Genomic DNA, 54429 nt, shown 5'->3' with positions numbered 1-54429 from the left:
GGCGGCCTCGGTCATGCGCAGGGCGCCGTGGCGTTCGGGGTCGGGGCGCACCAGGTCATGGCCCATCATCTGCCGGAAGATCGCCTGCCATTGCGGGCGCGACCAGTCCTTGCCGATGCCGTAAGTGGGCAATTCGTCATGCCGCCGGGCGCGGATCTTGTCGGTGTCATTGCCCAGCAGGATGTCGATCAGGTGGCCCGAACCGAACCATTCCTCGGTGCGCAGGATCGCCGACAGGGCCATGCGCACCGGCGTAGTGCCGTCGAACAGCTCGGGCGGGCTGTCGCACAGATCGCATTTGCCGCAGGGCTGGGCCTGTTCTCCGAAATAGCCCAGCAGAGTTTGGCGGCGGCAATGCAACGCCTCGGCCAGACCCAGCAGAGCGTTCAGGCGGGCATGGTCGGCGGCGCGGCGTTCGGGCGGGGCCAACCCCTCGTCGATCTGGCTGCGGCGCAGGCGGATGTCGTCGGGGCCGAACAGGGTCAGGGTCTCGGCCGGGCCGCCGTCGCGGCCGGCGCGGCCGATTTCCTGGTAATAGGCCTCGATCGATTTGGGTAGGTCCGCATGGGCGACCCAGCGGATGTCGGGCTTGTCGATGCCCATGCCAAAGGCCACGGTGGCCACCACGATCAGCCCGTCCTCGCGCGCGAAGCGGGTTTCGACGATGCGGCGGTCCTCGGCCTCCATCCCGCCGTGATAGTGGCAGGCGCTGTGGCCCTGTTCGCGCAGCGCCTGCGCCAGCACTTCGGTCTTGTTGCGGGTGCCGCAATAGACGATGCCCGACTGGCCCCGGCGGGCGTCGGCGAAATCCAGGATCTGCTTGCGCGGGCTGTCCTTGGCGGCAAAGGCCAGGTGGATGTTCGGCCGGTCGAACCCGCGCAGGAATTTGCGCGGGGGCGTGCCGTCGAACAGTTTCTCGACGATTTCGTCCTGGGTTTCCGCATCCGCCGTAGCGGTGAAGGCGGCCAAGGGCACGTTCAGCGCGCGCCGCAGCTCTCCGATCCGCAGATAGTCGGGGCGGAAATCATGGCCCCACTGGCTGACGCAATGGGCCTCGTCCACGGCGATCAGGCTGACATTGATCCGTCGCAGCATCCCCAGCGCCGAGCCCGCCGCCAGCCGTTCGGGCGCCATGTAGAGCAGTTTCAGCCGCCCGGCCTCGAGCGCCTCCCACACGGCGTCGGTTTCCTCGGGCGTGTTGCCCGAGGTCAGCGCACCAGCCTCGACCCCGGCCTCTTGCAGCCCCCGCACCTGGTCACGCATCAGGGCGATCAGCGGCGAAATCACCACCGTGACCCCGTCGCGCAGCAGGGCAGGCAGTTGAAAACACAGAGATTTGCCGCCCCCGGTGGGCATGATCGCCAGCAAGTTCTCGCCGGCGGTCACGGCATCGACGATCTCTTCCTGCCCGGGGCGGAAGTCATCGAATCCAAAGACATCTCGCAGCAGAGGCGCGGCGTCGAACATGTGCGGGGGTGCCCTGTTTCAAGATTTGACTGCTCTTGAACGGACAATCACACAGTCGGAATCAGGGAACAAGAGGTCAGTAGAAATAGACCGCGTTGTTGATGAGGACGATCCGCAGCGCATAGACGCCGATCAGCACCACCAGCGGCGTCAGGTCCAGACCGCCCATGTTGGGCAGAATGCGGCGGATCGGGCCGTAGATCGGCTCGAGCAGGCGGTTCAGGCCGTACCAGATCTGGGCGACCAGCTGTTGATGCAGGTTCAGGACCTGGAAGTTGATCAGCCAGCTCATGATCACATGGGCCAGGATGATGAACCAGACGATGTCCAGGATCAGCAGCAGGATTTGGATCAGCGACAGCATGGGCACCTCGTTTTCCGTACGGCCTGAGACCTAAGTGCCCAAGTGGCATTAGGCAAGCCCGCAGTCACAGAACGCTTGCGAAATGCCCCAAAGGCCCGTCTTATGAAATCAAAAGCAGGCAAGGGGCAGAGATGGCAGAGATTTCCAAGCGCAGGCGCATCTGGGGCTGGTGGTTTTTCGACTGGGCCAGCCAGCCGTATCACACCCTGTTGGTGACCTTTGTCTTTGGTCCGTATTTCGCCGGCGTTGCCGCCGAATATTATGCAACCGCCGGGATGGATGCCGAAGCCGCCGCCGCGCAGGCGCAGACGGTCTGGGCCAACTGCCTGACGATCACCGGGCTGATCATCGCCTTCGGCGCGCCGCTCTTGGGGGCCATGGCCGATGTCTCGGGGCGGCGCATCCCGTGGATCTTCGCCTTTTCGGTGATGTATGCCGCGGGGTCTGCCGCGCTGTGGTTCACGCTGCCGGACGGGTCGAACATGTGGCTGATGCTGTCGGCCTTCGGTCTGGGCTTCGTGGGGGCGGAATACGCGCTGATCTTCATCAACTCGCAATTGCCCGATCTGGGGGACGACAACGAGGTGGGCGAGATCTCGGGCTCGGGCTTTGCCTTCGGCTATTTCGGCGGGCTGATTTCCCTGGCGATCATGCTGGCGCTGTTCGTCGAGCAGCCCAACGGCAAGACGCTGATCGGGATGGAGCCGCTGTTTGGCCTGGACGCCGGCGCGCGCGAGGGCACGCGCTTCGTGGGGCCGTTCACCGCCGGGTGGTTCGTCCTGTTCATGATCCCGTATTTCCTGTGGGTTCGCGACGATCCGGCGGTCGACAAAAAGGGCAGCGTATCCGAGGCGCTGCGCCTGCTGGGAAAGTCCGTAGCCGCCTTGCGGTACCGGGTCAGCCTTGCCAGCTATCTGGGGTCATCGATGTTCTACCGGGATGCGCTGAACGGGCTGTACAGTTTCGGCGGCGTCTATGCGCGGCTGGTGCTGGAATGGGACCTGATCAAGATCGGCGTATTCGGCATCATCAGCGTGCTGGCCTCGGCAGTCTTCGCCTGGATCGGCGGCAAGCTGGACCGGAAATTCGGCCCCAAGCCAGTGATCCTGACCGCGATCTGGGTTCTGATCCTGGTCTGCACCACCATCGTGTCGATGGACCGGACGCAGATCTTCGGCATCGCCCTGCCCCAAGAGTCGGGCTTGCCGGACATGGTGTTCTTTGGCTGTGGCATCCTGATCGGCGGGATGGGTGGCATTCTGCAATCGGCCAGCCGGTCGTTGATGGTGCGCCACACCGACCCGGCCGCCCCGGTCGAGAGCTTTGGGCTGTATGGCCTGTCGGGCCGGGCCACCGCATTTGCCGCGCCTTTGCTGATCGGAATTGCAACAACCGCGACCGGCAGCGCGCGGTTGGGGGTGTCTCCGATCGTCGGGTTGTTTATTCTGGGATTGTTCCTAATGCGCTGGGTCAAACCGGAAGGGGATCAGAGCAGATGATTTCATTACGTTTTTTGGTATTTTTGGCAGGAATTGCGCTGGCCGGGGCGGCTGGGGCTCAACCGCTGGCCAAGCAGTTGTTCGGGGCTCAGAAGGACAGTTCGCAACAAAAACCGGCCGCTTTCGGCAGTTATTCGCGCGGATGCGCCGCCGGATCGGTGCAACTGCCCGAGACCGGACCCACCTGGCAGGCGATGCGTCTGTCGCGCAACCGCAACTGGGGCCACCCGCAGTCCATCGACTTCGTGCAGGACCTCAGCCGTTTTGCGGCAAAGCAACCGGGGTGGAACGGGCTTTACATCGGGGATATCAGTCAGCCGCGGGGCGGGCCTATGACCTCGGGCCACCGCAGCCACCAGCTTGGCTTGGACATCGACATCTGGATGCTGCCCGGTGACAACATGCGCCTGTCGCGCAAGGCGCGCGAGAACATCTCGTCGATCTCCTTGCGGCGCTCGAACGGCGCCTATGTGAACGGCAACTGGACGAAACAGCACCACGCCATCCTGCGCGAGGCGGCCAAGGACAAACGCGTGGCCCGCATCTTCGTGTTTCCGGGCGCCAAGGTGCAGATGTGCAAGGAAGAGAAGGGCAACCGTGCCTATCTGCGCAAGATCCGGCCCTGGTGGGGGCATCATTATCACTTCCACGTCCGGCTGAACTGCCCGCGCGGCTCGCGCGGGTGCGTCAATCAGGATCCGCCGCCCAAGGGTGACGGCTGCGCCGAGGCCGAACAGTGGGTGCGCAACATCCTGAACCCGCCGCCGCCCGACCCCAACGCGCCGCCTCCGAAGAAACGTCGTGAGTATGTTCTGGCGGATCTGCCCCAGCAATGCGCCGCCGTCTTGCAGTCCAACTAATCGCCAGCCTGTTTCTGGCCGGTTCCGCCTGGGCGGTCGAAGTCAAATCGGCCGAATATCTGGGCAGCTTTGCATGGCGCGCCGGCCATGACTGGTTCGGCGGGTTTTCCGCCATCCATGTCTCGGATGACGGGCAGCGCGCATGGGTGCTGAGCGACCGCTCCACCCTGGCATCGGTCCGCATCGACCGGGATGGCGATGAGATTGTCGGCATCCGTATTGTTGGCCACTGGCCGGTTCTGTCCAGCCGGGGACGGATCATGCCCGGCAGCTCGGGTGACTCCGAGGGGCTGGCGCTGGCGCCTGACGGCAGCTTCTACATCTCGTTCGAAGGCGTGCATCGCGTGGCCCGGTATGCCGCGCCCGGTGCCCATGCGCAGGTGCTGCCGCGCCCCAAGGCCTTTGACGCGCTCGACCAGAACGGTTCGTTCGAGGGGCTGGCCATCGACGCGCAGGGCCGCCTGTACACGTTGCCCGAGAAAAGCCGCACGGCAAATGGCGACATTCCGGTCTATCGGTGGAACGGGCGCGCCTGGTCCACGCCCTTTGTCCTGACGCAGCGGGACGGTTTTCTGCCCGTAGCGGCCGATTTCGGCCCGGACGGGCGGTTCTACGTGCTGGAACGCGCGGTCTCGCTGACCGGGTTCCGGTCGCGTTTGCGTCGGTGGCAGATCGCGGGTGATACAACTACGGCCGAGGAAATCCTGTTCCAGACCGGAACCGGAACCCATGACAATCTCGAGGGGCTGTCGGTCTGGCGCGACGGGCAGGGGCAATTGCGGGCCACGATGATCTCGGACGACAACTTTCTGGCGCTGCAGCGTACCGAACTGGTCGAGTATCTGCTGCCGGATTGACACGGGCCGATCCCGGGTCTAGAAGCGCGGCTTGCCTTGGGACGGTCCCTTGGCCAAGTCGCCGCTACCTTGTCAAAACGGGCATCAGAACATGCAACGCAACTTTATCCCCGGCATTCTTGCCATGGCCGCCATCGTCGTGGCCTCGAACATCCTGGTCCAGTTCCTGATCTTTGACGGGCTGTTGACCTGGGGTGCCTTCACCTATCCGCTGGCCTTTCTGGTCACCGACATCATGAACCGCGTCTATGGCGTGGGCCCGGCCCGCAAGGTCGTGTTCGCCGGCTTCGTCACCGGCGTGATCTGCTCGCTGATCGGCAGCCAGATCATGCTGCAGGGTGACGGCTTCACCTACGCCGCCGTGCCGTTGCGCATCGCCGTGGCTTCGGGAACCGCGTTCCTGATCGCGCAGCTGACCGACGTCACCGTGTTCAACGCCATGCGTGAAGGCCGCTGGTGGCGCGCGCCGCTGGTGTCCACACTGGTCGGGTCGGCGCTGGATACAGCGATCTTCTTCACAATCGCGTTCTCGGCCTCGGTGACCGTCTTCGGCGCCGATGCGGATGCGGCCATCAACTGGGCGTGGGAGCCGGTGCCTTTCATGCTGTCGGGCCCCGAGGCGCCCCTGTGGGTGACGCTGGCCTTTGCCGACTGGCTGGTGAAGCTGTCGCTGGCCTTGGTCGCACTGATCCCCTTCAAGGTGATCGTCGCCCGCCTGACCGCACAGCCTGCGTAAAAAAACGCTTTGAGAGTGGCACAAGTTGTGTCACCATCCTTTTCAACCGCAACAGATAGAAAAGGAGGTGATCCAGTGTCGAGAAAGAGATTGGAGAGAGGTGTCGGAACAACCGGGGGGACCGCCTGCTAGGGCAGCCCTTGGCGGAGCGCGCGCTCCGGCTGGTCGATTGATCTAACCGACCCGACCTCCTGAACTTTCGAAGGGCCGTCCCGCCGGGGCGGCCCTTTCTGTTTCCGGGTGGCGCCTGTAAAGTCGCGTCCATGTTGCGCATCACCGACGATATCACCCTGCACGATTGGGAAATGACCGAGAGCTTCATCCGCGCCTCGGGTCCCGGCGGGCAGAACGTGAACAAGGTCTCGACCGCGGTCGAGCTGCGCTTCGAGGCGGCGCGCTCGCCCTCGCTGCCCGATCCGGTCAAGGCGCGGCTGAAACGGCTGGCCGGGCGGCGCTGGACCAAGGATGGCGCGATCATCATCCAATGCGACGAGACCCGCAGCCAGGCCCGCAACCGCGAGATCGCCCGCGCCCGTCTGGCCGAGCTGATCGGCAAGGCGCTGGTCAAACCCAAGCGGCGGATCGCGACGAAGCCCACCTATGGCTCGGTCAAGCGCCGGCTGGCGGCGAAAAAGGCCCGGTCCGACGTCAAGGCGCTGCGCGGCAAGGTGGCGGAAGATTGATCTGGCATCTTTCCCTGCCGTTGCTAGTCTGACCGCAACAGGCGGCAGGGAGGCAAGGCCATGAGGCTGGAGGGAAAAACCGCAATCGTGACCGGCGGCGCATCCGGGTTCGGGGCCGGGATCGTGCAGAAATTCCTGACCGAGGGCGCACGGGTGATGATCGCCGATATCAACGGGGATGCCGCGCGTCACATGGCGGCAACGCTGGGCCCGCTGGCCGAACACTGCCAGGTGGATGTCTCCGACGGCGACTCGGTCCAGGCGATGGCGGATGCGGCGCTGGGACTCTACGGCCACCTCGACATCCTTGTGAACAATGCCGGCGTGACCCACCTTCCGACGCCGCTGGAGGAGGTCAGTGAAGAAGACTTCGACCGCGTCTATCGCGTGAACACGAAGTCGGTCTTTCTGACCGCGCGGGCGCTGGTGCCGCATATGAAATCGCGCGGGTCGGGGGCGATCCTGAACGTCGCCTCGACCGCCGGATTGTCACCGCGCCCGAACCTGAACTGGTACAACGCCTCCAAGGGCTGGATGATCACCGCAACCAAGACCATGGCGGTCGAGCTGGCCCCGTCCGGTGTGCGCGTGAACGCGATCTGCCCGGTGGCGGGGGAAACGCCCCTGCTGAAATCCTTCATGGGCGAAGACACGCCCGAAATCCGCGCCAAGTTCCTGTCGACCATCCCGTTGGGTCGGTTCTCGACCCCGCAGGACATGGGCAACGCCGCCTGTTTCCTGTGCTCGGATGAGGCCAGCATGATCACTGGTGCCGCGCTTGAGGTGGACGGGGGCCGCTGCATCTGACCGCCCCTTCATCTGGCCCAAAATATCCCCGCCGGAGGCAGCGCGCGCAGCGCGCTTTTCCGCAGAAAAGGACGAAACCGCATGACCCCCGGACCCAGAAACCTGATCACCGACGTGCCCGGCCTGCTGGTGGGCAACGCACAGGACGCGGCCCTGAAATCAGGCGTCACCGTCCTGACCGGAGATCAGCCCCTGCGGGCCTCGGTTCATGTGATGGGGGGCGCCCCCGGCACGCGTGAGACCGATCTGCTGGCCGCCGACAAAACTGTCGACCGGGTGGATGCGATCGTGCTTTCAGGAGGCTCGGCCTTTGGGCTGGATGCCTGTTCGGGCGTGATGGACGCGCTGCATGCACAGGGACGCGGGTTTCAGGTGGGGTCAGCCGTGGTGCCGATCGTACCCGGGGCGATTCTGTTCGACCTGCTGAACGGTGGCGACAAGGCGTGGGGTGAAAACCCGTACCGCGCCTTGGGCCGGGCCGCATTCGACGCCGCGGCGGAGACGTTCGATCTGGGCAGCGCCGGGGCCGGAACCGGCGCGCTGACGGCCATGTGCAAGGGTGGGCTGGGCTCCGCCTCGGCGGTGTTGCCGGGCGGCGTGACAGTGGGTGCGCTGGTTGCAGCCAACCCGCTGGGCAGCGTCATCACCCCGGGGGACCGGCATTTTTGGGCCGCCCCGTTCGAGATCGGGGCCGAGTTCGGCGGGCTGGGGCCGGATGCGGCGTCCGGACTGGGGGACCCCGTGCCCAGCCGCAAGGCCCGGGCAATGGGCCATCCCCCGCCCGACAAGGCCAACACGACCATCGCCATCGTCGCCACCGATGCCGCCCTGACCAAACCGCAATGCCAGCGCATGGCGGTGGCCGCCCATGACGGGATCGCCCGCGCCATCCTGCCCGCCCACACGCCGGGCGACGGTGACCTGGTGTTCGGCGTCAGCACGGGGCGGATCCCTTCGGCCGAGGCCGATCTGGCCCTGCTGGGCCACGCCGCGGCTCAGTGCCTGACCCGCGCCATCGCACGCGCGGTCTACCATGCGAAACCGGCGTCAGGCGACCTGCTGCCGTGCTGGTCGGATCTGCAAAACACGCCTTGAAAATATACCTTTTGGGCTGCGTCAGGTCGCCGCCGCGCGTCAAATTGCGCATTGACTCTGCGCGCGTTTGATACTGGTTAAAGGGCAGCCAATTCATATCGGAGCAACGCCAATGAAACGTATCATCGCGACTGCCATCGTCGGCCTGCTGGCTGTGCCGGCTCTGGCCGAAGGCGACGCCGAAGCCGGTGCCAAGACCTTCAACAAGTGCAAGTCCTGCCACATGATCGCAACGCCGGACGGCGAAGCCATCGTCAAGGGCGGCAAAACCGGGCCGAACCTGTACGGTATCGCTGGCCGCGCGGCTGGTGCAGAGGAAGGCTTCAAATACGGCGACAGCTTGGTTGCGGCTGGTGAAAAAGGTCTGGTCTGGGACGAGGAAAGCTTCGTCGCCTATGTTCAGGACCCCAAGGCGTTCCTGAAAGACTACCTGGGTGAAACATCGGCCAAGTCGAAGATGACCTTCAAGCTGAAAAAGGGTGGCGAGGACGTCTTTGCCTATCTGCAGAGCGTTTCGGCCGAATAAGCCGCACTTGCCAAAAAATCGGAACAAGTACAAAAGGCCGCAGCCCTGCGGCCTTTCGTGCGCTTGATTGAAGCGTCGATCATCGCCAGTTTTGTCGCAGACCAAAAAACACTGCGCCCAACCCGCCCGAGCATCGCGCACAGTCGCCGATGCCGCCAGACCGACGCAGTCACATCAGGAGAGGACAGATGGGAATCATGATCCCGGCTTGGGTTCATGGCGAGCTGACACCCGTGGACAAGCTGGAAGCCCACGAAAAGGGGCTCAAGCACAAAGCGGTCTCGGTCTTCGTCGTGCGGGGCACCGAGATTCTGATGCAGCGCCGCGCGCTGGGCAAATATCACACGCCCGGCCTGTGGGCGAATACCTGCTGCACCCATCCCGACTGGGACGAGAACTCCTCGGACTGCGCGGTGCGCCGTCTGCGCGAGGAGTTGGGCATCACCGGCCTGTATCCCGAATACCGGCACCGGCTGGAATATCACGCGGATGTCGGCAACGGGATGGTCGAGAACGAGGTCGTGGACGTGTTCCTGGCGCATGTGCGCGGGCCGCTGAAGATCGAGCCCAACCCCGACGAGGTGATGGAGATCCGCTGGATCGACTATCACGACCTGCTGGCCGAAGTGCGCCGTCATCCCGAACGGTTCACCCCGTGGCTGAAGATCTACCTGCACAATCACGCCGACACGATCTTTGGCCCCGACCTGATCATCTCGGCCAAATCCTGACGCGCCCATCTTGCAAGGGCTGACGAAGCCGCATACATCACGGCGTCATGGCCAAACAGAAGACAGACCCCAACTACAAGGTGATCGCCGAAAATCGGCGGGCCCGCTTCGATTACGCGATCGAAGAGGATATCGAGTGCGGCATCGTGCTGGAAGGGTCCGAGGTCAAGTCTCTGCGCGCGGGCGGGGCCAACATCGCCGAAAGCTATGCCGCGGTCGAGGATGGCGAACTGTGGCTGATCAACAGCTATATCGCGCCCTACGAGCAGGCCAAGGCGTTCAAGCATGACGAGCGCCGCCGGCGCAAGCTGCTGGTGTCCCGCAAAGAGCTGTCGAACCTGTGGAACGCCACGCAGCGCAAGGGCATGACCCTGGTGCCGTTGGTTCTCTATTTCAACCACAAGGGCCGGGCCAAGCTGAAGATCGGCATCGCCAAGGGCAAGAAGATCCACGACAAGCGCGAAACCCAGGCCAAGCGCGACTGGTCGCGCCAGAAACAGCGCCTGCTGAAGGATCACAGCTGACCCGGGCTGCGCCGCGGGTCAGACTGAATCAGAACGCCATGGTGGCCTGCACCGCCCGTTTCCAGCGCGTATAGGCCGCCTCGCGGTCAGCCTCGGGCAGGATCGGTTCGAACCGCTGGTCCAGCGCCCAGGTGTCGGCAAATCCGGCCTGATCGGGATAGACCCCGGCCTTCATCCCCGCCAGCCAGGCCGCGCCCAGCGCCGTGGTTTCCTGCATCACCGGCCGGTCGACCGGCGCGCCCAGAATGTCCGACAGACCCTGCATCGCCCAGTCGGACGCGCTCATCCCGCCATCGACCCGCAGGATCACGTCGGCCTCGGCGCCCCAGTCGCCCTGCATCGCGTGCCACAGGTCGCGGGTCTGGAAGGCGATGCTTTCCAGCGTGGCCCGCGCGATCTCGGCCCGGCCCGAGTTGCGGGTCAGACCGAACATGGCGCCGCGACAGTCGGGCTTCCAATAGGGCGCGCCCAGTCCGGTGAAGGCGGGCACCAGAACCACATGCTGGTTGGGGTCCGCCTGCGCGGCCAGTTCGCCGCTTTGCGGGGCCGAGTCGATGATCCGCAGCGCGTCGCGCAGCCACTGCACCGCCGCGCCCGCGATGAAGATCGAGCCTTCCAACGCATAGGTCCGCTGACCGTCCAGCTGATAGGCGATGGTGGTCAGCAGGCGGTTTTTCGACTCCACCGGCTGCGTGCCGGTGTTCAGCAGCGCAAAGCAGCCGGTGCCATAGGTGGATTTCATCATGCCCGGCTGGAAGCAGGCCTGCCCGATCGTGGCGGCCTGCTGGTCACCGGCCACGCCCAGAATCGGGATTGCCCCGCCGAACAGGCCGGTCTGGCCGAAATCGGCCGCGCAGTCGCGCACCTCGGGCAGCATCGACAGCGGCACGTCCAGCAGATCGCAGATTTCGGCGCTCCAGTTGCCCTTGTGGATGTCGAACAGCAGGGTGCGCGCGGCGTTGGTGGCGTCGGTGGCGTGGACGCGGCCCTCGGTCAGGCGCCAGATCAGGAAGCTGTCGATGGTGCCGAACAGCAGCTCGCCCGCCTCGGCCCGGTCGCGCGCGCCGGGTACGGTGTCCAGTATCCACTTGACCTTGGTACCCGAGAAATACGGGTCGAGCAGCAGACCGGTCTGGGCGGTCACGTCATCCTCGCAGCCCGCGTCGCGGAACCGCTGGCAGATCTCGGCGGTGCGGCGGTCCTGCCAGACGATGGCGTTGTGGATGGCCTTGCCGGTCGTCTTGTCCCAGACCACGGTGGTTTCGCGCTGGTTGGTGATGCCGATCCCGGCGATCTGGTCGGCCGCGACGCCCACCTCGTCCATCACCTGCCGGCAGACGTTCAGGACGCTGTCCCAGATTTCCTCGGGGTCGTGCTCGACCCAGCCTTCCTGCGGGAAATACTGGGTGAATTCCTGCTGTGCGGTGCCCACGCGCTGCATCTGCGCGTCGAACAGGATCGCGCGCGAGGACGTGGTGCCCTGATCGATTGCCAGAATATAGGTCATGCCCGTGTTCCCCCCGGTCGTCATTTTCAGGGGACATTAGGCGATTGGCCGGAGCCGTTCCAGACCCCAGTTTCAGGCCAAAGGCACGTCGGTATTGTCGATCAGGCGCACGCCTTCCAGCCAAGCGGTGGCGAACAGGCGCGCGGGGCGGGTGGCGGCGGTCAGCGGCGCAAGCGTTTCGGCGCAGCGCAGGTCGATATATTCCACCTCGGAAAAGCCCGCCGCCAGCAACGTGTCGCGGGCCGGCCCCACCAGATCGGCGAACGCGACGCCCTGCGCCAGCTGCCCGGCCATGTCCTGCATCACCGCATGCATCCGCGCCCCGGTCGCCAGCCCCTGGTCCGACAGGCGCAGATTGCGCGAGGACATCGCCAGCCCCGAGGGCTCGCGCACGGTGGGGCAGCCGATCACCTCGATCGGGATGTCCAGATCGCGGGCCATGCGCTGCACGACCATCAACTGCTGATAGTCCTTTTCGCCGAAATAGGCTCGGTCCGCCTGCGTCTGCAGGAACAGTTTCGCCACGACGGTCGCCACGCCGTCGAAATGTCCGGGGCGGAATTCGCCCTCCATTACGTCGGTCAGGCCGGCGACGGACACGGTGGTGACGAACCCGTCCGGATAGATCTGGTCCGGGTCTGGGACATAGATCGCATCGACCCCCAGCGGCGCCAGCTTGGCCGCGTCGTCCTGCTCGGTGCGCGGGTACTTGGCCAGATCCTCGGGGTTGTTGAACTGCTTGGGATTGACGAAGATCGTCACGATCACCCGGTCGCAATCGGCCCGCGCCGCCTGTGCCAGCGACAGGTGCCCCTGATGCAGCGCGCCCATGGTGGGCACCACGCCGATGGTCTGGCCAGCCCGGCGCCAGGCCCGGGTCTTGGCGCGCAGCTCCGAAAGGGTGCGCAGGATGGGCGCGGTCATGCCTTGCCCCCCTTGGCAGGGGCCTGATCGGCAAACACATGTTCGGCCGCGGGGAAGGTGCGGGCGCGCACCTCGGCGGCGTATTCGGCGATGGCGGCCTCGGCCAGCGGGCCCAGATCGGCATAGCGTTTGACGAATTTCGGTTTGAAGGCCGTGAAAAAGCCCAACATGTCGTCAACCACCAGGATCTGACCGTCACAGCCGGCCGAGGCTCCAATGCCGATGGTGGGGATGGGCAGCTCGGCGGTGATCCGGTCGGCCAGACCCTGCGGAACCTTCTCGAGCACGACCGAAAACGCCCCGGCCTCGGCCACGGCGCGGGCGTCGGCCAGCACCGTCTCGGCCTGTTCGTCGCGGCCCTGCACCTTATAGCCGCCCAGCGTGTTGATCGATTGCGGCGTCAGACCCACATGCGCCATCACCGGGATGCCGCGCTTGACCAGAAAGCGGATCGTCTCGGCCATCTCGACCCCGCCTTCCAGCTTGACCGCGCCCGCGCCGGTCTCGGCCATCAGCCGGGCCGCGTTGCGGAAGGCCTGCTCAGGGCTTTCTTCATAGCTGGCAAAGGGCATGTCGATGACCATCATCGCCGTCTCCAGCCCGCGCGCCACGGCCTGCCCGTGCAGGATCATCATCTCCATCGTCACGCCCAGGGTCGAGCTCAGCCCGTGCAGCACCATGCCGACGCTGTCGCCCACCAGGACGAAGTCGCAATGGGGGTCCATCAGCCGGGCCATCGGCGTGGTATAGGCGGTCAGGCTGACCAGCGGATCGCCCCCTTTGCGGGCGCGGATATCCTCGGCATTCGGGGCTGTCTTGCGGGCGGTGGCGCTCATGCTCGCTCCTCGCGGGGTTCATGTTGCAGCGCGGCATAGCAGATCGGCAGGGGCCAGAGAAACCCCGGTTGCGCGAACATTTCCTTGAATGACCCAAGGTTTGCAGGGACATTGATTCCGTCAGGGCCGCGTCATCCGCCGCCCATTCGCACATTCTGGGAGGGAATTTACATGACCAAGCCGTTCTTTCGCACCTTTGCCGGCGCCATGGCGCTGGGCGTGGGGCTTCTCGCCTCGCAGGCCATGGCCCGGTCGGACATCACAATCGCCATGCAGCTGGAGCCGCCGCATCTGGACCCTACCAGCGCCGCCGCACAAGCCATCGATTCGGTCGTCTACACCAACGTGTTCGAAGGGCTGACCCGGTTCATGGGCGATGGCTCGGTCGTGCCGGGGCTGGCCGAAAGCTGGGAGATTTCCGAGGACGGAAAGGTCTATACCTTCACGTTGCACGATGGCGTCACCTTTCACGATGGCACCACGATGGATGCCGAGGACGTGAAGTTCAGCCTCGACCGCGCCACCGCCGAGGACAGCGCCAATGCGCAGAAGGCCCTGTTCGCCGGGATCGAAAGCGTTGAGGTCGTGGACCCGCTGACCGTCAGAATCACTCTGGCGGAACCCAACGGCAATTTTCTGTTCAACCTGGCCTGGGGCGACGCGGTGATCGTGGCGCCCGAAAGCATCGAGGGCATCAAGACCAACCCGGTGGGCACCGGTGCCTACAAGTTCGCCGAATGGGTCCAGGGCGACCGCATCACGTTAGAGCGAAACCCCGATTACTGGGGTGACCAACCCGCGCTGGAGAAGGCCACGTTCAAGTTCATCTCGGACCCCACCGCCGCCTTTGCCGCGATGATGGCCGAGGACGTGGACGTGTTCGACAATTTTCCCGCCCCCGAGAACCTGCCGCAGTTCGAGGCTGATCCTAGGTTCCAGGTGCTTGTCGGCTCGACCGAGGGCGAGACCATTCTGGCGACCAACAACAAGAAGCCGCCCTTTGACGACGTGCAGGTGCGGCAGGCGCTGGCCCATGCGATCGACCGTCAAGCGATCATCGACGGCGCGATGTTCGGCTATGGCACGCCGATCGGCACGCATTTCGCACCGCACAACCCGGCCTATGTCGATCTGACCGGCAATTCGGCGCATGACCCGGACAAGGCCCGCGCCCTGCTGGCCGAGGCCGGGTTCGCAGACGGGTTCGAAACTACGCTGCACCTGCCGCCGCCCTCCTACGCCCGCCGCGGGGGCGAGATCGTGGCCGCGCAGCTGGCCGAGGTCGGGATCAAGGCCGAGATCATCAACGTGGAATGGGCGCAGTGGCTGGAAACCGTGTTCAAGGGCAAGGATTTCGCCCTGACCATCGTCAGCCATACCGAGCCGATGGACATCGGCATCTATGCCCGGCCGGATTACTACTTCCAATATGACAACCCGGACTTCCAGGCCCTGATGGCGACGCTGAACGCGACCACCGACCCCGACGAACGCACCCGCCTTATGGGCGAGGCGCAGCGCATGATCGCCGAGGATTACGTCAACGCCTATCTGTTCCAGCTGGCCAAGCTGGGCGTGGCCAAGGCCGGCGTTCAGGGCCTGTGGGAAAACGCGCCCACGGCGGCCATTGACCTGACCGCGATCAGCTGGGCGGAATGAGCCTTTCGGGTCCGCCCTGCGGGCCCGTTTCCCCATATTAGGGTCTGTTTCAGATGACACGTTGCCTGGTTTCGGTGTTTTTCTTCATGGCCGCCCTAGCTCTGTCTGGGCCCTCGGGCGCGCAAGGGTTGTTTCAGGATGGCCACAGCGCGCTGTTGGGCACCCCGGAGAACCCGGTCGAGGTCGGCGTCGGCATCAAGATCGACCAGATCACCTCGGTCGATCAGAAGGCCGAGAACTATGGCGCCGTGGTCGTGCTGCGGTTTGAATGGAGCGATCCGGCCCTGGCGTTCGATCCGGATGAGCTGGGCCGCGATTTCCGCGTGTTCGATCCGCCGGCCTTCGTACGCCATGCGGCCGCACGGGATGCGGTGGTTCCCGCCTTTGTCATCCACAACCAGCAGTCCAACCGCTGGGTGCACGAATCCGCGGCCGCGCTGCGCCATGATGGGCATGTGACGTTTGTCGAGAAATCCTCGCTGACGCTGCAGGCGCCGCATTTTAACTTCCTCAGGTTCCCTTTCGACACGCAGGAGTTCCATTTCGAGGTCGTCTCGGTCTTTCCGTCCGACTTCGTGCATTACTACGCGCTTGACCAGTTTTCGGGGCTGGGCGACACGCTGGGCGAAGAGGAGTGGATTCTGGGCAACGCCCGTATGCTGGCCTCGACCACGACCGGCCTGTCGGGCAATGAAAGCGATCAGGTGTCGCTGGTCTTTCAGGGCAAGCGCCACCTGACCTACTATGTCATCCGGGTGTTCCTGCCCATGCTGGTGCTGGTTCTGGTCGGCTGGGCGCTTTTCTTTCTGGACGAATACCGTAAGCGGATCGACATCGCCGGGGCCAACCTGCTGGTCTTTGTCGCCTTCAACTGGGCAATCTCGGCCGATCTGCCCAAGCTGGGCTATCTGACCTTTCTGGATTTCATCCTGCAATGCATGTTCCTGATGACCGGGGCGTTGGTGGTGTTCAACGTTATGCTGCGGCGGCTCAAGGTTTCGGGGCGCGAGGACACGGCGCGCAAGCTGGACAACTACGCGATCAAGTGGATTTATCCGCTGGGCTATGCCGCGATCGTGGGCTACGCGGTCTGGGCGTTTCTGATGCAGTCCTGACGCGCTGTGCCGCTGGACCGGCGGCCAATCCCGGCCTAACGTGGCGGCAATGCTCCGATATGCGCTCAAACGTCTGATTTCGCTGGCACTCAGCCTGGCCGTCGCTTCGGTGGTCATCTTCGCGGTGATCGAGGTGGCGCCGGGGGATCCGGCCTCGTTCATGCTGGGGGTGAACGCCCAGCCCGAAACGCTGGCTGCCCTGCGCGCCGAGCTGGGCTTGGACGTGTCACGGCCGCAGCGCTATCTCAACTGGGTCAGCGGCATGCTGGCCGGAGATTTCGGCACCTCGTACACCTATCGCACGCCGGTGGCGCAGATGGTGGCCGACCGGTTGTGGGTGTCGCTGCCGCTGGCGCTCTACGCGCTGACATTGTCGACGCTGATCGCCTTTCCGGTCGGTATCTACGCCGCCGCGCGCCGGGGGAAACCGGGCGATCTGGCGGTGATGGGAGCCACGCAGCTGGGCATCGCCGTGCCGAACTTCTGGTTTGCGATGATGCTGGTGCTGATCTTCGCCATCAACCTGCGCTGGTTCAACGCGGGCGGGTTCGCGGGGTGGGACAAGGGCCTGTGGGCCGGGCTGCACTCGCTGACCTTGCCGGCGATTGCGCTGGCTCTGCCACAGGCGGCGATTCTGTCGCGGGTCATGCGCTCGGCGCTACTGGACATTCTGGGTGAGGATTTCATGCGCACCGCCCGCGCCAAGGGCCTGTCGCGCCGTCAGGCGCTGTGGCGGCACGGGGTGCGCAACGCGCTGATCCCGGTGCTGACCATCATCGGGCTGCAGTTTTCCTTCCTGCTGGCCGGATCGATCATCATCGAGCAGGTCTTCTATCTGCCCGGGCTGGGGCGGCTGGTGTTCCAGGCGATCTCGGCGCGGGACCTGATCGTGGTGGAGTCGGTGGTGATGCTGCTGGTCTTTGCGGTCATCACGGTGAATTTCCTGGTCGATCTGGCCTATGCCGCGGTCGACCCCCGGTTGCGGAGCCGCACATGAGCCGGTCTCTGATTCTGGGGGCGGCGCTGTCCTCGGTGGTGGTGTTGATGGCGCTGCTGTCCTTCGTCTGGACACCCTATGACCACGCCGCCCTGAACATCCCCGACAAGCTGCAGCCGCCCAACGCGCAGCACTGGTTCGGTACCGATCATTTCGGGCGAGACATGTTCTCGATGATCATGGTGGGCGCGCGTACCTCGATCGCGGTGGCGTTGGTGGCGGTGGGCATCGGCATGGGGTTCGGCGTGCCGCTGGGTCTGACGGCCGCGGCGCGCAAGGGGTCGTGGCTGGACGAACTGATCATGCGCGGCAACGATCTGGTCTTTGCTTTCCCCTCGCTGGTCATCGCCATCCTGATCACCGCCGTCTTCGGCCCCGGTGCGGTGAACGCGATCATCGCCATCGGCATCTTCAACATCCCCGTCTTTGCCCGCATCACCCGCGGCGCGGCCCTGTCCCTGTGGGAGCGCGAGTTCATCCTGGCCGCCCGTGTCGCGGGCAAGGGCGCGGCGCGGATCTCGGCCGAGCACATCCTGCCCAACGTTGCCAATTTGCTGATCGTGCAGGGCACCATCCAGTTCAGCCTTGGTATTCTGGCCGAAGCGGGGCTGTCCTATGTCGGCCTCGGTGCGCAGCCACCCACGCCCAGCTGGGGCCGGATGCTGGCAGATGCGCAGACGATGGTCAGTTTTGCCCCGCATTTGGCTCTGATTCCGGGGCTGGCGATCATCGTGACGGTGCTGGGGCTGAACCTGCTGGGCGACGGGCTGCGCGATTGGCTTGACCCTCGCATCCGGGTGGCCCGCGCATGAGCCTGCTGGAAATCCATAACCTGTCGCTGTCGATCCACCGGGTCCCCGTTCTGGACCAGGTCAGCCTGTCCATCGACCCCGGTCAGATCGTGGCCGTCACCGGTGAGAGCGGCTCGGGCAAGTCGATGACGGCGCTGACGGTGATGCAGTTGCTGCCCGCAGGGGCCGTGGCCAGCGGCTCGGTCCGCCTTGACGGGCACGAGGTTCTGAACAGCCCCGAGGACGAGATGTGCCGCCTGCGCGGCGCGGCCGTCGGGATGGTGTTTCAGGAGCCGATGACGGCGCTCAATCCGGTGAAGACCATCGGTGATCAGGTGATGGAGACCATCCTGATCCACAAGGCCATGCCCGCCGACGCCGCCCGCGCGCGCGCCCAAGAGGTTCTGACCCGCGTCGGCCTTCCGCCTGATCGCTTTCCCCTGTCGCGCTATCCGCACGAACTGTCGGGCGGGCAGCGGCAGCGGGTGGTGATCGCCATGGCCATCGCCCTGCGCCCCAGGCTGCTGATCGCGGACGAGCCGACAACCGCGCTGGACGTGACCACGCAGGCGCAGATCCTCGACCTGCTGCGGGGGCTGGTCACCGAATACGGCATGGGCCTGCTGATGATCACCCACGATCTGGCGGTGGTGGCCGACATGGCCGACCGGATCGTGGTGATGCAGAAGGGGCGGGTGGTCGAAACCGGGGCCACCGACCATCTGCTGCGCCACATGCAGCATCCCTATACGCGGATGCTGTTTCAGGCCTCGGGCCATCGGGTCGCATTGCCTGCGCCGCCCGCGCCCGCGCCGCTGCTCGAGGTCCGCAACGTGGTGCGGGACTATCGCCTGCCGCGCACGCGGTTGTTTGAAAAGCCCGGCCATCACCGGGCCGTGGACCACGTCAGTTTCACGCTGAACCGGGGCGAGCGCCTTGGACTTGTGGGCGAGTCCGGCTGCGGAAAATCGACCCTGACACGGGCTGTTTTGGGGCTTGAGGAGGTTCAGGGCGGGCAGATCCTGCTGGGCGGCCTGCCAGTGTTCACCGGTCGCAAACCCAATCTGGCCGTGCGCCGCAAGATGCAGGTGGTATTTCAGGACCCGTTCGGCAGCTTCAACCCCCGGCATCGGGTCGCCCGCCTGATCACCGAGCCTTTTCACCTGCTGGGAACGCCGCCCACCGGGTCCGAACGGCAGCATCGGATCGCCGAGATGCTGACCGCCGTAGGCCTCTCGCCGGACGATGCGGGGAAATACATCCACGAATTCTCGGGCGGGCAGCGCCAGCGCATCGCCATCGCCCGCGCCCTGATCATCCGGCCCGAGCTGATCCTGTTCGACGAAGCCGTCTCGGCACTCGACGTGTCCGTGCGGGCGCAGATCCTCGACCTGCTGGCCGAGCTGTGTGCGGCCTATGACCTGACCTACCTGTTCATCAGCCATGACCTGAGCGTGGTGCGCACCATCACCGACCGGGTGATGGTGATGCAAGCAGGCCGGATCGTCGAGCAGGGCGAGACCGAGCGCGTGTTCGCGGACCCGCAGCACCCCTATACGCAATCCCTGATCCAAGCCGTGCCGAAATTGCCCGAGATCGGGCAGGGCGCAGCATGAAATCCCATTGTTAGAGCCTGTTTTGGAGGCAGATATGCTAAATCCCATCTGGTTTGACCCCACCCTGTGCCTGATCGGCGGCGATTGGGTCGCAACCGACGACACGCTTGATCTGACCAACCCGTCCGACGGCACACCGCTGTGCCGGATTGCGCGTGGTGGGGCGCCGCAGATCGATGCCGCCGTGCAGGCCGCGCAGGCGGCGCTGGACGGTGACTGGGGCCGGATAACCGCGCTGGAGCGGGGCCGCATCCTGACCCGGCTGGGGCAGTTGGTGCGGGACAGGACCGAAGAGCTTGCGCTGCTCGAAGCGTTGGACGTTGGCAAACCGCTGACCCAGGCGCGCGCCGACGCACTGGCGCTGGCGCGGTATTGCGAATTCTACGGCGGTGCGGCGGACAAGGTGATGGGTCAGACCATCCCCTATCTGGACGGCTACACCGTCTATACCCTGCGCGAGCCGCATGGCGTGACCGGCCATATCGTGCCGTGGAACTACCCGATGCAGATCATCGGCCGCTCGGTCGGGGCGGCGCTGGCCATGGGCAATGCCTGCGTTCTGAAACCGGCCGAAGAGGCCTGTCTGACAGCACTGGCCTTTGCCCATCTGGCCACCGAGGCCGGCCTGCCGCCGGGGGCGCTGAACGTGGTGTCCGGCATCGGGTCCGAGGCGGGCGCGGCCCTGTCGGCGCATCCGGGTGTGCATCATATCTCGTTCACCGGGTCCGTGGCGACGGGCGCGCTGGTGCAGCAGGCGGCCGGGGCCAACGTGGTGCCGGTGACGCTGGAACTGGGCGGGAAATCTCCGCAATTGGTGTTCGATGATGCCGATTTGCAGGCCGCGCTGCCGTTTCTGGTGAATGCGGGCATCCAGAACGCGGGTCAGACCTGCTCGGCCGGGTCGCGCGTTCTGGTGCAGCGCGGGGTCTATGCCGAGGTCAAAGCGCGCATGGCTGCCGCCTATGCCGACCTGACCGTCGGCCCCGCGACCGAGGATCTGCGGGTCGGGCCGCTGATTTCGGACCGGCAGAAACAGATCGTGACCGGGTTTCTGGCGCAGGGGGCCGATCTTGAGATCGCAGCACAAGGCCGGATCGTGGATCACGCGCCGCCGGGCGGGGCCTATGTGCGCCCGACGCTGTTTGGGGACGTGCCGCCCGATCATCCGCTGGCGCAGCAGGAAATCTTTGGCCCGGTGCAGGTTCTGATCCCCTTCGGCACCGAGGAACAGGCCATACAAATCGCCAACGGCACAGAGTACGGGCTGGTGGCCGGGGTCTGGACGCGGGACGGCGCGCGGCAGATGCGGCTGGCCAAACGTCTGCGCGCGGGGCAGGTGTTCATCAACAATTACGGCGCGGGCGGCGGGGTCGAGCTGCCGTTCGGCGGGGTCGGAAAGTCGGGCCATGGCCGCGAAAAGGGGTTCGAGGCGCTGTACGGTTTTTCCCAGTTGAAAACCGTGGCCGCCCATCACGGCTGAGCCGGGCTAGACGATCACTTCGATCGCTTCTTGTTCCCCTACGCCAAAGACGCGCTTGTAGCGCTCGATCTCGCCTTTCGGCCCCATCGCCTTTTCGGGGTTGTCCGAAAGTTTCACCGTCGGACGCCCATTGGCCGAGACCGCCTTGCACACCAGCGAGAACGGCGCCAGCGCATCCCCCGGCACCAGCCCGCGGAAATCGTTGGTCAGCAATGTGCCCCACCCGAACGAGACCTTCACCCGGCCCGCGAATTGGCCATGCAATTCGCGGATCTTGTCCACGTCGAGCCCGTCCGAGAAAATGATCCGCTTCTGGCTGGGATCCTCGCCGCGCGATTTCCACCAGTCGATGGCGATCTCGGCGCCCTTGGCCGGATCGCCGCTGTCGATGCGGATGCCGGTCCATCCGGCCAGCCAGTCGGGCGCGCGGTCCAGAAACCCCTTGGTGCCATAGGTGTCGGGCAGGATGATCCGCAGGTTGCCATCATGTTCGTCATGCCAGTCGCTCAGCACGTCATAGGGCGCGCGGGCCAGTTCTTCGTCGGTTTCGGCCAGCGCCGAATAGACCATCGGCAGTTCATGTGCATTGGTGCCGATCGCCTCGACCTCGCGCCGCATGGCGATCAGGCAGTTCGACGTGCCGGTAAACGCCGGGCCCAGCCCTTCGATCATCGCCTGCACGCACCAGTCCTGCCACAGGAAGGAATGCCGCCGCCGGGTTCCGAAATCTGCGATGCCCAAACCGGGAATGCCGCGCAGCGTTTCGATCTTTTCCCAGACACGGGTCATGGCGCGGGCATAGAGAACCTGAAGTTCGAACCGGCGCATGTCGTTCAAAACCGCGCGCGAGCGCAGCTCCATCAGCACCGACAGCGCCGGGATTTCCCACAGCATGACCTCGTGCCATTTGCCTTCGAATGTCAGCTCGTACTGATCGCCGCGGCGTTCGAGGTGATAGGGCGGCAGGCGCAGATTCTCGAACCATTCCATGAAATCGGGGCGGAACATCTGGCGTTTGCCGTAGAATGTATTGCCTCGCAGCCAGGTGCTTTCACCCCGGCTGAGGCTGAGCGAGCGGATGTGATCCAGCTGTTCGCGCAACTCGCGCTCGTCGATCAGATTGGCCAGGGGGACGTGATTCGACCGGTTGATCAAGGAAAACTCGACCGTTGTTTGAGGTCGGTTTCGAAACACTGACTGGCACATCAGCAGTTTGTAGAAGTCTGTGTCGATCAAAGACCGGACAATCGGGTCGATCTTCCATTTGTGATTGTAGACACGGGTCGCGATGTCGACCATGGGGAACTCCTGCCATTTCCGTTGTTAGATCAATCGGGGTGGTGAATGGCAAGAGTCGCGGATTTGGTAACAATGCCAAGGACAGGCCATAATGCGGGCATAATGTCTGTTCTTTTCGCGGTCTAGTTAAACGGTGGGATGGTACGAGAAGGTAGTAGTTGGTTGAATGGGTCTGGCTTACGACTTTGATATTGTAACGATTGCAAAAGATGGGGGCGATTGCGGTTCGACCGAGCCGAAAACCGCAACGGTCTGTGCGCGTTTTCGCGACGTGAAGACGGCCGATGCTCTGAGGGGGGCGTCACCGAAGCTGCGTCAGGTGTTCGTGGATGCCGGGTTCATTCTGGACAGCCACGGCAGCGGTGAATCGCGTGGTTTCTATCCGCCCGAAGACGCCGCGGCCCGCGAAAAGGTCCTGCGCCAGCTGTTTGCAAATATTCGGGCCACGGGGTTGCGCGGCCAGTATTGCGGTGAATTCGATCTGCGCGACTTTCTGCGCCATGTTCGCAGCGCGCAGCCTGGGATCGGCATCAAACGCCGCGATCCGGTGCGCCGCCCGCAACCGGCCACACCCGCGCCCGCAAAACCTGACCGAAGAACCGTGCCGGGGCGCATTGGCTTCGCCCTTGGCCTTGCGGTGATCGTGTTCGTCCTGCTGAAATACCTGGCTGCGGCGGGAGCGACGCCCTGAATCGCTAGGCCAACGTAACACCCGTGTCGCGCATGGCCTGTTTCGCCGCTGCGAGCGATCCATCCAGATCGATTGCGCGGCAAGCGCCGGTTCTGACGGTCACGTCAAAGCCCAGCCGGGCCGCATCCACAGCTGAATAATGCACGCAGAAATCGGTCGCCAAGCCCACCAGCGTCAGCCGGTCGATCCCGCGCGTGCGCAGATAGCCTTCCAGCCCGGTGGGCGTGGTGCGGTCGTTTTCGAAGAAGGCCGAATAGCTGTCGATCGCGCTGCGAAAACCTTTGCGCAGGATCAGGTCGGCATCGGTACGCAGGTCGGGGTGGAATTCGGCGCCGGGCGTGCCCTGAACGCAATGGTCGGGCCACAGGACCTGCGGGCCATAGGGCATCTCGACCAGATCATAAGGTGCTTTGCCCGGATGGGATGACGCGAACGAGGAATGACCCGCCGGGTGCCAGTCCTGCGTCAGGATCACCGCATCGAAATCGGGCATCATGGCATTGATCGGGGCGACGATCTCATCCCCGTTGGGAACCGCCAGCGCACCGCCGGGGCAGAAGTCGTTCTGGACGTCGATCACGATCAGGGCATGGGTCATGGCGGCCTCCTTTGCGTGTCCTATCGGTAGGCGGGCGGGCGGGGGTCGTCAATGCGGTGTCTTGCGTTGCGGGGGGCCGCGCATTAGATCGCGGCCATGTACACGATCGCCGCACTGTATCACTTCACCCGTTTTGCCGACCCGGACGCCCTGCGCGCGCCGCTGTTGGAGCTGTGCCGCGCGCAGTCGGTCAAGGGCACGCTGCTGCTGGCGCATGAGGGCATCAACGGCACCATCGCCGGCCCACGCGCCGGGATCGACGCGGTGCTGGCGCATATCCGGGCGCTGCCGGGCTGTGCCGATCTGGAATGGAAAGAGGCCACCGCCAGCCAGCCGCCTTTTGGCAAGATGAAGGTGCGCCTGAAGAAAGAGATCGTGACTATGGGCCAGCCGGATGTCGATCCGCGCGCCCGCACCGGCCATTACGTCGAGCCGCAGGACTGGAACGACTTGATCAGCTCGGATGATGTGGTGGTGATCGACACGCGCAACGACTATGAGGTGTCGATCGGCACATTCGAGGGTGCAATCGACCCTAAAACAGCCAGTTTCCGCGATTTTCCCGCCTGGTGGGAGCAGAACAAGCACCGGTTCCACAACAAGCGCGTCGCCATGTTCTGCACAGGCGGCATCCGCTGCGAGAAATCCACCAACTATCTGCTGGGGCAGGGGATCGAGGATGTCTATCACCTGAAGGGCGGCATCCTGCGCTATCTCGAGGAGGTCCCGCCCGAGGACAGCACCTGGAAGGGCGAGTGCTTCGTGTTCGACAATCGCGTTTCCGTAGGGCACGGGTTGGCCGAGGGACCGCACCAGCTGTGTCATGGCTGCCGCCGCCCGATCCTGCCCCAGGACATGGAGCGCCCCGAATACGAGCACGGCGTGTCCTGCCACCAATGCATCCACGAGACGTCCGAGGCCGACAAGGCCCGGTTCCGCGAACGGCAGAAACAGATCATGCTGGCAAGGGCGCGGGGCGAAGAGCATATAGGCGGCCAATAGCTTCGAATCCCGCAAAAAAGCTTGCGATGATGCGCCCGGCGTTAAAAAATGGCCGGTACCCGTGCTTGGGAGGGGGACGATGGCGCATGATCCAACCACATTGCAGGATTGGAAGCCCACGCTGATCGCAGCGATGGGCCTTGTCATGCTCAGTGCTCTGGCTTGGTACATCCTTTCACACCTGACCGAATCCGCCGCCGGCGACACGATCGGAGCCGCAGCCACCATCGGGTTGGCGATTTGGCTGTTCTCGCAAACCTGGTACTACATTGCGCTTGTGCGCTCGCCCAAGCGGCAGTTGCTGCTGATGGGGATTTCCTTCATTCAGGTCGTGCCGTTCCTGTTCGCTGCAGTCTACGGGTCATACGGGTACTACGATCTGTGCGTTGAAGGCGCCCGCGGTCCGGCGGACGTCCTGTATTTCTCGTATGTTACCTTCACGACGGTTGGTTTTGGTGACTTGCGGCCAGTTGGCGTGTGCCGCGCGCTTGCCGTGGCCGAGGCGATTACCGGCTATATTCTACTGGGCCTGTTCGTGGCAGCGGCCGTAGGGCTGTATGGTCGGTCGCATCGCCATCGCCATGACAAAGACGCCTGAGTCCGCCGGCCCCATTTCTTCACTTGTTCTGATCAATCCATCGCGACATCGCGCGTTTGTCGCGGAAGCACTCGCTGGGGATCGGGCGGCGTTTGGTGCGCGAGATCCGCTCGGCAAAGGCCACCTGTTTGCCCGTCGGGTAGTCGGCAAAGGGGGAGGGATCGTGCGGCTTGTGCGCCGAGATCCAATCGGACATGGATCGCCGGTCGCGCTGCGCCTCGACCGGAATCTCCAACGCGGACTGCTGGGCGATCGCGCGCGCATAGCGCATCTGACGGTCCGTGACGGGCAGAATGTGGTAGTCGTTGGTCGGCCCCATCGGGGTGGTTTTGCGCAATGACTGTTCCATCTGGTGATCCTCCGATCATGTAGAACAGAAATGGAACATTAACCATTATTTTCAAGAGGCCCCCTTTTTTTGTTGGCAAGAATTCGCCCAAAGCAGTGCTTTATTGACTGATCAATCAATAATCATTACCTGCGGATGAAACCGACCGGCACCGGTTCCCCGGGGCCCGAGTAAAAAGGATCCGCGATGAAAGTTCAGCCCAAGGCCAGCCACTTTATTGATGGCGAATATGTCGAAGACACCGCAGGCACCCCGATCGACGTGATCTATCCGGCCACGGGCGAGGTCATCGCCCGCCTGCATTCGGCCACGCCGCAGATCATCGAACAGGCTCTAACCAGCGCAAAACGGGCACAAAAGGCCTGGGCAGCGATGACCGGAACCGAACGCGGCCGCGTCCTGCGCCGCGCCGCCGACATCATGCGCGAGCGCAACCGCGAGCTGTCGATCCTGGAAACCCATGACACCGGCAAGCCGTTGCAGGAAACGTTGGTGGCCGATGCGACCTCGGGTGCGGACGCAATGGAATATATCGGCGGGCTGGCCGGGTCGCTGACTGGCGAGCATATCCCGCTGGGCGGCGGCGACTTCGTCTATACCATCCGCGAGGCGCTGGGCGTCTGCGTCGGCATCGGCGCGTGGAACTACCCCACCCAGATCGCCTGCTGGAAGGGCGCCCCGGCGCTGGCCTGTGGCAATGCGATGGTGTTCAAACCCTCGGAAACCACGCCCCTGTCGGCGTTGAAAGTGGCCGAGATCCTGATCGAGGCCGGCGCGCCCAAGGGCATCTACAACGTGGTTCAGGGCTATGGCGACGTGGGCGCCGCGCTGGTCACCGACCCGCGCGTGGCCAAGGTGTCGCTGACCGGCTCGGTGCTCACGGGCCGCAAGGTCTATGCCGCCGCAGCCGAAGGCATGAAACACGTCACGATGGAACTGGGCGGCAAGTCGCCGATGATCGTGTTTGACGATGCCGATATCGACAACGCCGTCTCGGGCGCGATCTTGGGCAATTTCTATTCCTCGGGTCAGGTCTGTTCCAACGGCACGCGGGTCTTTGTGCAGAAGGGCATCAAAGAGGCCTTCCTGGCCCGTCTGACCGAACGCCTTGCCAACGTGAAGATCGGCGACCCGATGGATGAGGCCGTGAATTTCGGCCCGATGGTCAGCGAAAACCAGATGAACATCGTTCTGGGCTATATCGAAAAGGGCAAGACCGAGGGCGCACGGCTGGTCCATGGTGGCGCGCGGCTGGATCTTCCGGGCTTCTACATTCAGCCCACTGTCTTTGCCGACGTGACCGACGACATGACCATCGCCCGCGAGGAGATCTTCGGCCCCGTCATGTCGGTGCTGGATTTCGAAACCGAAGACGAGGTGATGGCCCGTGCCAACGCCACCGAGTTCGGCCTGGCCGCCGGCGTGTTCACCAACGACCTGACCCGCGCCCATCGCGTGGTGGCCGGGTTCGAGGCAGGCACCTGCTACATCAACACCTACAACCTGGCCCCTGTCGAGGCCCCGTTCGGCGGGTCGAAAATGTCAGGCGTCGGGCGCGAGAATTCGAAGCTGGCGATCAACCACTATTCGGAAATGAAAACCGTCTATGTCTCGATGAACGACGTCGAGGCACCCTACTAGACGTTCCCAAATCGGGATTCCGGTCCAACTTGCCCTGTTCCCGACATTTGGGGTCGGGAACAGAGCATACGGTGTGCAGGTCCTGTGGCTGACTTCTGAGGCAGAGGGGTGACGCGTCCCCGCCAGTCAGGAGAAAAGCCCAATGAGAACCCATGCACAGGCCGTCGTGATCGGAGGGGGCCTTGTCGGTTGTTCGATCCTTTACCACCTTGCCAAGCTGGGCTGGACCGACGTGATCCTGCTGGAACGGGACGAACTGACCAGCGGTTCAACGTGGCACGCTGCGGCCAACATCCACGGGCTGCACGACAACAACAACGTTACGCGCATCCAGCACTACACGATGAACCTGTACAAGCAGCTGGAGCAGGAAACCGGGCAGGGCTGCGGCGTATTCCAGCCGGGATCGCTGTATCTGGCCCAGACCGAGGCGCGCGAGCACCAGCTGCGCCTGCAGGAGGCCAAGGCGCGGTTCTACGGCCTGAACTTCCATGAAATCAGCCGCGAACAGGCGATGGAACTGCACCCGCTGGCGCAGTTCGATGACATCCGTTGCATCATGTATGAACCCGACGGCGGCAACGTGGACCCCTCGGGCGTGACCCACGCCTATGCCGCCGGAGCGCGGGCGCTGGGGGCTGAGATTCAGCGGTTTTGCCCTGTAATAGGGACTGAACAGCAGCCTGACGGCTCGTGGATCGTGCGCACGGAAAAGGGCGACATCCACACGCAATGGGCGGTCAACGCCGCCGGGTTGTGGGGGCGTGAGGTGGCAGCGCTGGCGGGGCTGGAACTGCCGCTGCAACCGACCGAGCACCAGTATTTCGTGACCGAGGCGATTGACGAGGTGGCCGCCCTTGGCCGCCGTCTGCCCTCGATCGCCGACCGCGACGGCGAGTATTACTTCCGGCAGGAAGGCAACGGGCTGCTGATCGGCGCCTATGAGAAAGACATGCGGTTCTGGGCCGAGGATGGCACGCCGCTGGATTTCGCCCATGACCTGTTTCCCGACGATCTGGACCGGATCATGGAAAACGTGATCCGCGCGACCGAGCGTGTGCCGGTGGCCGCCACCGCAGGCGTGAAACGGGTGATCAACGGCCCGATGATCTGGTCGCCGGACTCCAACGCCATCTGGGGGCCGGTGCCCGAGCTGTGCAACTATTTCTGCTGCACCGGCATCATCCCCGGCTTCTCGCAATCGGGCGGGCTGGGGCTGTTGGCTGCGCAATGGATGATCGAGGGCGAGCCGCAATACGACATGTTCGCCTGGGATCTGGCGCGGTTCGGCGACTGGGCCGACAAGAACTTCACCAAGGCCCGCGTGCAGGACCAGTATTCCCACCGCTTCGCCATCCATTTCCCGAACGAAGAACGCAGCGCTGGTCGGCCGGCTCGCGTGCGCCCCGCCTACGAGATGCAGAAACAGTTGGGCGCGGTCTTTGGCCTGAACTGCGGCTGGGAACACCCGCTGTGGTTCGCCGACCGGCCCGGAACGGTCGAAACCACCGGCTTCACCCGCCAGAACTGGTTCGAACCGGTGGGGCACGAGGCCCGGATGCTGCGCGAGAGCGTGGGCGTGATCGACATCTCGAACTTTGCCAACTACGTCGTCAAGGGGCCGGGCGCGCATGACTGGCTCGACCGGCTGGTGGCCAACCGGGTGCCGACCGAGGTGGGGCGGTCTTGCCTGACCCCGCTGATTTCCGTGCGCGGTGGCGTGGCGGGGGATTTCACCATCACCAAGACGGCCCAAGACGAATACATGATGATCGGCTCGGGCATGGCCGAACGCTATCACCAGCGGTTCTTCAACATGGTGGACCTGCCCGAGGGCACCACCTTCGAGGTCGCCACCAACCGCATCGCGGGCTTCAACATCGCCGGCCCGAAATCGCGAGAGGCCTTGCAACGGCTGACCAATGCCGACCTGTCGAACGCGGCGTTCCCCTTCATGCGCTCGGCCACGATCGAGGTTGCCGGGGTCACTTGCCTGGCCATCCGCGTCAGCTTCACCGGCGATCTGGGGTGGGAGCTGCACTGCGCCGAAAGTGACCAGATCAGACTCTATACAGCGCTTCTGGACGCTGCCCGCGCCTGCAATGGAGGGCCGGTCGGTGGCCGGGCTCTGGGTGCGTTGCGGATCGAAAAGGGCTATGGCTCATGGGGGCGTGAGTATTCGCAGGAGTACTGGCCGCACGAGGTCGGTCTGGATGGGTTGATCAAGCCAGACAAGGATTTCCTGCACAAGGCGGCTTGGCTGGCGATCAAAGACAATCCCGCGCGCGAGCTGCTGTCGATTTTCGAGGTCGATGTCCCCCACGATGCCGATGCCAGCGGGGGCGAGCCGATCTTCACCCCAGATGGTACGCCCGTCGGGCGCGTCACCTCGGGCGCTTATAGCTATACGGTCGGCAAGTCGCTGGCCATCGGATACGCCAACCCAGCCGTGGCCCAGCCGGGTGACGAGGTACATATCTTCATCCTGGGCAAACCGCACAGGGCTCGGATCCTGCATGCGCCTGCGTTCGACCCCGAAGGCCTGCGCCTGCGAGACCAGAAACCGGCGATGGAGGGTGCCAAGTGACCGAAACCTTCGCCCGCGTTGCCGAGTTTGTTCTGAACCGCCCGGCGGACCAGATGCCCGACAGCGCGCGCGAAGCGGCGGCCCTGATGCTGCTGGATACTTTGGGCATCGTGATCGCCTCGACCCCGATGGAGGCCGGCGTGATCGCCCGCGATACTGCCGCATTGCTGTACGGATCGACCGATCCTGCGTTCTCGGCGCGGATGTTGTGCGACGGGCGCCGGGTCAGCCTGGCGGGCGCGGCCTATGCGGCGGCGACGCAGACCGACAATCTCGACGGGCACGACGGCTACAACCCGACCAAGGGGCATATCGGCGTGGTGGCCGTTCCCGCACTGGCGGTTCTGGCCCAAGACTGCCCGGACCTGACAGGCCCCGAGGCGCTGGCGGCGTTGATCGTCGGATACGAGGTCGCGGGCCGCGCCGGCATCGCCCTGCACGCCACGGTCAGCGACTATCACACCTCCGGGGCCTGGAACGCGCTGGGCGTCGCGGCGATGGCAGCCCGCTTGCGGGGCCATTCACCGGACCAGTTGCGCCAAGGCCTTGGCATTGCCGAATATCACGGCCCCCGCAGCCAGATGATGCGCGAAATCGCCAACCCCACGATGCTGCATGACGGCTCGGGCTGGGGCGCGCTGGTGGGCATGTCGGCGGCAATTCTGGCCGAGCGCGGCTTTACCGGCGCCCCCGCCATCACCATCGAGGAGGACCGCGCCGCACCCTATTGGCAGGACCTCGGCACGTTTTGGCAGATGGAACATCAATATGTGAAACCCTATCCGATCTGCCGCTGGGCTCATGCCGCCATCGACGGGCTGCGCACGGTGATGAACTCGCACGGTCTGACCCATGACCAGATCGCCCGCGTCGAGATCCACAGTTTTCACGAAGCGGTTCAACTGTATTCGGGGATGCCCGAGACGACGTCGCAGGCGCAATACTCGCTGCCATTTGCCGTCTCGACTTTTGCGGTACACGGGCGGATCGGGGTCGAGCACATCAGCGGCGATGGATTGTCCGATCCGATGGTCGCCGATTTCCTGAGCCGCATCACCGTATCCGAGTCGGACCGCCATAATTCCCGCTTTCCCGCTGGGCGCTGGGCCGACGTTCAGGTAACGACGCAAGACGGTCGCGTTTTCCGCTCGGGCGACATCCATGCCCGGGGCGGGCCTGAGTCTCCGATGTCGCGACAGGACGTCATCGACAAGTTTGTCGAGTTTTCTTCTCCGGAAATCGGAGGGTCTGCTGCCAAGAATCTGAGCAGGGCGGTTTTGAACCTTACCGATCCCGGCACCCGGTTTAGTGACATAGTGCAGCCTCTCTACCGGTCGGTGAAGTCGTCAGCCTGACCCGACCAGCCTTGCAGTTGCAAAGGATAGGTCGACAGCGTTTCATATCGTGCGCCGTCCGGCCGAAGTGTGGAAGAGTTCAGGTTGAACTGGGTCACCACCATGGTGGTTTGGGGAACTGGGATATGCAAAATGGCCTTGTTTAGAGCCGATTCAATACCCCGAACTATGGTGATATGCGGTCGAAAGCGGCGGCGTTGCAGCGTCAGCCCGGCCCGCCCAATGCACTGCAGGACGCTTTCATGCAGGTGCAGGAGTTCAGGATCGCGCTCTACCACCATGTGCAGCGAGTTTCCGAAACTGCCCAGCCCGGACAGTCTGACGGAAAAGGCCGGGCGCCTCAGCACTTCGAAGTGATCATTCAATTCGATCAAGGCGTTTCGGGTCTGGTCGCCCAGGAAAGCCAGCGTCAGATGAAGGTTTTCAGCAGACAAACTTCGACCGCAATGTGCTGCGCGAGCAACGTCGGCGCATATCTGGGCGATTTCGGAAGATACGGGAATGGCGACAAAACATCGAATGAGCGCTCCGGACATCCATTGTCCCTTATCTGGATAAGGTTGAATTTGCCGGGCAGTCTGCCGGTGCTTGCTCTTTCAGACAAGCGCATGCTCTCAATGCGAGGCGCACAAGCCGGCTGTTCGTCGCGCGGATCCTGACTATTCCAATTCAGTTGTCATGTTCAGCAATTCGGTTATCTTCTGCCGCGTGTCGGCGCTGGTCTCAAGCAGCTGTTCAGCGTCCGAAATCGGCTTGTCCGGTTCTCGCTGCACTGGCGCACGCAGGGCCGAGCTCAGATCTATGACCTGCCCCAGCGCGGTGTCCTTCGCCCCAACTTCTTCCAAGTTGAATCCCGCCCACCATGACAGGCGCGCGGCGGTATCTTCATCCCCTATGTCCCGCCAAGCCTCAACGGCGGCCGTGTAATTGCCCATATCGGTCAGGGCTTGTGCCCGCAGCCTTTCAGCGACATCGGAGGGATCCTCGGCCAATTCGCGCAGGGCCAGATCCGGTCGGTTTTCCAGCAGCGCGGCCCGGGCCCGAAGGATGGCGCGGTCGCGCCTGCGTGTCCCATCCGAACCTGCATCAGTCAAGTCTCGGGCTTGCTTGGCAAAGCCGAGGTCCGCAAAACGCTTGGCAAGCAACAGCGAAGTCTCGGTCGAATTAGACTCTAGTTCATATGGTTTCAGAGTACTTGAATACAGCAGAAAGGTCACATCATCGGCGCGCTCTGCTGCCAGATGCAAGATACGATTGCGCGTGCCGGACCAGGTCTCGTATCCGCGATGGGCATCAAGAATATCGAAGGCTGCGGAAAACTCGCCGCCCAGGGCAAGCGCCAGGGCGTGACCGCGGGCCATGACCGGGCCCAATTCAGAATTGCGCAGTTCGATAGAGTAGCCCGAGATCAGATCTATTTGCCGTCTCGAAACGGCCCCGCCCTCTGCCCACTTCTTTTCAACAAGCCGGGCCAGGGCAAGCGGGGTTTCCAAATCCGAGCTTGGGTTGTCGATGACGTCGTTCAACAAAATGTCGCTGGTGTCCGCATCTCCCTCAGCGGCAGCAACAGTTGCCTGCGCGAGTGTCACCTCGGGGTGTTGCAGAGTTTGGATGCGATCCACCGAACGTAGTACCCGCCGGGCGGCCTCAAGCTGACCGGATTTGACGAATATTTCGGCCAGCCTTGGGCCGAGGATCCGGCGTAGATGCTCAGGAAGCCTCAGGAACGCCTGTTCCATCCGTTCCTGCTGCGCATCATCCTGCAACTGGCCATCTGCCATCGCGGCCCACATGGCAACCGCGCCGTCGCAGCGTTGCAACCCCCGCAGTTGGTTAGGCTCTGATACAGGCTGATCATCAATTATTTGCGCGACTGCTCGAACCCATTCCTGTTCCGGCGATGCATCTTCCATCAACTGCAGAACCTGAATGGCCTCCGAACCGAAACCCCAGTGTGCCAACAGCTTTGCAAGCTTGAGCGCGATGGATCCATCGACCCTGTCGAACTCCAGGAACAACCCCGCCCGCAGTTCAGCCACCTGATGCGCAAAGGGCCGACCGTCAGACCAGGTGTCGAACCCCAATTCGGCATCCGAAATACAGGCTGGCAGCGACTCCAGAGGTTGCAGTGGTGGCTCTCCCAGTTTGCCCAACTCGTCAAGGATCGAGCTTACCCGGATATGGGCAGGCAAATCCCGCGCGATGCCCGGAAGCGTTTCAGTCGCCGAGGCACGCGGACCCGGAGGTGTGACATTCAGGTCGACAAGCTCGCGATCTGCGCCTTGCAACAGACGGGTCGAAAGGCGCTGCTGCAGGTCATCACGATCCAGTTGCAGAAGGGGGGCAACGATTTCAATTGATGGCGTTCCGGCCTGTGGACGACGTTTGGAAGTCTGCTCTGGGATCACAATCGATGGAATGTACAGACTTGGCGGAGGCAAGGCTTTTTGTGCCGCGATGTCCACAACGATCATCGTATCCTTGTACAAAAAAGCGGTCGCCGCGCAATCACAGCCGAAGTCCAGCTCAAGCGGCGCGCCGGGATCGGCCTGCGATATGGCCTCAAGCCGGCCTGCGGACAATCGTGCAAAGACCGATCCGGTCTTGAATTCCACGTCGTCCAAATCGACCGCCAGGCGAGCGCCGTTTTTCCGGTGGGCGAGGCTCCAGGTGGTGCCCGCAGGAACGCTGAGAACAAGCCGCGTGAAGCCGTCATGTTCGCCGGACCGCACCGGAACGTCCTTCGCCAGCACTCCAGTTGCCAATGCGCTCAGGCCAAGGGTCAGGAGCAAAACCCGGATCATGCTGCCGCCTGCTTGATCTCTTTCAAGGCTTCTTCCAATTCGGTGAAGCCGGGGCGATTGTGGGTCGGCGTGTTCTGGCGACCAACCTCGATACACATTGCGGGGTTGTGGTTGTGCAAGTTGGCAACCAGAACTTCCCGGATCAGTTGATAGAAGTGGTTGTCTTCCTCCACGACCGCTTTCAGCTTTCCGGCGAAGGGGCCGACCAGCCCGTAGGCCAGAAAGACGCCCAGGAAAGTCCCGACAAGGGCACCTCCGATCAACTTGCCCAAGACCTCGGGCGGTTGGTCGATCGAGCCCATGGTCTTGATCACGCCCAGAACAGCCGCGACGATCCCAAGTGCCGGCAACCCGTCCGCCACGGTTTGCAGGGCGTGGCTGGAATGCATGGCGTGGTGGAAATTGGCATCCATCCGCTTTTCCAGAACCTCTTCAACCTGATGGGGATCGTCATAGTTCATCGCCGCCGACCGCATGGTGTCGCAAATCAGGTCAACCGCCTCTTTGTCCGCCTGTATCTTGGGGAAGGCCGCAAAAATGGCCGAGTTTTCAGGGTCTTCGATATGCTGCTCGAGCTCGACCGGATTTGAACGGGCAAGCCGGATCAGCGAGAACAGAAGGCACAGCAGATCGCGGTAGTCTTCGGGCTTCCATTTCGGGCCTTTGAAAACCTTGCCCAGATCCTTGATCGTGTGTTTGACCGCCGACAGGTCATTGCTGATCAGAAAGGCGCCGATGGCGGCCCCGCCGATCATCATCATCTCGAACGGCAGAGATTTGAGGATGATCGCCATCTTGCCGCCGGCGGCGAGGTAGCCGCCGAACACCATTACGAAAATAAAGACGATTCCAAGAATTCCGATCATGTGGTCTCTCCGGCAGAGCGGTCTTTGAGGGTGGGGCTCATGGCGGCTACTCAGTGGGGGCGTTGGCGTTGCGTCCGGCCATTACGACGCTGATGGTATAGGCGGCCTCGGGGCTGAGACCGGCCATCACACCCGCAGCAGCCTCAGGCGGCATACGCGACAGGAAACCGGCCGCAAAAACCGGATCCATCGTTTCGAAAAGCGCCGCGGCGTCCTTGGGCTTCATGTTCTGATAGACATCGGTCAGACGGGTAAGGTCGTTTTCAGCCGCCTTGTCCGCCACGGCCAATGTCTCGCGCAGCGATGCCTCGGCCTCTTGCAAAGCAGAGAGACGCGTCGAAATGGCCTCGTTGGCAATCTCCAGGGCACGCTCCTTGTCGCGCAGCGCGCTCTCACGTTGTTTGACGGCCGCTTCCCGACGCAGCAATTCGGTCAGCAAGGTTTGCATGTCCGGCTTTTCGTCCGAGCCGGCACTGTGTGCCGAGAGTTCCGAGGGGTCAGGCCCCGTTGCCAAAGCTGGCCCAGCCTCCAGCCCCAGCCGTATGATGGCGGAACTGATCATCAAGGCTGAAATGAGGGTCAGAACGCCACCACGCGGTCGACGTTGGGCAGGTTGCAGGCTGCGCATCAGGATCGGGCCTCGCTACCTTGAGCCTTGTGCCTGAAGAACAATACGCCCTTGGGAATCGGGCCCGGATCCTCTGCGGGGTCGTTGGTGGATTTGACCTCGGCTTCCCGCCTGGATGGCATTTGTTCCACCGCCTCAGGCTCGGCGGGTTGCCTGGGTGCTTGGGGCCCGGATTCCTCTTTCAGCGATACCGGTTCCGCCTCGAGAGGTGACGGCTTTTTGGCTTCGACCGAGGCATTTGCAGGCTCCCCAGTCCCGGGTTTGTCCTCGGGGATCACGTCGTGCATCGACGCCATGATCAACTCAAGCCGCTGTGCGACTGACTCGGCGCGCTCGGTCAGATCCTGCAGTTTGTGTCCGGGTTGGTCAGATGCCGCCCGCGCGGCATCCAGGGATTTCTTCAGTTCTTCCGCCTGTGCGGATAGCACGGAAACCGCGCCACCGACGCCCCGCTCCAGGTCCGTGAACCGCCTGAGGCGTCGGGCCAGAACAAAACAGTACAACCCGGCCCCCAAGGCGCCGGCGACCAGCAGAATGTCCGAGATCAGTTCCAATTTCGCCTCCTAGTTCAATACGAATTCCGTGACCAGAACGTCACGTACCCGACCTTCGCCAACGACGATGCCGATGCGCCGCAGCAGGTGCCCGCGGATGCGAACCAGGGCCAGCGAGTCCTCGAGGTCGGACAGGTTGATGGCCCGGAGATAGCCGTTCATCACGTCCATGATGCGGGGAATCATCTTTTCCACCTCGGCCTCGTGACCGGCGGCCACCTCAAGTTGAGCGTGGAATTTCAGATGGCGCGAATCGCCGGAATTCACGGACACGATCACGGGCGGCAGGTCGACGAACCCGACATCCGGCAACGCATCGATCGCATCTCCGGCGTCCGCGTTTTCCGCTGTTTCTCCCTCGGCCTCTGGGCCTTTGCCCAAAAGCCCGGACGCGGTCACATAGTACCCGCCCGCAGCACCTAGCAGCGCCAGAACCGCGCCAATCATCAGTCCGTTTTTGCTCGACTTCTTCGGGCCTTCTGCCTCATCCACGGTCGCGTCTGTCATGGCGTCCTCATTCTTGCGTTCGGCACCCGTCATAACCCCGCAGGGACTAACCGATTGTTAAGGGCAATCGTTCAAACAGGGCCCGAGCCGCACAGAATGTCGGCGAGTCGGAGGTGAGCGTGCAGCAGATCGGAACTGTCTGGGCAAGTTTGGGCAGGCGCAAACAAATCATCGTGGCGGGCGCGGCTGTCGTCGTGTTCCTGAGTGTCCTGGCGATGTCGCGGTTGGTGACATCTCCGTCCATGACACTCCTCTATGCGGGGCTGGAAAGCGGGGCAGCGGGGGATATCGTCCGGGCCCTGGATCAACGCGGTGTCACCTACGAGATTCGTGGCGGCTCAATCTATGTTCCGGGCTCGCAACGCGACGAGTTGCGCATGACCCTGGCAAGCGAGGGTCTGCCTGCAAATGGCAACCGGGGTTATGAACTGCTGGATACGCTGAGTGGGTTCGGTACGACCTCGCAGATGTTCGACGCTGCCTATTGGCGCGCCAAGGAAGGTGAATTGGCACGAACCATCGTCAGCAGCCCTCATGTAGGGCAGGCGCGGGTTCACATTGCCAGCGGGTCCACAAGCCCGTTCCAGCCCAGCGTTTCGCCAACCGCTTCGGTCTATCTGGTGCCATCCGGGGCCAAGATCACGGTTGAGCAGGCCAAGGCGATCCGTTTTCTGGTGGCCTCCGCCGTGACCGGCCTCGCGCCCGAGGATGTTGCGGTGATCGATTCCAGCGGCGCCGTGATCGGCCCGCAAGAGACGGCGGTCGCCGCCGACACTGCCGATGACAAGGCCAAGGTCCTGCGCGACCGCGTCCTGCGGCTGGTCGAGGCGCGCGTCGGACCCGGCAATGCGGTGGTCGAAGTCAGCGTCGACACGGTCACCGAGACCGAAACCATAAGAGAGCGGCGGTTCGACCCCAAGGGCCGCGTCGCAATCAGCACCGATGTCGAGGAACGGTCGGATACCTCCCGCAATCAGTCGTCGGATGTGACGGTCGCGTCCAACCTGCCGGACGGGGACGGCAATGGCAGCGATGAATCGAATTCTTCAGCCACGCAAACCCGCGAGCGGATCAACTATGAGGTTTCAGAGACCGAGCTTGAAGTTCTGCGGGTGCCCGGGGCAATCAAACGCCTGACGGTTGCCGTTCTCGTCAACGGTACCCGCACAACGGACGCTACCGGTGCCGAGATTTTTGTACCGATGGCACAGCCGGAACTGGACGCTCTGGAAGAGCTTGTCGCCTCGGCCGTGGGCTTCGACGCGGATCGCGGGGATGTCATCACGCTGAAATCCCTGGAACTGCCCAATGTCGAACCGCAGGGAACATTGGCGACCGCTTCGGTCTGGCAAAGCCTCCATCTGGATACAATGTCGCTGATACAGATGGCAGTGTTGGCCATGGTCTCGCTGATCATGGGGCTGTTCGTGATCCGGCCGATCCTGACCGGTTCGGCCGCAGTGCCAGCCTTGCCGAGTGCCGCGGCCCCCGCCGATGGTGGCGCGCCATATCTTGTCGGTGAAATCTCGGATGCGGATGGACAGGAATTCAGCGCTCTCACAGGCCAGGGTGAAAACGGAGGCTCTGTGCCTGCGATTGGGTCCACGGCAAGCGAAGATGCGGTTGGCCGTCTGCGCGCCATGATCGGGGGCAAACAGGAAGAGACGGTCGAAATTCTGCGGAGCTGGCTGGAAGAAAACGAGGAGAAGGTGTGATGTCGATCGCCCATCTGCTCGAGGATTTCACGGCTCAGGCCGACGGCGCGAATCTGCGAATGCTGGACGAAGAAGCTTTGGAGGAAGAGCGGCTTGCCGCTTTCGAACGCGGATATGGTGCGGGTTGGGAGGATGCGTTGCAGGCCCAAGCCCAAGGTCGTGCTGCACTGACCGAGGATATGCGGGCGGCTTTCTCCGACATGTCCTTCACCTACCAGGAAGCTCTGACCCGGATGACCTTGTCGCTTGAACCGATGTTCAGTGCTCTGGTTCAGACCGTCCTTCCCCAGGCGTTGGATCGGGGGCTTGCCACCCGCGTGATCGAGCAGTTGAGCGAAATGGCCAAGGCGCAGGTTGCACAACCGATCCTTCTGTTGGTTCCACCCGGTGTTGAAGGGGATGTCGATGCAATGTTGCCCGCCGACATAACGCCTCTCCCCAAGGTCGTCGCGGACCCCGAGTTGCTGCCGGGTCAGGCGCGGTTGCAGGTCGGCACCACCCGGTCCGAGGTTGATTGCACCGCGCTGCTGGACGCGATCGCCGCCGCTTTCGACGCATATGTTTTTGAGGCAAAAGAGGCTTTGTCAAATGAGTGACGCACCTGCATCCAAACCTGAAAGACCCAATCCGTTCGAAGCCGTTCCCATCGAGGTGACGGTTTCCGTCGGTCGGGCGCGCCCCCTGATACGCGACCTGTTGAGCATGGGTGAGAACGCCGTTCTGACCTTGGACAAACGGGTCGAAGATCCGGTGGATCTGTATGTCGGCGACCAATTGGTCGCCCGTGGTCTGCTCGAGGAAATGGAGGGGGACAACGCCGGTCAATTGGCGGTGCGTCTGACCGAGATTTCGGATTTCCAGAACGGACTTGGATGATGCGTCGGGCGGCCTGGAGTGCAATTGTGATCCTTGTGCTGACACCCGCACTGGCATCGGCACAGGAGCTGTCGCTGTCATTGGGCGATGGCGGATCCATATCGGCGCGAACCATTCAGTTGATCCTGCTGATCACGGTGCTCAGCCTGGCACCCGGCCTTGCGATCATGGTGACCTGTTTCCCCTTTCTGGTCACGGTAATGGCCATTCTGCGGCAGGGGATTGGGTTGCAACAGTCCCCGCCCAACATGCTGATCGTCAGCCTGGCGCTGTTTCTGACCTACTTCATCATGGAGCCGGTCTTTACCGAGGCTTGGGACACCGGGATCCGCCCGATGGTCGAAGAAACACTTGCGGTAGAGCCTGCATTGGAACGTGCCATGGTGCCGTTCCGCGAGTTCATGGTGGCGCGGCTGGATGGTGACACGTTTCGGGCCATGGCGGCCTTGCGCCCCGACACCGCGTCGATGGAGCTGTCGCCGGAGGCGCCACTGTCGGTTCTCATGCCGGCGTTCATGTTGTCCGAGGTTGCCCGCGCGTTCCAGATCGGATTCCTGATATTTCTACCGTTTCTGATCATCGATCTTGTAGTGGCTGCGGTACTCATGTCGATGGGGATGATGATGGTGCCGCCCGCCACGGTTTCGCTGCCGTTCAAACTGGCGTTTTTCGTGATTGCAGATGGGTGGTCCCTGATCGCCAGTGCCTTGGTGCGAAGCTATTCCTAGCCTGCGTGTGGACGGTCTCAGCGCCGGATCTGCAGCCGTGCCCGCAGACCCTGATCACCCGCTTCAAAGCGCAGCGAGCCCCCATGCTGCTCTGCCACGGTTGCAACGATTGTCAGGCCCAGCCCGAACCCGTCGGACGACCCGATGTTCGAACCGCGCCGGAACGGGGCCATCAGCGCCTCGATATCCGAAACGGACAAGTTGGTTCCCTTGTCTTCGACGACAATCGTGGCGGTTTCCGCGTCGGTTTCCAGTTCAACCGTTGCGTGGCGCCCGTATTTCAGCGCGTTGTCGATCAAGTTCGTCAACGCCCGTTTCAATGAGATCGGTCGCGCCATGACAAGGATGCGGCGGGTCTCTGGAAGCGAGCCATGCCCGCGCCGCGACATGAAGAGCGACGCCGCGCCCTCCACCTCGACCGGGGCGACCTGTTTCAGGGTCACAGGCAGATCCATGTCCTGGTAGTCGGCAACCAGCGACTCGACCAGTGAGGTTAGGGAGATTTGGCGCGGGTCCTCGATGCTCAGTTCCGAGCGGGTGTAGGTCAACACGCTTTCGATCATGCCCGTCATCTGGTCGACATCGGACTCCAGCTTCTCTCGCAATTCGGCGTCCGGAATCAGCGCCGCGCGCAGACGCACGCGGGCCGCTGGCGTACCAAGGTCGTGGCTGACGCCGGACAGGACCGTGGCACGCTTTTCCAGCTGTGCGCGTTCGTCCTCCAGATGCGTATTGACCGCCGATACGATGTCGCGCAGTTCGGCCGGCCCAGACATGTCGTAGCTGTCCGGACCCCCGCTGCGCCGGCGGTCACGCAGCGACTGGGAGAACCGCGAAAAGCTGTCTGTCACATTGCCGACCGATGTCAGAATGATCGCAAGTGCCACGACGGCCAGAAAGATCGCGGGCAGGCGCAGGTCGGTCGGGGCCGCATCGCACCCCCAGACCTGCGTACCGTCGATCTTCTGCCAAGCGCCCTGTCCGAACCGGGCCACCAGAATGGGTTCGCTGCAATAGGTGGCCAGCAGGCGTGTCAGGTTGCCCATCTTCTGCGGCCCGGTCTGGTCGTTGCCTGACACGATGTCGGATACCGGATAGACCAGCCGGTCGGACAAGACCGCAAGCGTCAGGTTCCGCCCGCTGAGCGGCGCGGAGCTGTCGGTCAGAATGGACAGGTTGGTCAGAAACCGGCGTCCTGCAAGGTCGGGCAACTGCTCGAATTCACCCGCATCGGCCAGACTTGCGGCCTCGGGCGGCAGTGGCGTGATCAATACGTCGGGATGCGAGGCGCGACCAGCGCGCAGATCTTCGTAGACCGAGAACCCGGCAACATAGGCCCGGGTCAGATAGGCGTCCCAGTTGCGAACGGATGAAAACCACAGTCCTGCCGCCAGCAGCCCGGCAGCAAACGCACCCAGGCTCCAGGCCCAGCCCAGATCCCGCAGGCGCAGGGTCATGCCTCCTGTTCCACGGTGACCTCGCAGGCGAAGACATAGCCGACACCGCGGGCCGTGCGCAGCATCTGCGGATCTTTGGGGTTGGCCTCGATTTTGGAGCGCAGCCGCCCCACCAGAACGTCGATGGCCCGACCCTGCGCTTCGGGCTTGTCACCGGTGCCGGTCACGTCCAGCGCGGCGGCGATCTCGTCGCGGGTCAGCGGAATGTGCGGGTTGGCCAGCAGCACCTTGAGCAACGCGGTTTCGCGCTGCGACAGCGACACCTGGTACCCGTCCGGGGCATGCACCTCGTCGCGTTTGCCGTCATAGACCCATCCGCCAAAGCGGAACGTGCGGATCCGCCGGCGATAGGCCAGCGATGGCGTGCGCCGCGCGCGCTGCATCACCGCGCGCACACGCGCCAGCAGCAGTTGCGGGTTGAACGGCTTGGCGATGTAGTCGTCGGCGCCCACCTCGTACCCGGCCATGCGTTGGTGATCGGCAGACAGGGCCGACACGAAGATGATCGGCACGTCCTGTTCGCGGCGCAGCCGGGCGCAGATCTCGACCCCGTTTTCATCACCCAGCATCACGTCCAGAAGGATCAGGTCGATGCGGCCTGATTTCAGGTGTGCCTGCACCTCGCGCTCGGTTGCTGCTGGCAGGGCAATGAACCCGTTCTGGTGAAAGAACTGGGTCAACATCGACCGGATTTCCGGATCGTCATCCACAACCAGCAGACGTGGAATGCTCACGCTGTTCCTCCCCGATTTCCCCCTCGACGCTGCCCTCAATTGTAACGGACTGCAACAGATTCAAGGTCAACGTAACACGCTGTAACAAAAGGCGGGAAAATTTGCAGCCCGCGCCGGATACATGGGAAATTTGCCATTGCCAGACGGCAAGCAGCTGCCGGTAATGTCCCGCATCGCTGCCACGCGGCAGCAAACAAGGATCTGGGAGGATACCAAACATGAAACGTTTCGCACTCGCCACGGCGTCGTCGCTGGCCGTTCTGGCTGGCACGTCGGTGATGGCCGAACCGCAGGCCGAAGTTCTGCACTGGTGGACATCGGGCGGCGAGGCCAAGTCGGTCGCCGTTCTGCAGGAAGAATTCGCGGCCAATGGCGGCACTTGGACGGATATGCCCGTTGCAGGCGGCGGCGGAGACGCAGCGATGACCGCGCTGCGCGCCCGCGTTCTGGCCGGAAACGCGCCGACCGCCGTTCAGCTGAAAGGCCCGGCGATCCAGGAATGGTATGAAGAGGGTGTTCTGGCGGACATCTCGAACGTTGCCGAGGCCGAGGGCTGGGCCGAAGTCCTGCCCGCCTCGATCGCGGCGCATATGCAGTGCGAAGGCACCTGGTGTGCTGCACCGGTCAACGTGCACCGCATCGACTGGATCTGGGCAAATGCCGATATCCTGGCCGCCAATGACATCGAGATGCCGACCACCTGGGAAGAGTTCAACGCCGCTGCCGAGAAGCTGCAGGCTGCAGGTATCATCCCGCTGGCCCATGGTGGTCAGGCCTGGCAAGACGCAACCGTTTTCGAAGCAGTTGCGCTGGGCATCGGCGGACCCGAGTTCTTCAAGAAGGCCTTTGTCGATCTGGACCCCGAGACTCTGACCTCGGACACGATGGTTCAGATTTTTGACCAGATGCGCACCCTGCGCGGGTTCGTTGATGAGAACTTCTCGGGCCGCGACTGGAACCTGGCCACCGCGATGGTCATGAACGGTGAGGCCGCCTTCCAGATCATGGGTGACTGGGCGAAGGGCGAATTCCTGGCCGCGGGCAAAGTCCCCGGCGAAGACTTCCTGTGTGCCTCGACCCCCGGTGACGGCTATCTGTACAACGTCGACAGCTTTGCCATGTTCGACGTGGACGGCGACGACAAGCGCGCAGGTCAGGAACTGCTCGCCAAGCTGATCGTGGCCCCCAAGTTCCAGGAAGTGTTCAACCTGAACAAGGGTTCGATTCCGGCGCGGACCGATGTGGCGCTGGACAAGTTCGACATCTGCGCCAAGATCTCGGCCGAAGACATGGGCGCTTCGTCCGCCAATGGCTCGCTGCTGCCGTCCTACGCGCATGGCATGGCGCTGCGCGGTGCGCAGGCTGGTGCGATCACCGACGTCGTGACCGCGCATTTCAACTCGGATATGTCCTCGGCTGACGCGGTTCAGCAACTGGCGGACGCGGTGGCAAACAGCTACTGATCCAACACGCTCTGCCCCCTATACTGCGGGGCAGAGCATCTTTCCCCGGAGGAAAAAATGTCCGAATGGCTGGAAAACCACCTTCCCAAGGTGGTGCTGGCACCGTCGTTCATCGCCGTATTGATCTTTGTCTACGGATTTATCGGATGGACCGCCTGGGTGTCGCTGACCCGATCGAAACTGCTGCCGAAATACGAGATCAAGGGCTTCATCCAATATGAGCGCCTGTTCGACTCGCCCCGCTGGGACACGGCGATCAACAACCTTTACGTCTTTGGCGCGCTATTTATCGTGATCGCGATGGTGCTGGGCCTGCTGCTGGCGATCCTGCTGGATCAGAAGATCCGCGTCGAAGGCGCGATCCGTACGATCTATCTCTACCCGATGGCGTTGTCGATGATCGTGACCGGTACCGCATGGAAGTGGATCCTGAACCCGGGTCTGGGTATCGAGGCCATGGTCCAGGGCTGGGGCTTTCCGAATTTCAAGTTCGACTGGCTGGTGAACCCGGACTACGCGATCTACACGATCGTCATCGCCGCGATCTGGCAGAGCTCGGGTTTTGTCATGGCTCTGTTCCTGGCCGGACTGCGGTCGGTGGATGGTGAGATCATCAAGGCCGCACAGGTCGATGGCATCCCCACCTGGCGGATTTATACGGCAATCATCATTCCGTCGATGGCTCCGATCTTCCTGTCGGCCTTCATCGTGTTGGCGCACCTTGCGATCAAGAGCTTTGACCTTGTCATCGCCCTGACAGGCGGTGGTCCGGGTTATGCGACAGATCTGCCCGCAACATACATGTACGCCATGGCGTTTTCGCGCGGCGATATCGGCCAGGCGGCGGCGTCCGCGATGATCATGATGCTGGTCGTCTTTGCCATCGTGGTTCCTTACCTCTACTCAGAACTGAGGGCGAAAAATGACTGATCTGTCGATGCCCCAAACCCGAACCCGCAGCCAGAGTGCCACGGGCAAGATTGCCCTGCGTTGGTTGCTGTATGTCCTGCTTGGTCTTTTTGCGCTCTACTACCTGATGCCGCTTTTCGTGATGTTGACCACATCGCTCAAAAGCCTCGAGGAAATTCGCACGGGATCGCTGATCTCGCTGCCGCGCGAGGTCAGTCTGGATGCCTGGAAAACCGCTTGGTCAGGCGCCTGCACCGGTATCCAGTGCGAAGGCCTGCGGCCCTATTTCTGGAACTCGGTCCTGATTGCAGTCCCTGCCGTGGCAATCTCGACCCTTCTGGGGGCATTGAACGGATTTGTCGTCGCGCAGTGGCGTTTCAAAGGGGCCAACATCATCTTTTCTCTGATGCTGTTCGGTTGCTTCATCCCGTTCCAAGTGGTCCTGCTGCCGATGGCGCGTCTGTTGGGCCTGATGGGGATTGCCGGAACCATTCCGGGCCTGATCTTCGTCCACGTGATCTATGGGCTTGGCTTCACAACGCTGTTCTTCCGCAACTACTACGTCACCATCCCGGCCGAGCTGACCAAAGCGGCGCGAGTGGATGGTGCCGGGTTCTTTCGGATCTTCTGGTCGATCTTCCTGCCGCTGTCGCTGCCCATCATCGTTGTGACCGTGATCTGGCAGTTCACCCAGATCTGGAATGACTTTCTGTTCGGCGTCTCGTTCAGCCAGGCGGGCACGCAGCCCGTGACCGTGGCGCTCAACAACATCGTCAACTCAACCACCGGCGTCAAAGAGTACAACGTCGACATGGCCGCCGCGATCATCGCGGGGCTGCCGACGCTGCTCGTTTATGTCGTTGCCGGTAAGTATTTCATCCGCGGCTTGACCGCCGGTTCCGTGAAGGGATAACCCATGGCTCCCATCCTCGATATCCAAAACCTGTACAAGAATTACGGCGCAACCGAGATTCTGAAGGACATCAACATCTCGATCGAACCAGGCGATTTCCTGGTACTGGTCGGCCCTTCGGGCTGTGGCAAGTCGACCCTGCTGAACTGCATCGCCGGGCTCGAGCCGATCTCGGGCGGGACGCTGTCGATCGGAGGCAAGGACATGACCCAGGTCAGCCCCAAAGACCGCGACATCGCGATGGTGTTCCAGTCCTACGCCCTGTACCCGACCATGTCGGTGGCCAAGAACATCACCTTTGGCATGAAGGTGCGCGGCGTCGATCAGGCCACACAGGACGCCAAGCTGAAAGAGGTCGCCTCGCTGCTGCAGATCGAGCCCCTGCTGAACCGCCGCCCCAGCCAACTGTCGGGTGGTCAGCGGCAGCGTGTGGCGATGGGCCGGGCTCTGGTGCGCGACCCCAAGCTGTTCCTGTTCGACGAGCCGCTGTCGAACCTGGACGCCAAGCTGCGGGTCGAGATGCGGACCGAGATCAAGAAGCTGCATCAGACGCTGGATGCCTCGATCGTCTATGTGACCCATGATCAGATCGAAGCGATGACCCTGGCCACCAAGATCGTGGTGCTGAAGGGCGGTGTGGTGCAGCAGATCGGCACCCCGGCCGAGATCTACAATCGCCCCGCCAACCTGTTCGTGGCCGATTTCATGGGCTCGCCGGCGATGAACCTGATCCCGGCGCGGGTCCAGCGCAACGGGACCGGCACGCAGGTCGCCATTGCGCGGGATGGGGCTGACCCGATCGTGCTGACGGATACGCGCGATCTGGACCTGCCCGAAGAGGTGATCTTGGGCCTGCGCCCCGAGGACATCGCCGAGGCCGGGTTCCGCGCTGGTGCCGGTGTGCAAGAGGCCGCCTGTCTGGTCGACATGGTCGAGCCGGCGGGCGCGGACACCTATGTCGTGTCGGAACTCGGCGGCAAACAGGTCACTGCGCGCCTGCATGCTGAGACCAGTGCCCAGGCCGGTCAGATGCTGAACCTGGCCTTTGACATGAGCAAAGTGTCCTATTTCGCGAAAGCGACAGGCGAACGCCTGAACTGAGCCACAAAAAACGCCGCGCAGGGATCCTGCGCGGCGTCATCATCACTCTGACCGGTTGGTTCAGCCGGTCGTTTTCAAGTCATTGATCAACTGATCCAGGTTGCCCTTGCGCGCATCCAGCATGGCGCCGATCTCGGTCCGCTCTGTCAGCAGCAGGTTCACGCCTTCGATGAACATGTTGTAGAACTTGTCGCGACCCGATTTGTCCGACACCAGGAAGGTCACTTCGAACGGCGCTTCGCCGCGCAGCTTGACGCTGCTGCGAACCTCGTAGCCGGCCTTGATCTTGCGGGCATTCTTCACGGTGACCTCACCCCCGATGAATTCGCGGAAGCGTCGACCGTATTTGCGCGAGATATACCCTTGGAAAGCCTTGGTGAATTCGCGCATCTGGGCATTGCTGGCGCTGCGGGCGTCGGCGCCCAGCGCATAGCGTGCCATGATCGGAACGTCGGCATATTGCACGAAGATCTTTTCGAAATCGCGCAGCATGGCGCTTTCGGATTTGCCCGACTCGATCACGCGCGTGATGTCGGCAACGACGCTGTTGACCAGTTGTGTCGCGCTGGCCTCGGTCAACGCCAGGGTCTGCTGCGGAAGGCCAGCCACGGCCAGCCCGGCCAGGGCGGTGGCGGTAAAGGTACGGCGGTTCATGGCGTTATTCAGCATAGGGGTCCTCATATGGGTCCTCGTAAGGGTCAAGGTATGGGTCCCTGACCGGGTCGGTGCCGGTATCGGCGTAGGGATCGGAATACAGACCCAGATAGGCATCCTCATCGTCCCTTGCCAGTTCGAACCGGCGGTTTTGCAAATAGATCAGGCGGGCCTGAGCGTAACTGTCTGCGCTTTCGTACAGAATCGAGTCGACCGTGTCCGAGAATCTGCCCCGATCGCCCATCCGCCGTACCACCTCGGCATAGACGCCCAGGTTGTCGGCCGGTCGCGTCGGCGAGAAGTTGATCGGGTTCGAGAACAGGTTGACCACAACGCCGACCGCATCCCGGGTCGTCGAGGGGCCGTAGAACGGCAGTTCGACATAAGCCCCTTCGCCGAAGCCCCAGACATGAAGCGTTTCGCCGAAATCGGTATCAACCGGCGGCAGGTTCAACTCATCCGCCGGTTTGGACAGACCGAACCCGCCCACGGTCGAGTTGATCACGAACCGCAGCAGGGCGTTGCCCGACTGTTTCAGATTGCCCTGCAGCAGATAGTCGACGGCCTGTCCGGGCAACGAGATGTTTTCAGCGAAGTTGTTGAAGCTGGTGACCATCGGGTCGGGTACGATTTTCACATAGCCTTTCGAGGCCGGGCGGAACAGGAACCGGTCGACGCCCAGATTGAACTTGTGAATGCCGCGATTTGCGTTTTCGTAGGGGTCGAAGACCTCGCCGCGGGCCGCTGCGTCCTGGGGTTGCGACGCACAGGCCGACAGAACCGCGAACAGCGACACTGCGACGATGTGCTTGAAACGGATCCGGTTGGACACGGTCTTGGTTACTCCCGATCGTCCGGATGTAATCCAGCCGGACACTCAATCAATACGTTTTCTCGTTGGCACAACGGACCAATTCAACGGCACATAGTCGTTTCGCACTCGAAAGGAAACTCCTAGCGTTTAACCCGCGCGCCGGACCCGGGTAAAGTGGCCTGCATTCAACACATCCGCATGAGTGGAGACCTGCCCAAATCGCGGGCAAATGCGAAATTGCCGGTTTCCGGCTTTCCGTGGGCGGTGTTCCCGGTTAGCGTCCGCCCGAGCCACATGAAGTTGAGGACAATCACATGAGCATCGCAGCCAAACTGGAATCCCTGGGCGTGACCCTGCCGGACGCCCCTGCACCGGCAGCCAATTACGTGCCGTTCGTGCGGGTGGGCAACATCGTCTATGTGTCGGGCCAGATCTCGAAGGACGATGCGTTGATCACCGGCAAGCTGGGCGCCGATATGGATGTGGCCGCCGGTGCGGCGGCGGCCCGGGTCTGTGCCATCAACCTGCTGGCCCAGGTCAAGGCGGCCTGCGGCGGGGACATCGACAAGCTGGTGCGGGTGATCAAGCTGACCGGCTTCGTGAACTCGACCGCCGATTTCACCGACCAGCCGCAGGTGATCAACGGCGCGTCCGACTTCCTGGTCGAGGCGCTGGGCGATGCCGGCCGCCATTCGCGCTCGGCCGTCAGCGCCGCATCGCTGCCGCTGGGCGTGGCCGTCGAGATCGAAGGGATTTTCGAGATCCAATGACACCGTCTCTGCCTCGTGTGTTCATGGGCGCGCCGATCGCGCATCGGGCGTTGCATGACATTCGCCAGAACCGCCCGGAAAACAGCCGGGCGGCCATCCGGGCCGCCATTGCTGCGGGCTACGGGATCGAGATTGACCTGCAGTTGACGTCGGACGGCCATGCCATGGTGTTCCACGACTATGATCTGACGCGCCTGACCGGGCGGCCGGGCGCCATTCAGCAGATCACCCGGGCCGAGGCCGCGGACCTTCCGCTGCTGCACGGGGACGAGGGTATCCCTTCGCTTGAGGAAGTTCTGCAACTGGTGGCCGGCCGCGTGCCGCTGCTGATCGAGTTCAAGGATCAGCACGGTGCGATGGGGCCTGTGGACGGGCGGCTGGAGCAAGACGCGGTCGCGCTGCTCAAGTCCTATGACGGCCCGGTCGCGCTGATGTCATTCAACCCCAACTCGGTGGCCGAGCTGGCCCGGCTTGCGCCGGAGATGCCGCGTGGGTTGACGACCTGTTCCTACAAGCCCGAAGTCGAGCATCTGCCGGCCGAGGTCTGCGACCACCTGCGCGAGATCCCCGATTTCGACCGGGTTGGCGCCAGCTTCATCAGCCACGAGGTGCAGGACCTGTCCCGCCCCCGCGTGGCCGAGTTGAAGGCGCAAGGCGTGCCGATCCTGTGCTGGACGGTGCGCTCGGCCGAACAGGAGGCCGAGGCGCGCAAGGTGGCCGACAACGTGACCTTCGAGAACTATCTGGCCGCCATTCCGGGTTGAACCCCGCTGCCGGCGTCACAGATAGTTCAGGGGACGCAGGAGGGCACATGGACCAGTCACAGATCGAAATTCGGGTTCTGTCGACGCTGGATCAGATCCCGGCGGCCGAATGGGACAGTTGCGCCTGCCCCGAGGCCGCCGACGGCACCCGCCCGCTGGACCCGTTCACCACGCATCGGTTCCTGCGCGCGCTGGAAGACAGCGGCTCGGTCGGGCGGGGCACCGGCTGGCAGCCGCAATACCTGACCGCCTATCTGGACGGCCTGTTGATCGGGGCCGCGCCGATGTTTGCCAAGTCGCATAGCCAGGGCGAGTACATTTTCGATCACAGCTGGGCCCATGCCTATGAAAACGCGGGCGGGCGGTATTACCCGAAATTGCAGATCGCGGTGCCCTTCACCCCGGCCACCGGGCGGCGGTTTCTGACACGGCCCGGCTATGACGGGATCGCCATGTCGGCGCTGGTGCAGGGGGCGGTGCAACTGGCCGCCGACAATCGCCTGTCGTCGCTGCACGTCACCTTCTGCACCCGGGACGAGGCGCTGGCCGGGCAGCAGATGGGCCTGCTGGCGCGTGATTCGCAGCAGTTTCACTGGCTGAACGACGGCTATGCCGATTTTGATGCCTTTCTGACCGCGCTGTCCTCGCGCAAGCGCAAGAACATCCGCAAGGAACGGGCGCAGGCCAATGCCTTCGGCGGCGAGATCCGCACCCTGACGGGCACCGATCTGCGCCCCGAACACTGGGACGCGTTCTGGGAGTTCTATCAGGACACCGGCGCGCGCAAGTGGGGCTCGCCCTATCTGACGCGACAATTCTTTGATATCGTTCACGAAACCATGGCCGATGACGTGGCGCTGGTGCTAGCCGAGCGGGGCGGATACCCGGTGGCAGGCGCGCTGAACTTCATCGGGCGCAAGACCTTGTTCGGGCGCTATTGGGGCTGCAACGAACATCACCCCTGCCTGCATTTCGAACTGTGCTACTATAGGGCGATCGACTTTGCCATCGCGCATGGTCTGGACCGCGTCGAAGCCGGCGCGCAGGGAGAGCACAAGCTGGCGCGGGGTTATCTGCCCACGCGCACCCACAGCCTGCACTGGATCGCCGATCCCGGCTTTGCCGACGCCGTCGCGCGGTATCTCGAGGCCGAGGCCCGCGCGGTGGGGGAAGAGATCGAAATTCTGACGGATTACGGCCCGTTCAGAAAAGCCAACCCGGAGGAACAGCAATGAGCGAACTTCTGTCGACCGAGACCCGTGGCCCGCTGCTGGATCCGCTGTTCAAGAACGGCTGGACCATGGTCAAGGATCGTGACGCGATCACCAAGACCTTTATCTTCGACGATTTTGTCGATGCCTTCGGCTGGATGACCAAAGTGTCGATCTTTGCGGAAAAATGGAACCATCATCCCGAATGGTCCAACGTCTACCGCACGGTCGAGGTGGTGCTGACCACTCATGACGTGGGCGGCCTGTCGTCTCAGGACGCCAAGCTTGCGCGCAAGATGGACAGCCTGCTTTAGCCGCGGTCGCCCCGCGACCCCATGCCCCCAGCCAACATCGCTACCTCGCCCAGACGACGGAACTCGGCCGGGGTCACGGTACCGTCGCTCACGTCGATGTCGCGCGGGATTCCGGCGGTGCGATTGCCCATCATCCGTACGCTACGCGCCGCCGGATTGATGTCCAGACAGCGCGTCTGATAGCAGGTCAGACCTGCCGTATTGATCTGAATGTGCGCTTGCCCGTCCGGCCCGGTCACGACCGGCGCCTGCGGGACGTCGCACGCTGCCAGCAGAACGACCGCGCCAAGCCAATAAAATACTCTCATGCCTGCGCTCCTATTGGTCACAGGGTCAGCCGTGCCGGGGCGCCGGGCCTCAATCCAACTGACCGTTCCGGTCTTTGTCCGCAGACAGGAAATCGTCATTCATCTGCGAGTCATACTCTGACCGAGAGATAGAGTTGTCGCGATTGCGGTCAATCTTCTGGAACATCTTGATATCCATGAACGGCTTGGCCTCGTCCAGACCGAGCGTGCCATTCTTGTCATCGTCCATTTCCTGATAAGCGTAATCCGAAAAGGCATCGAATTCGTCGCGCGACAGGAAACCGTCGTTGTTGGCGTCGATCGCGTTCAATTCGCGCTCATTCAGTTCGGCCACGCTGTCTGCGGCGGCAGGTGCTGCCATCATCAGGGCCGTCATCAATAGAACCGAGTGTTTCATCCTGGCGCTCCTCAGCATGCGAATCTCTGGCCTTCGACCCCGCCGGCCACGGCGCCGGCTGCGGTCAGAATATCCTTGCCCGACCCACCGCCAAACTGGTTGCCGATGGCGCCGCCGATCAACGCGCCGCCCAAGGTGCCGCCAAGACAGGCGATCTCGTGCTGGCGCGCAGCCTGTTGCTGCGGTGTTGGCGCAGGCCCGCACGCGGTCAACAGCCCCGCGCCGCCCAAAGTAATGACTGCTAGAAATCTTTTCATGAATGAGCTCCCGGTTCCCATGCAGGAACACTGGCACATTCCGAGGGTGCGGGCCAAGTTAATTGGCCTTCATCCAACGTGACCTGTGGCATGGCCCCGGTGCGCACCGGGGCCGTCCTGTCAGATGACTTCGAGCAAGCCTTCGCCAGCCGAAATCTCGCAGGCGCCGGGGCTTTCCTCCAGGTTCAGCGCCACGACCTTGCCGTCTTCGACCAGCATCGCATAGCGCTTGGAGCGCGCGATCAGGCCGGCTGGCGGGGCGTCGAAATCCATGCCGATCGCCTTGGTGAATTCCGAGGCCGGATCGGCCAGCATGGTCAGTCCGGCCGCAGTTGCGCCCGTGGCCTCGCCCCAGGCCTTCATCACGAAGGGGTCGTTGACCGACACGCAGATGATCTCGTCCACGCCTTTGGCCGCAAACTGGTCCTTGGTGCGCATGAAGCTGGGCACATGGGCCGAGTGGCAGGTGGGGGTGAACGCGCCGGGCACGGCAAAGATCACCACCTTGCGGCCCTTGACCTTGCTGGAGACCCGCACCTCTTCCGGTCCGTCAGCGCCCATCTGGATCAGGGTTGCTTCGGGCAGGGTGTCGCCGGTTGAAATCATCTTCATGCTCCTGTCGATTGAAATTGCAAACTCGCTCCTTGCCGCAATATAGGTGGGCGGGTGGCACAAGCCACGGGAAATTGACAGGGGGCGGACCAGATGAGCCATATCGTCGTGATCGGAGCCGGGCAGGCGGGGTCATCACTGGTGGCCGGGCTGCGCAAAGGCGGGTTTGACGGGGCGATCACCCTGATCGGGGCGGAACCCGTGCTGCCCTATCAGCGCCCGCCGCTGTCCAAGGCCTATCTGCTGGGCGAGATGGAGCTTGAACGGCTCTACCTGCGCCCCGAAAGTTTCTATGCCGAGAACGATATCACCCTGCGTCTGGGCCAGCAGGTGGGCGCGATCGACCCGGCGGCCAAGACCGTGACCATAAGCGGTGAGGTGATATCCTACGACCAGCTTGCCCTGACCACCGGCTCGCATCCGCGCCGCCTGCCTGCCGCGATCGGCGGAGACCTGGCGGCCGTGCATGTGGTGCGCACGCTGGCCGATGTGGACACGATGGCCCCCGCCGTCACCCAAGGCGCGCGGGCGCTGATCGTGGGCGGCGGTTATATCGGGCTCGAGGCCGCGGCCGTCTGCGCCAAACGCGGCGTGCAGGTGACGCTGGTCGAGATGGCTGACCGCATCCTGCAGCGTGTCGCGGCCCCCGAGACCAGCGACTATTTCCGCGCACTGCACAGCGCGCATGGCGTGGACATCCGCGAAGGCGTAGGGCTGGACCGGATCACCGGCGAGAATGGCAAGGTCACCGGCGCGGTGCTGGGCGACGGGACCGAACTCGAGGTCGATTTCGTGGTGGTCGGCGTGGGCATCGCTCCGGCCACCGAACTGGCCGAAGCGGCCGGGCTTGCCATCGAAAACGGTATCAAAACCGATGTGCAGGGCCGCACCTCTGCCGCCGATATCTGGGCGGCGGGCGATTGCGCCTCGTTCCCCTACAAGGGCCGGCGAATCCGTCTGGAAAGCGTGCCCAACGCCATCGACCAGGCCGAGGTGGTGGCGCAGAACATGCTGGGCGCGGGCAAGGATTACGTGGCCACGCCCTGGTTCTGGTCGGACCAGTATGACGTGAAGCTGCAGATCGCCGGGCTGAACATGGGTTATGACCACGTTGTAACCCGTCCGGGCGAGGGAGCGACCACCTCGTTCTGGTATTACCAGGGCGATCAGCTGCTGGCCGTGGATGCGATGAACGACCCGCGCGCCTATATGGTCGGCAAGCGCCTGATCGACGCAGGGAAAACCGCGGATCCGGCGGTGGTGGCCGACCCCGCAGCGGATCTGAAACCGCTGCTCAAGGCGTGAGGATCATCGCCGGAGATTTCCGGGGCCGGGCGCTGGCCTCGGTCGGCAAGGGGGATGCGGGCGCGCATCTGCGCCCCACCACCGACCGGGTTCGCGAAAGCCTGTTCAACGTGCTGAACCACCTGATCGATTTCGACGGGCTGCGGGTGCTGGACCTGTTCGCCGGCACCGGCGCGCTGGGGCTCGAGGCGCTGTCACGCGGCGCGGCGCATGTCATCTTCGTCGATGACGGGCGGGTGGCGCAGGGGCTGATCCGCAAGAATATCGACCTGACCCGCAGCGCCGACCGCACCGCCCTGATCCGCCGCGACGCGACGCGGCTGGGCGATAATCCCGAAGCGCCGTTCGACCTGATCTTTCTCGACCCGCCCTATGGCAAGGGAATGGGGCAAAAGGCGCTGGTGGCGGCACTCAAGGGCGGCTGGCTGGCCGATGACACGCTGGTGGTCTGGGAAGAGAACGCCCCGATGGCCCCGCCCGAAGGCTTTACGCTGCACGATGCGCGCAAATACGGCGACACCCATGTCTCTCTGATGTGGCGGGACGGAACGCATGCATGATCTGGTAATCTTTG

At 63.3% G+C, this 54429-nt stretch carries 59 protein-coding genes (2 of these 59 only partly in view); 37 read left to right on the top strand and 22 right to left on the bottom strand.

The window, feature by feature from the left end; translation table 11 throughout:
* A protein-coding gene (gene recQ, locus ACR0BA_RS12370; RefSeq protein WP_480728190.1) for a DNA helicase RecQ crosses the window boundary here: on the bottom strand, positions 1 to 1467 show its 5' portion. The gene continues 573 nt to the left of window position 1, outside the view; 1467 of the gene's 2040 nt are visible here — the first part of the coding sequence; the start codon lies at positions 1465 to 1467; the stop codon falls past the left edge of the window.
* A 76-nt stretch (positions 1468 to 1543) separates the two neighbouring features.
* The gene (locus tag ACR0BA_RS12365; protein ID WP_008757771.1) at positions 1544 to 1831 is read right to left on the bottom strand and encodes a YggT family protein; all 288 of its coding nucleotides are present in this window, start codon (positions 1829 to 1831) and stop codon (positions 1544 to 1546) included.
* Positions 1832 to 1962: 131 nt separating this feature from the next.
* On the opposite strand from ACR0BA_RS12365, the gene ACR0BA_RS12360 reads away from it, so the two are divergent.
* The 10 genes from ACR0BA_RS12360 to smpB all read left to right on the top strand — a co-directional run bounded on the left by ACR0BA_RS12360 (position 1963) and on the right by smpB (position 10149).
* Positions 1963 to 3330 carry an MFS transporter gene (locus ACR0BA_RS12360; protein WP_480728188.1) on the top strand — a complete coding sequence of 456 codons (1368 nt, stop codon included), beginning with the start codon at positions 1963 to 1965 and terminating at the stop codon, positions 3328 to 3330.
* Positions 3327 to 4190, top strand: a complete 864-nt coding sequence (gene mepA / locus ACR0BA_RS12355; protein ID WP_170364071.1) for a penicillin-insensitive murein endopeptidase — start codon at positions 3327 to 3329, stop codon at positions 4188 to 4190. The genes ACR0BA_RS12360 and mepA overlap by 4 nt, the downstream gene beginning before the upstream one ends.
* Positions 4163 to 5047, top strand: a complete 885-nt coding sequence (locus ACR0BA_RS12350; RefSeq protein WP_480728186.1) for an esterase-like activity of phytase family protein — start codon at positions 4163 to 4165, stop codon at positions 5045 to 5047. Before mepA ends, ACR0BA_RS12350 begins: the two co-directional genes overlap by 28 nt.
* A gap of 91 nt (positions 5048 to 5138) precedes the next feature.
* Complete coding sequence (locus tag ACR0BA_RS12345; RefSeq protein ID WP_170369072.1) at positions 5139 to 5783, top strand: queuosine precursor transporter; 645 nt, start codon at positions 5139 to 5141, stop codon at positions 5781 to 5783.
* Between the two features lie 263 nt (positions 5784 to 6046).
* A complete protein-coding gene (gene arfB, locus ACR0BA_RS12340) occupies positions 6047 to 6466 on the top strand; it encodes an alternative ribosome rescue aminoacyl-tRNA hydrolase ArfB (RefSeq protein ID WP_005980088.1) in 420 nt (139 codons plus the stop codon).
* A gap of 60 nt (positions 6467 to 6526) precedes the next feature.
* Positions 6527 to 7273 carry an SDR family oxidoreductase gene (locus ACR0BA_RS12335; RefSeq protein WP_480728184.1) on the top strand — a complete coding sequence of 249 codons (747 nt, stop codon included), beginning with the start codon at positions 6527 to 6529 and terminating at the stop codon, positions 7271 to 7273.
* Positions 7274 to 7354: 81 nt separating this feature from the next.
* Positions 7355 to 8368 carry a P1 family peptidase gene (locus ACR0BA_RS12330; RefSeq protein WP_480728182.1) on the top strand — a complete coding sequence of 338 codons (1014 nt, stop codon included), beginning with the start codon at positions 7355 to 7357 and terminating at the stop codon, positions 8366 to 8368.
* Between the two features lie 112 nt (positions 8369 to 8480).
* Positions 8481 to 8894: a c-type cytochrome gene (locus ACR0BA_RS12325; RefSeq protein ID WP_170341868.1), complete on the top strand. Its 414-nt coding sequence runs from the start codon at positions 8481 to 8483 to the stop codon at positions 8892 to 8894.
* A gap of 188 nt (positions 8895 to 9082) precedes the next feature.
* A complete protein-coding gene (idi, locus tag ACR0BA_RS12320; protein WP_093964071.1) occupies positions 9083 to 9625 on the top strand; it encodes an isopentenyl-diphosphate Delta-isomerase in 543 nt (180 codons plus the stop codon).
* A 47-nt stretch (positions 9626 to 9672) separates the two neighbouring features.
* Positions 9673 to 10149, top strand: a complete 477-nt coding sequence (gene smpB / locus ACR0BA_RS12315) for an SsrA-binding protein SmpB (protein WP_170447423.1) — start codon at positions 9673 to 9675, stop codon at positions 10147 to 10149.
* Between the two features lie 28 nt (positions 10150 to 10177).
* Here smpB and glpK read toward each other — a convergent pair whose 3' ends face one another.
* From glpK to panB, 3 genes are all read right to left on the bottom strand, one after another.
* Entirely contained in the window at positions 10178 to 11656 is a 1479-nt protein-coding gene (gene glpK, locus ACR0BA_RS12310; protein ID WP_480728180.1) for a glycerol kinase GlpK, read from the bottom strand.
* Between the two features lie 72 nt (positions 11657 to 11728).
* A complete protein-coding gene (panC, locus tag ACR0BA_RS12305) occupies positions 11729 to 12580 on the bottom strand; it encodes a pantoate--beta-alanine ligase (protein ID WP_480633756.1) in 852 nt (283 codons plus the stop codon).
* A complete protein-coding gene (gene panB, locus ACR0BA_RS12300) occupies positions 12577 to 13416 on the bottom strand; it encodes a 3-methyl-2-oxobutanoate hydroxymethyltransferase (RefSeq protein ID WP_170360453.1) in 840 nt (279 codons plus the stop codon). The genes panC and panB overlap by 4 nt, the downstream gene beginning before the upstream one ends.
* Before the next feature lie 171 nt (positions 13417 to 13587).
* On the opposite strand from panB, the gene ACR0BA_RS12295 reads away from it, so the two are divergent.
* From ACR0BA_RS12295 to ACR0BA_RS12270, 6 genes are read left to right on the top strand one after another with little or no spacing between them, the layout of a single operon-like run.
* Entirely contained in the window at positions 13588 to 15075 is a 1488-nt protein-coding gene (locus tag ACR0BA_RS12295) for an ABC transporter substrate-binding protein (RefSeq protein ID WP_480637110.1), read from the top strand.
* 53 nt (positions 15076 to 15128) lie between these two features.
* Positions 15129 to 16190, top strand: coding sequence for a ligand-gated ion channel (locus ACR0BA_RS12290; RefSeq protein ID WP_480728177.1), 1062 nt, complete (start codon positions 15129 to 15131; stop codon positions 16188 to 16190).
* A gap of 49 nt (positions 16191 to 16239) precedes the next feature.
* Complete coding sequence (locus ACR0BA_RS12285; RefSeq protein WP_480728175.1) at positions 16240 to 17187, top strand: ABC transporter permease; 948 nt, start codon at positions 16240 to 16242, stop codon at positions 17185 to 17187.
* Complete coding sequence (locus tag ACR0BA_RS12280) at positions 17184 to 17999, top strand: ABC transporter permease (protein ID WP_170360463.1); 816 nt, start codon at positions 17184 to 17186, stop codon at positions 17997 to 17999. Before ACR0BA_RS12285 ends, ACR0BA_RS12280 begins: the two co-directional genes overlap by 4 nt.
* The gene (locus ACR0BA_RS12275) at positions 17996 to 19594 is read left to right on the top strand and encodes an ABC transporter ATP-binding protein (protein ID WP_480728173.1); all 1599 of its coding nucleotides are present in this window, start codon (positions 17996 to 17998) and stop codon (positions 19592 to 19594) included. Before ACR0BA_RS12280 ends, ACR0BA_RS12275 begins: the two co-directional genes overlap by 4 nt.
* 34 nt (positions 19595 to 19628) lie before the next feature.
* Positions 19629 to 21074 (top strand): aldehyde dehydrogenase family protein, encoded by a 1446-nt coding sequence (locus tag ACR0BA_RS12270; RefSeq protein WP_480728171.1) that lies wholly within the window; start codon positions 19629 to 19631, stop codon positions 21072 to 21074.
* A 6-nt stretch (positions 21075 to 21080) separates the two neighbouring features.
* Here ACR0BA_RS12270 and pncB read toward each other — a convergent pair whose 3' ends face one another.
* The gene (gene pncB / locus ACR0BA_RS12265; protein WP_480728170.1) at positions 21081 to 22373 is read right to left on the bottom strand and encodes a nicotinate phosphoribosyltransferase; all 1293 of its coding nucleotides are present in this window, start codon (positions 22371 to 22373) and stop codon (positions 21081 to 21083) included.
* Positions 22374 to 22539: 166 nt separating this feature from the next.
* On the opposite strand from pncB, the gene ACR0BA_RS12260 reads away from it, so the two are divergent.
* Positions 22540 to 23064: a hypothetical protein gene (locus ACR0BA_RS12260; RefSeq protein ID WP_480728168.1), complete on the top strand. Its 525-nt coding sequence runs from the start codon at positions 22540 to 22542 to the stop codon at positions 23062 to 23064.
* 4 nt (positions 23065 to 23068) lie between these two features.
* On the opposite strand, the gene pncA is transcribed toward ACR0BA_RS12260, so the two are convergent.
* Positions 23069 to 23662 (bottom strand): bifunctional nicotinamidase/pyrazinamidase, encoded by a 594-nt coding sequence (pncA, locus tag ACR0BA_RS12255; RefSeq protein ID WP_480728166.1) that lies wholly within the window; start codon positions 23660 to 23662, stop codon positions 23069 to 23071.
* A gap of 96 nt (positions 23663 to 23758) precedes the next feature.
* On the opposite strand from pncA, the gene trhO reads away from it, so the two are divergent.
* Together trhO and ACR0BA_RS12245 are read left to right on the top strand one after the other, a co-directional pair.
* On the top strand, positions 23759 to 24664 hold the full coding sequence (gene trhO, locus ACR0BA_RS12250) for an oxygen-dependent tRNA uridine(34) hydroxylase TrhO (protein ID WP_480728164.1): 906 nt from the start codon (positions 23759 to 23761) through the stop codon (positions 24662 to 24664).
* A 79-nt stretch (positions 24665 to 24743) separates the two neighbouring features.
* Positions 24744 to 25262, top strand: coding sequence for a potassium channel family protein (locus ACR0BA_RS12245; protein WP_170364636.1), 519 nt, complete (start codon positions 24744 to 24746; stop codon positions 25260 to 25262).
* 19 nt (positions 25263 to 25281) lie between these two features.
* On the opposite strand, the gene ACR0BA_RS12240 is transcribed toward ACR0BA_RS12245, so the two are convergent.
* On the bottom strand, positions 25282 to 25611 hold the full coding sequence (locus tag ACR0BA_RS12240) for a hypothetical protein (protein WP_170364639.1): 330 nt from the start codon (positions 25609 to 25611) through the stop codon (positions 25282 to 25284).
* A gap of 186 nt (positions 25612 to 25797) precedes the next feature.
* Between ACR0BA_RS12240 and betB the strand changes: the two genes are divergently transcribed.
* The 3 genes from betB to ACR0BA_RS12225 all read left to right on the top strand — a co-directional run bounded on the left by betB (position 25798) and on the right by ACR0BA_RS12225 (position 31194).
* A complete protein-coding gene (betB, locus tag ACR0BA_RS12235; RefSeq protein WP_480728162.1) occupies positions 25798 to 27252 on the top strand; it encodes a betaine-aldehyde dehydrogenase in 1455 nt (484 codons plus the stop codon).
* Positions 27253 to 27394: 142 nt separating this feature from the next.
* Positions 27395 to 29839 carry a GcvT family protein gene (locus tag ACR0BA_RS12230; protein WP_480728160.1) on the top strand — a complete coding sequence of 815 codons (2445 nt, stop codon included), beginning with the start codon at positions 27395 to 27397 and terminating at the stop codon, positions 29837 to 29839.
* On the top strand, positions 29836 to 31194 hold the full coding sequence (locus ACR0BA_RS12225; protein ID WP_480728159.1) for an MmgE/PrpD family protein: 1359 nt from the start codon (positions 29836 to 29838) through the stop codon (positions 31192 to 31194). Before ACR0BA_RS12230 ends, ACR0BA_RS12225 begins: the two co-directional genes overlap by 4 nt.
* Here ACR0BA_RS12225 and thpR read toward each other — a convergent pair.
* The 6 genes from thpR to ACR0BA_RS12195 form a co-directional block, all read right to left on the bottom strand.
* Positions 31167 to 31730, bottom strand: a complete 564-nt coding sequence (gene thpR / locus ACR0BA_RS12220; protein ID WP_480728157.1) for an RNA 2',3'-cyclic phosphodiesterase — start codon at positions 31728 to 31730, stop codon at positions 31167 to 31169. The genes ACR0BA_RS12225 and thpR overlap by 28 nt on opposite strands.
* Positions 31731 to 31853: 123 nt before the next feature.
* Positions 31854 to 33998 (bottom strand): hypothetical protein, encoded by a 2145-nt coding sequence (locus ACR0BA_RS12215; protein WP_480728156.1) that lies wholly within the window; start codon positions 33996 to 33998, stop codon positions 31854 to 31856.
* A complete protein-coding gene (gene motA / locus ACR0BA_RS12210; RefSeq protein WP_480728155.1) occupies positions 33995 to 34864 on the bottom strand; it encodes a flagellar motor stator protein MotA in 870 nt (289 codons plus the stop codon). The genes ACR0BA_RS12215 and motA overlap by 4 nt, the downstream gene beginning before the upstream one ends.
* A gap of 46 nt (positions 34865 to 34910) precedes the next feature.
* The gene (locus ACR0BA_RS12205; protein WP_480728153.1) at positions 34911 to 35492 is read right to left on the bottom strand and encodes a MotE family protein; all 582 of its coding nucleotides are present in this window, start codon (positions 35490 to 35492) and stop codon (positions 34911 to 34913) included.
* Positions 35492 to 36046 carry a hypothetical protein gene (locus tag ACR0BA_RS12200; RefSeq protein WP_480728151.1) on the bottom strand — a complete coding sequence of 185 codons (555 nt, stop codon included), beginning with the start codon at positions 36044 to 36046 and terminating at the stop codon, positions 35492 to 35494. Before ACR0BA_RS12200 ends, ACR0BA_RS12205 begins: the two co-directional genes overlap by 1 nt.
* 9 nt (positions 36047 to 36055) lie before the next feature.
* Positions 36056 to 36553, bottom strand: coding sequence for a flagellar basal body-associated FliL family protein (locus ACR0BA_RS12195; protein ID WP_170364659.1), 498 nt, complete (start codon positions 36551 to 36553; stop codon positions 36056 to 36058).
* Between the two features lie 119 nt (positions 36554 to 36672).
* Here ACR0BA_RS12195 and fliF point away from each other — a divergent pair, with 119 nt between their 5' ends.
* The 4 genes from fliF to fliP are packed head-to-tail and all read left to right on the top strand — an operon-like array spanning position 36673 to position 39872.
* Positions 36673 to 38268 carry a flagellar basal-body MS-ring/collar protein FliF gene (gene fliF / locus ACR0BA_RS12190; RefSeq protein ID WP_480728149.1) on the top strand — a complete coding sequence of 532 codons (1596 nt, stop codon included), beginning with the start codon at positions 36673 to 36675 and terminating at the stop codon, positions 38266 to 38268.
* Complete coding sequence (locus tag ACR0BA_RS12185; protein ID WP_480728147.1) at positions 38268 to 38864, top strand: FliH/SctL family protein; 597 nt, start codon at positions 38268 to 38270, stop codon at positions 38862 to 38864. Before fliF ends, ACR0BA_RS12185 begins: the two co-directional genes overlap by 1 nt.
* Entirely contained in the window at positions 38857 to 39144 is a 288-nt protein-coding gene (locus tag ACR0BA_RS12180; protein WP_093964097.1) for a FliM/FliN family flagellar motor switch protein, read from the top strand. The genes ACR0BA_RS12185 and ACR0BA_RS12180 overlap by 8 nt, the downstream gene beginning before the upstream one ends.
* Positions 39144 to 39872 carry a flagellar type III secretion system pore protein FliP gene (fliP, locus tag ACR0BA_RS12175; RefSeq protein ID WP_480728243.1) on the top strand — a complete coding sequence of 243 codons (729 nt, stop codon included), beginning with the start codon at positions 39144 to 39146 and terminating at the stop codon, positions 39870 to 39872. The genes ACR0BA_RS12180 and fliP overlap by 1 nt, the downstream gene beginning before the upstream one ends.
* 17 nt (positions 39873 to 39889) lie before the next feature.
* Here the strand turns inward: fliP and ACR0BA_RS12170 are convergent, their stop codons facing one another.
* Both ACR0BA_RS12170 and ACR0BA_RS12165 read right to left on the bottom strand, forming a co-directional pair.
* Positions 39890 to 41329: a sensor histidine kinase gene (locus ACR0BA_RS12170; protein WP_480728146.1), complete on the bottom strand. Its 1440-nt coding sequence runs from the start codon at positions 41327 to 41329 to the stop codon at positions 39890 to 39892.
* The gene (locus ACR0BA_RS12165; RefSeq protein ID WP_170360520.1) at positions 41326 to 42063 is read right to left on the bottom strand and encodes a response regulator transcription factor; all 738 of its coding nucleotides are present in this window, start codon (positions 42061 to 42063) and stop codon (positions 41326 to 41328) included. The genes ACR0BA_RS12170 and ACR0BA_RS12165 overlap by 4 nt, the downstream gene beginning before the upstream one ends.
* Positions 42064 to 42281: 218 nt before the next feature.
* Between ACR0BA_RS12165 and ACR0BA_RS12160 the strand changes: the two genes are divergently transcribed.
* From ACR0BA_RS12160 to ACR0BA_RS12145, 4 genes are read left to right on the top strand one after another with little or no spacing between them, the layout of a single operon-like run.
* Positions 42282 to 43526 (top strand): ABC transporter substrate-binding protein, encoded by a 1245-nt coding sequence (locus ACR0BA_RS12160; protein ID WP_170364103.1) that lies wholly within the window; start codon positions 42282 to 42284, stop codon positions 43524 to 43526.
* A gap of 57 nt (positions 43527 to 43583) precedes the next feature.
* On the top strand, positions 43584 to 44456 hold the full coding sequence (locus ACR0BA_RS12155) for a carbohydrate ABC transporter permease (protein WP_093964102.1): 873 nt from the start codon (positions 43584 to 43586) through the stop codon (positions 44454 to 44456).
* Positions 44449 to 45348, top strand: coding sequence for a carbohydrate ABC transporter permease (locus ACR0BA_RS12150; RefSeq protein WP_093964103.1), 900 nt, complete (start codon positions 44449 to 44451; stop codon positions 45346 to 45348). Before ACR0BA_RS12155 ends, ACR0BA_RS12150 begins: the two co-directional genes overlap by 8 nt.
* Before the next feature lie 3 nt (positions 45349 to 45351).
* Positions 45352 to 46449, top strand: coding sequence for an ABC transporter ATP-binding protein (locus ACR0BA_RS12145; protein ID WP_480728144.1), 1098 nt, complete (start codon positions 45352 to 45354; stop codon positions 46447 to 46449).
* A gap of 60 nt (positions 46450 to 46509) precedes the next feature.
* On the opposite strand, the gene ACR0BA_RS12140 is transcribed toward ACR0BA_RS12145, so the two are convergent.
* Complete coding sequence (locus ACR0BA_RS12140) at positions 46510 to 47118, bottom strand: MlaC/ttg2D family ABC transporter substrate-binding protein (protein ID WP_480728143.1); 609 nt, start codon at positions 47116 to 47118, stop codon at positions 46510 to 46512.
* Positions 47108 to 47935, bottom strand: coding sequence for an MlaA family lipoprotein (locus tag ACR0BA_RS12135; protein WP_170341043.1), 828 nt, complete (start codon positions 47933 to 47935; stop codon positions 47108 to 47110). The genes ACR0BA_RS12140 and ACR0BA_RS12135 overlap by 11 nt, the downstream gene beginning before the upstream one ends.
* Positions 47936 to 48231: 296 nt before the next feature.
* On the opposite strand from ACR0BA_RS12135, the gene ACR0BA_RS12130 reads away from it, so the two are divergent.
* Genes ACR0BA_RS12130 through ACR0BA_RS12115 form a run of 4 tightly spaced genes read left to right on the top strand, consistent with a single transcriptional unit; the run spans position 48232 to position 50976 of the window.
* Positions 48232 to 48687 (top strand): RidA family protein, encoded by a 456-nt coding sequence (locus ACR0BA_RS12130; protein ID WP_005980179.1) that lies wholly within the window; start codon positions 48232 to 48234, stop codon positions 48685 to 48687.
* Positions 48684 to 49451 carry a glycerophosphodiester phosphodiesterase family protein gene (locus ACR0BA_RS12125; RefSeq protein ID WP_170364672.1) on the top strand — a complete coding sequence of 256 codons (768 nt, stop codon included), beginning with the start codon at positions 48684 to 48686 and terminating at the stop codon, positions 49449 to 49451. Before ACR0BA_RS12130 ends, ACR0BA_RS12125 begins: the two co-directional genes overlap by 4 nt.
* Before the next feature lie 47 nt (positions 49452 to 49498).
* On the top strand, positions 49499 to 50686 hold the full coding sequence (locus ACR0BA_RS12120) for a GNAT family N-acetyltransferase (protein WP_480728141.1): 1188 nt from the start codon (positions 49499 to 49501) through the stop codon (positions 50684 to 50686).
* Positions 50683 to 50976 (top strand): 4a-hydroxytetrahydrobiopterin dehydratase, encoded by a 294-nt coding sequence (locus ACR0BA_RS12115; protein WP_170341049.1) that lies wholly within the window; start codon positions 50683 to 50685, stop codon positions 50974 to 50976. The genes ACR0BA_RS12120 and ACR0BA_RS12115 overlap by 4 nt, the downstream gene beginning before the upstream one ends.
* On the opposite strand, the gene ACR0BA_RS12110 is transcribed toward ACR0BA_RS12115, so the two are convergent.
* The 4 genes from ACR0BA_RS12110 to ACR0BA_RS12095 all read right to left on the bottom strand — a co-directional run bounded on the left by ACR0BA_RS12110 (position 50973) and on the right by ACR0BA_RS12095 (position 52544).
* Positions 50973 to 51284 (bottom strand): hypothetical protein, encoded by a 312-nt coding sequence (locus tag ACR0BA_RS12110; RefSeq protein WP_170360533.1) that lies wholly within the window; start codon positions 51282 to 51284, stop codon positions 50973 to 50975. The genes ACR0BA_RS12115 and ACR0BA_RS12110 overlap by 4 nt on opposite strands.
* A gap of 49 nt (positions 51285 to 51333) precedes the next feature.
* Positions 51334 to 51681, bottom strand: coding sequence for an EF-hand domain-containing protein (locus ACR0BA_RS12105; protein ID WP_170360535.1), 348 nt, complete (start codon positions 51679 to 51681; stop codon positions 51334 to 51336).
* 11 nt (positions 51682 to 51692) lie between these two features.
* Entirely contained in the window at positions 51693 to 51938 is a 246-nt protein-coding gene (locus ACR0BA_RS12100; protein ID WP_093964393.1) for a glycine zipper 2TM domain-containing protein, read from the bottom strand.
* A 120-nt stretch (positions 51939 to 52058) separates the two neighbouring features.
* The gene (locus ACR0BA_RS12095) at positions 52059 to 52544 is read right to left on the bottom strand and encodes a peroxiredoxin (RefSeq protein ID WP_170360950.1); all 486 of its coding nucleotides are present in this window, start codon (positions 52542 to 52544) and stop codon (positions 52059 to 52061) included.
* A gap of 99 nt (positions 52545 to 52643) precedes the next feature.
* Between ACR0BA_RS12095 and ACR0BA_RS12090 the strand changes: the two genes are divergently transcribed.
* The 3 genes in view from ACR0BA_RS12090 to ACR0BA_RS12080 are tightly spaced (each overlapping or abutting the next) and all read left to right on the top strand, a layout consistent with a single transcriptional unit that may run on beyond the window.
* A complete protein-coding gene (locus tag ACR0BA_RS12090; RefSeq protein ID WP_260063708.1) occupies positions 52644 to 53855 on the top strand; it encodes an NAD(P)/FAD-dependent oxidoreductase in 1212 nt (403 codons plus the stop codon).
* Entirely contained in the window at positions 53852 to 54415 is a 564-nt protein-coding gene (rsmD, locus tag ACR0BA_RS12085) for a 16S rRNA (guanine(966)-N(2))-methyltransferase RsmD (protein ID WP_480728140.1), read from the top strand. The genes ACR0BA_RS12090 and rsmD overlap by 4 nt, the downstream gene beginning before the upstream one ends.
* Positions 54408 to 54429, top strand: partial view of an HAD family hydrolase gene (locus ACR0BA_RS12080; RefSeq protein WP_480728138.1) — the 5' end (the start) only. 614 nt of this gene lie beyond the right edge of the window; 22 of the gene's 636 nt are visible here — the first part of the coding sequence; the start codon lies at positions 54408 to 54410; the stop codon falls past the right edge of the window. Before rsmD ends, ACR0BA_RS12080 begins: the two co-directional genes overlap by 8 nt.

Source organism: Ruegeria sp. CI5 (assembly GCF_056536885.1).
This window is presented reverse-complemented; position numbering and strand designations above follow the sequence as displayed.

What these genes read in the sequence shown, in the direction of transcription:
- ACR0BA_RS12335 (WP_480728184.1), top strand. Translation starts at nt 6,527, where the DNA reads ATGAGGCTGGAGGGAAAAACCGCAATCGTGACCGGCGGCGCATCCGGG.
- ACR0BA_RS12170 (WP_480728146.1), bottom strand. Translation starts at nt 41,329, where the DNA reads ATGACCCTGCGCCTGCGGGATCTGGGCTGGGCCTGGAGCCTGGGTGCG.
- trhO (WP_480728164.1), top strand. Translation starts at nt 23,759, where the DNA reads ATGTACACGATCGCCGCACTGTATCACTTCACCCGTTTTGCCGACCCG.
- thpR (WP_480728157.1), bottom strand. Translation starts at nt 31,730, where the DNA reads ATGTCCGGAGCGCTCATTCGATGTTTTGTCGCCATTCCCGTATCTTCC.
- ACR0BA_RS12230 (WP_480728160.1), top strand. Translation starts at nt 27,395, where the DNA reads ATGAGAACCCATGCACAGGCCGTCGTGATCGGAGGGGGCCTTGTCGGT.
- pncB (WP_480728170.1), bottom strand. Translation starts at nt 22,373, where the DNA reads ATGGTCGACATCGCGACCCGTGTCTACAATCACAAATGGAAGATCGAC.
- ACR0BA_RS12140 (WP_480728143.1), bottom strand. Translation starts at nt 47,118, where the DNA reads ATGCTGAATAACGCCATGAACCGCCGTACCTTTACCGCCACCGCCCTG.
- betB (WP_480728162.1), top strand. Translation starts at nt 25,798, where the DNA reads ATGAAAGTTCAGCCCAAGGCCAGCCACTTTATTGATGGCGAATATGTC.
- ACR0BA_RS12290 (WP_480728177.1), top strand. Translation starts at nt 15,129, where the DNA reads ATGACACGTTGCCTGGTTTCGGTGTTTTTCTTCATGGCCGCCCTAGCT.
- ACR0BA_RS12365 (WP_008757771.1), bottom strand. Translation starts at nt 1,831, where the DNA reads ATGCTGTCGCTGATCCAAATCCTGCTGCTGATCCTGGACATCGTCTGG.
- panC (WP_480633756.1), bottom strand. Translation starts at nt 12,580, where the DNA reads ATGACCGCGCCCATCCTGCGCACCCTTTCGGAGCTGCGCGCCAAGACC.
- ACR0BA_RS12285 (WP_480728175.1), top strand. Translation starts at nt 16,240, where the DNA reads ATGCTCCGATATGCGCTCAAACGTCTGATTTCGCTGGCACTCAGCCTG.
- fliP (WP_480728243.1), top strand. Translation starts at nt 39,144, where the DNA reads ATGCGTCGGGCGGCCTGGAGTGCAATTGTGATCCTTGTGCTGACACCC.
- ACR0BA_RS12110 (WP_170360533.1), bottom strand. Translation starts at nt 51,284, where the DNA reads ATGAGAGTATTTTATTGGCTTGGCGCGGTCGTTCTGCTGGCAGCGTGC.
- ACR0BA_RS12115 (WP_170341049.1), top strand. Translation starts at nt 50,683, where the DNA reads ATGAGCGAACTTCTGTCGACCGAGACCCGTGGCCCGCTGCTGGATCCG.
- ACR0BA_RS12125 (WP_170364672.1), top strand. Translation starts at nt 48,684, where the DNA reads ATGACACCGTCTCTGCCTCGTGTGTTCATGGGCGCGCCGATCGCGCAT.
- ACR0BA_RS12350 (WP_480728186.1), top strand. Translation starts at nt 4,163, where the DNA reads ATGCGCCGCCGTCTTGCAGTCCAACTAATCGCCAGCCTGTTTCTGGCC.
- ACR0BA_RS12275 (WP_480728173.1), top strand. Translation starts at nt 17,996, where the DNA reads ATGAGCCTGCTGGAAATCCATAACCTGTCGCTGTCGATCCACCGGGTC.
- ACR0BA_RS12260 (WP_480728168.1), top strand. Translation starts at nt 22,540, where the DNA reads ATGGGTCTGGCTTACGACTTTGATATTGTAACGATTGCAAAAGATGGG.
- ACR0BA_RS12145 (WP_480728144.1), top strand. Translation starts at nt 45,352, where the DNA reads ATGGCTCCCATCCTCGATATCCAAAACCTGTACAAGAATTACGGCGCA.
- ACR0BA_RS12105 (WP_170360535.1), bottom strand. Translation starts at nt 51,681, where the DNA reads ATGAAACACTCGGTTCTATTGATGACGGCCCTGATGATGGCAGCACCT.
- ACR0BA_RS12295 (WP_480637110.1), top strand. Translation starts at nt 13,588, where the DNA reads ATGACCAAGCCGTTCTTTCGCACCTTTGCCGGCGCCATGGCGCTGGGC.
- ACR0BA_RS12345 (WP_170369072.1), top strand. Translation starts at nt 5,139, where the DNA reads ATGCAACGCAACTTTATCCCCGGCATTCTTGCCATGGCCGCCATCGTC.
- ACR0BA_RS12215 (WP_480728156.1), bottom strand. Translation starts at nt 33,998, where the DNA reads ATGATCCGGGTTTTGCTCCTGACCCTTGGCCTGAGCGCATTGGCAACT.
- ACR0BA_RS12240 (WP_170364639.1), bottom strand. Translation starts at nt 25,611, where the DNA reads ATGGAACAGTCATTGCGCAAAACCACCCCGATGGGGCCGACCAACGAC.
- ACR0BA_RS12095 (WP_170360950.1), bottom strand. Translation starts at nt 52,544, where the DNA reads ATGATTTCAACCGGCGACACCCTGCCCGAAGCAACCCTGATCCAGATG.
- ACR0BA_RS12195 (WP_170364659.1), bottom strand. Translation starts at nt 36,553, where the DNA reads ATGACAGACGCGACCGTGGATGAGGCAGAAGGCCCGAAGAAGTCGAGC.
- ACR0BA_RS12150 (WP_093964103.1), top strand. Translation starts at nt 44,449, where the DNA reads ATGACTGATCTGTCGATGCCCCAAACCCGAACCCGCAGCCAGAGTGCC.
- ACR0BA_RS12185 (WP_480728147.1), top strand. Translation starts at nt 38,268, where the DNA reads ATGTCGATCGCCCATCTGCTCGAGGATTTCACGGCTCAGGCCGACGGC.
- mepA (WP_170364071.1), top strand. Translation starts at nt 3,327, where the DNA reads ATGATTTCATTACGTTTTTTGGTATTTTTGGCAGGAATTGCGCTGGCC.
- ACR0BA_RS12330 (WP_480728182.1), top strand. Translation starts at nt 7,355, where the DNA reads ATGACCCCCGGACCCAGAAACCTGATCACCGACGTGCCCGGCCTGCTG.
- arfB (WP_005980088.1), top strand. Translation starts at nt 6,047, where the DNA reads ATGTTGCGCATCACCGACGATATCACCCTGCACGATTGGGAAATGACC.
- ACR0BA_RS12180 (WP_093964097.1), top strand. Translation starts at nt 38,857, where the DNA reads ATGAGTGACGCACCTGCATCCAAACCTGAAAGACCCAATCCGTTCGAA.
- pncA (WP_480728166.1), bottom strand. Translation starts at nt 23,662, where the DNA reads ATGACCCATGCCCTGATCGTGATCGACGTCCAGAACGACTTCTGCCCC.
- ACR0BA_RS12090 (WP_260063708.1), top strand. Translation starts at nt 52,644, where the DNA reads ATGAGCCATATCGTCGTGATCGGAGCCGGGCAGGCGGGGTCATCACTG.
- idi (WP_093964071.1), top strand. Translation starts at nt 9,083, where the DNA reads ATGGGAATCATGATCCCGGCTTGGGTTCATGGCGAGCTGACACCCGTG.
- ACR0BA_RS12270 (WP_480728171.1), top strand. Translation starts at nt 19,629, where the DNA reads ATGCTAAATCCCATCTGGTTTGACCCCACCCTGTGCCTGATCGGCGGC.
- glpK (WP_480728180.1), bottom strand. Translation starts at nt 11,656, where the DNA reads ATGACCTATATTCTGGCAATCGATCAGGGCACCACGTCCTCGCGCGCG.
- motA (WP_480728155.1), bottom strand. Translation starts at nt 34,864, where the DNA reads ATGATCGGAATTCTTGGAATCGTCTTTATTTTCGTAATGGTGTTCGGC.
- ACR0BA_RS12120 (WP_480728141.1), top strand. Translation starts at nt 49,499, where the DNA reads ATGGACCAGTCACAGATCGAAATTCGGGTTCTGTCGACGCTGGATCAG.
- ACR0BA_RS12155 (WP_093964102.1), top strand. Translation starts at nt 43,584, where the DNA reads ATGTCCGAATGGCTGGAAAACCACCTTCCCAAGGTGGTGCTGGCACCG.
- ACR0BA_RS12160 (WP_170364103.1), top strand. Translation starts at nt 42,282, where the DNA reads ATGAAACGTTTCGCACTCGCCACGGCGTCGTCGCTGGCCGTTCTGGCT.
- panB (WP_170360453.1), bottom strand. Translation starts at nt 13,416, where the DNA reads ATGAGCGCCACCGCCCGCAAGACAGCCCCGAATGCCGAGGATATCCGC.
- ACR0BA_RS12100 (WP_093964393.1), bottom strand. Translation starts at nt 51,938, where the DNA reads ATGAAAAGATTTCTAGCAGTCATTACTTTGGGCGGCGCGGGGCTGTTG.
- smpB (WP_170447423.1), top strand. Translation starts at nt 9,673, where the DNA reads ATGGCCAAACAGAAGACAGACCCCAACTACAAGGTGATCGCCGAAAAT.
- ACR0BA_RS12205 (WP_480728153.1), bottom strand. Translation starts at nt 35,492, where the DNA reads ATGCGCAGCCTGCAACCTGCCCAACGTCGACCGCGTGGTGGCGTTCTG.
- ACR0BA_RS12325 (WP_170341868.1), top strand. Translation starts at nt 8,481, where the DNA reads ATGAAACGTATCATCGCGACTGCCATCGTCGGCCTGCTGGCTGTGCCG.
- ACR0BA_RS12280 (WP_170360463.1), top strand. Translation starts at nt 17,184, where the DNA reads ATGAGCCGGTCTCTGATTCTGGGGGCGGCGCTGTCCTCGGTGGTGGTG.
- ACR0BA_RS12360 (WP_480728188.1), top strand. Translation starts at nt 1,963, where the DNA reads ATGGCAGAGATTTCCAAGCGCAGGCGCATCTGGGGCTGGTGGTTTTTC.
- ACR0BA_RS12245 (WP_170364636.1), top strand. Translation starts at nt 24,744, where the DNA reads ATGGCGCATGATCCAACCACATTGCAGGATTGGAAGCCCACGCTGATC.
- ACR0BA_RS12130 (WP_005980179.1), top strand. Translation starts at nt 48,232, where the DNA reads ATGAGCATCGCAGCCAAACTGGAATCCCTGGGCGTGACCCTGCCGGAC.